Origin of the sequence: Pandoraea thiooxydans, assembly GCF_001931675.1 — a bacterium.
Classification (GTDB): Bacteria; Pseudomonadota; Gammaproteobacteria; order Burkholderiales; family Burkholderiaceae; genus Pandoraea; species Pandoraea thiooxydans.
The window spans coordinates 4,329,543-4,383,223 of record NZ_CP014839.1; the positions used below are offsets into that span (position 1 = coordinate 4,329,543).

A 53,681-nucleotide genomic window follows, 5' to 3' on the forward strand; every position below is an offset into this window, starting at 1 on the left:
GCCTGGCTCGGTCGTTGGCGTCGAGTTGTTCGAAGTCGGTCAAAAAGTGGACGTGCAAGGCGTGACGATTGGTAAGGGTTATGCCGGCACCATCAAGCGCTACAACTTCGCCTCCGGTCGCGCCAGCCACGGTAACTCCCGTTCGCACAATGTGCCGGGTTCCATCGGTATGGCCCAGGATCCGGGCCGCGTTTTCCCCGGCAAGCGCATGACGGGCCACCTGGGTGACGTGACGCGCACCGCGCAAAATCTCGAAATCGCACGCATCGATGCCGATCGCAAGCTGTTGCTGGTCAAGGGTGCCGTTCCCGGCGCCAAAGACGGCAAGGTTTTTGTGACGCCGGCGGTGAAGGCGCGCGCCAAGACTGAGAAGGGAGCATAACGATGGAACTGAAGCTCCTCAATGAGCAAGGCAAAGAAGGTGCGGGCGTTGCTGCGTCTGACGTCGTTTTCGGCCGTGACTACAACGAAGCGCTGATTCATCAGGTCGTGGTTGCCTATCAGGCCAATGCCCGTAGCGGGAACCGAGCCCAGAAAGATCGCGAACAAGTCAAGCATACGACCCATAAGCCGTGGCGGCAAAAGGGGACGGGCCGGGCTCGTGCCGGTATGACTTCGAGTCCGTTGTGGCGTGGGGGTGGTCGAATTTTCCCCAATTCGCCTGAAGAGAATTTCAGCCACAAGGTCAACAAAAAGATGTATCGCGCCGGGGTTTGCTCGATTCTGTCTCAGTTGGCTCGCGAAGGCCGCTTGAGCGTGGTCGAGGACGTCAAGATTGAAGCGCCGAAAACCAAGCTGCTGGCGCAGAAATTGAAGACCATGGGGTTGGATTCGGTGTTGTTGATCACCGATAGTGTTGATGAGAATTTGTATCTCGCCTCACGCAATCTCCCCAACGTCGCGGTTCTGGAACCGCGTCATGCCGATCCGCTATCCCTGATTCACTACAAGAAAGTGCTGGTGACCAAGGGCGCGATCGCCAAAATCGAGGAGATGCTGTCATGACCGACGTTCGCAAAAACGATCATCGTTTGATGCAGGTCCTGCTCGCGCCGGTAATCTCCGAAAAGGCGACTCTGGTAGCGGACAAGAATGAGCAGGTGGTTTTTCAGGTTGCTCGCGACGCCAACAAGCAGGAAGTCAAGGCTGCGGTCGAGCTGCTGTTCAAGGTTGAAGTCGAATCTGTGCAGATTCTGAACCGCAAAGGCAAGCAGAAGCGCTTTGGCCGTTTCATGGGGCGTCGCGACAATGCCAAGAAAGCATATGTCAGCCTGAAGCCGGGGCAGGAAATCAATTTTGAAGCGGAGGCCAAGTAACATGGCACTCGTCAAAACCAAACCCACTTCGCCGGGCCGCCGCGCGCTGGTCAAAGTGGTCAACAAAGACCTTCACAAGGGTAAGCCGTTTGCGGGTTTGCTCGATAAAAAGAGCAAGACAGCTGGCCGTAACAATAATGGCCACATCACCACGCGTCACATGGGCGGTGGGCATAAACAGCATTACCGTGTGATCGATTTCCGTCGCAACAAAGACGGTGTGCCGGCAAAGGTCGAGCGCGTCGAATACGATCCCAATCGTAGCGCGAATATTGCCCTGCTTTGCTATGCCGACGGAGAGCGCAGGTACATCATCGCTCCGCGTGGAGTGGCTGTCGGTCAGCAACTCATGAGTGGCTCGCAGGCGCCCATCAAAGCGGGCAATACCCTGCCCATCCGGAATATTCCGGTAGGTACGACGATCCATTGCATCGAAATGCTGCCGGGCAAGGGAGCCCAAATTGCTCGCGCTGCCGGTGTTTCCGCGATGCTTTTGGCGCGTGAGGGAACTTACGCCCAAGTTCGGCTCCGCTCAGGCGAAATTCGCCGTGTTCATATCGAGTGCCGCGCCACGATCGGTGAAGTTGGCAACGAGGAGCACAGTCTTCGTCAAATCGGTAAAGCTGGCGCCAATCGTTGGCGCGGCATCCGCCCGACAGTCCGTGGGGTTGCCATGAACCCGATCGATCACCCGCACGGTGGTGGTGAAGGGCGTACGGCGGCCGGTCGCCATCCGGTAAGTCCGTGGGGCACGCAGACCAAGGGTTATCGTACTCGCAGCAACAAGCGCACCACGACGATGATCGTGCAGCGCCGTAACAAGCGTTAAGGGGTAAGCTATGGCACGTTCAATTAAGAAAGGCCCGTTCTGCGACGCGCATTTGCTGAAGAAAGTCGAAGCGGCGCAAGCGACGCGCGACAAAAAGCCGATCAAGACGTGGTCGCGTCGTTCTACCGTTCTGCCCGAATTCATCGGGCATACCATTGCGGTTCACAACGGCCGCCAGCACGTTCCGGTCTACATTTCGGAAAATATGGTTGGCCATAAGCTGGGCGAGTTTGCGCTCACCCGTACCTTCAAAGGCCATGCGGCCGATAAGAAGGCGAAGAGATAAGGGGCGATCATGGAAGTGAAAGCAATACATCGTGGCGCCCGCATTTCGGCGCAAAAGACGCGTCTGGTTGCAGATCAGATCCGTGGTCTGCCTCTGGAGCGCGCGTTGAACATCCTGTCGTTTTCGCCGAAGAAGGCTGCAGGCATCGTCAAGAAGGTGGTGGAGTCGGCCATCGCGAATGCCGAGCATAACGAGGGGGCTGACATCGACGAGTTGCGCGTCAAGGGCATTTACGTCGACAAAGCGACTTCACTCAAGCGATTCACTGCACGCGCCAAAGGCCGCGGAAATCGCATTGAGAAACAAACCTGTCACATTACTGTGACGCTGGGCAATTAAGGGGTCACGATGGGACAGAAAATTCATCCGACTGGCTTCCGTCTGGCAGTCAGCCGTAATTGGGCCTCTCGTTGGTACGCGAACAATACGCAGTTCGCGAAAATGCTGAAAGAGGATATCGGCGTTCGCGAGTTTCTGAAGAAGAAGCTGAAAAACGCGTCTGTTGGACGAGTGCTTATCGAGCGTCCTGCGCGTAATGCCCGTATCACGATTTTCAGTTCGCGTCCTGGTGTGGTCATCGGCAAGAAGGGCGAGGATATCGAAATCCTCAAGACCGAATTGCAAAAGCGCATGGGCGTGCCGGTGCACGTCAACATCGAGGAAATTCGCAAGCCTGAAATCGATGCACAGCTTATTGCGGATTCGATCGCGCAACAGTTGGAGCGCCGTATCATGTTCCGCCGCGCGATGAAGCGGGCCATGCAAAACGCGATGCGGCTCGGAGCGCAAGGTATCAAGATCATGAGTTCCGGTCGTTTGAACGGCATCGAAATCGCGCGGACCGAATGGTATCGCGAGGGTCGCGTGCCGCTCCATACGTTGCGCGCCGACATCGACTACGCGACGTCCGAGGCGCAAACGACCTATGGTGCGATCGGCATCAAGGTTTGGGTCTACAAGGGTGACACGCTGGGCCGCAACGATGCGCCTGTCGTGGAAGAACCCACGGAAGACAAACGTCCTCGTCGTAATGCGCGTCCCGGAGATCGTCGAGGCCGTGGCGGCCCTGATGATCGTGCGGGCGTCAAGCGCGTGCGCAAGGCGGGTGGCAAGCCCGCTGACAGCGACGCCAAGGCTGGAGAATAAAGATGCTGCAACCGAAACGCAGAAAATATCGCAAAGAGCAAAAAGGCCGTAACACCGGTGTCGCGACGCGTGGCAATGCCGTGTCGTTTGGTGAGTATGGGCTGAAAGCGGTAGGGCGTGGCCGACTGACCGCTCGGCAAATCGAATCCGCTCGTCGGGCCATGACCCGTCACATCAAACGTGGTGGCCGTATCTGGATTCGTATTTTCCCGGATAAGCCGATTTCCCAAAAGCCCGCGGAAGTTCGTATGGGTAACGGCAAGGGCAATCCGGAATACTATGTGGCTGAAATTCAGCCGGGTAAAATGCTGTACGAAATGGATGGCGTCAATGAAGAGTTGGCGCGTGAGGCGTTCCGCCTTGCAGCAGCTAAACTGCCCATCGCCACCGTTTTCGTCGCTCGCCAGATCGGCGCCTGAGTGAGGGATTTGAAATGAAAGCATCCGAACTACGTGATAAGGATTCTGCCGCTCTGAACAAGGAGCTGTCGGATCTGCTGAAAGCGCAATTCGGTCTGCGCATGCAATTGGCGACGCAGCAATTAAGCAACACCAGCCAATTGCAAAATGTGCGCCGAGATATTGCGCGTGTGCGTACCGTGTTGAATGAGAAGGCGAACCAAAAATGAACGATACCGCAAAGACCGCGCTGAAGCGCACCTTGGTTGGCAAGGTGGTGAGCAGCAAAATGGACAAGACGGTGACCGTGTTGGTGGAACGCCAGATGAAGCATCCGTTGTATGGCAAGTACGTCGTGCGCTCCAAGAAATACCACGCACATGACGAGACGAATCAGTACAAGGAAGGCGACACCGTGGAAATCGAGGAAACTCGCCCCATTTCGCGGACGAAAGCGTGGACTGTTTCGCGCCTGCTTGAAAGTGCTCGCATCATCTGACGCGCCCTTTTAATGCTTGCAAGTCCGCGATCGTCGTTGTACAATCACGGACTTTCCACCTTTTGGGTAGTTTTAACTGCTCACTTCGTGGGGGTTGTTTGGCTTTCGGCCTGGCAGCCCAGTGAAAGAGATTCCTCTTGATCGATTCAACCCAAGCGACGCTGTGTAAGCGTTGACGGGGCCAAGACTGACCGGTGCAATGCACTGGATTAAGTTGGGAAGATAACACCATGATTCAGACTGAAACCCGGCTCGATGTGGCCGACAATACCGGTGCTCGCGAAGTAATGTGTATCAAGGTATTGGGCGGCTCCAAGCGTCGCTATGCTGGTATTGGCGATGTCATTAAGGTCACCGTCAAGGATGCAGCCCCACGTGGCCGCGTCAAAAAGGGTGAAATTTATAACGCGGTTGTCGTGCGTACCGCCAAGGGTGTTCGCCGCCAGGACGGCTCGCTCGTCAAATTCGATGGCAACGCCGCCGTTTTGTTGAACAACAAGCTTGAGCCGATTGGCACTCGCATCTTCGGGCCGGTGACGCGTGAGTTGCGTACCGAGCGCTTTATGAAGATCGTGTCGTTGGCTCCTGAGGTTCTGTAAGGGGTCGCCATGAATAAGATTCGTAAAGGTGACGTGGTCATCGTTTTGGCCGGCAAAGACAAAAGCAAGCGTGGCACCGTTCTGAGCGTCGACGGGGATCGTTTGGTTGTTGAAGGCATTAATCTGGTCAAGAAGCATGTCAAGCCGAACCCGATGAAAGGTACGACGGGTGGTGTTGTTGACAAGGCGATGCCGCTGCATATTTCGAACGTTGCGTTGGTGGATGCCAACGGCAAGCCCTCGCGCGTTGGGATCAAGGTCGAAGGTGGCGAGAAGGTGCGCTTCCTCAAGACGACCGGCGCGGTCGTCGGTGCCTAGGCGCAAGGAGTATAACGAATGACTCGTTTGCAAGAGATCTACAAAGACAAGATCGTCGCTGAGCTGGTGAGCCGGTTCGGCTACAAGTCGATCATGGAAGTGCCGCGCATTACCAAGATCACTCTCAACATGGGCTTGGGCGAGGCGGTTGCCGACAAAAAGATCATCGAGAACGCTACCGGTGATCTGACCAAAATCGCTGGCCAGAAGCCGGTTGTGACCAAGGCCCGCAAGGCAATCGCGGGGTTCAAGATTCGTCAAGGTTATCCCATCGGCTGTATGGTGACTTTGCGTGGTCAGCGCATGTACGAATTCCTGGATCGTTTCATCACGGTCTCGCTGCCGCGGGTGCGTGATTTCCGCGGTATTTCCGGGCGCGCGTTTGATGGTCGCGGTAACTATAACATCGGGGTGAAAGAGCAGATTATTTTCCCCGAGATTGAGTACGACAAAATTGATGCCCTGCGTGGTCTGAATATCAGCATTACCACGACAGCAAAAACCGACGAAGAGGCCAAGGCGCTTCTGTCGGCATTTAAATTTCCGTTCAGAAACTGAGGTTATCGTGGCTAAACTGGCACTGATCGAACGCGAGAAGAAGCGCGCCCGTTTGGCGCAGAAGTATTCTGCCAAGCGCGCCGCCCTCAAGGCAATCATCGAAGATACCAGCAAGTCGGAAGAAGAGCGTTACGCAGCGCGTCTGGAAATCCAGCAGTTGCCGCGAAACGCCAATCCTACTCGGCAACGCAATCGTTGCGATTTGACTGGCCGTCCGCGCGGAACTTTCCGCAAATTCGGTCTGGCACGTAACAAGATCCGTGAAATTGCCTTCAGGGGCGAAATTCCGGGTGTCACCAAAGCAAGCTGGTAATAGGAGAAGCAATATGAGTATGAGTGATCCTATCGCCGACATGCTGACCCGCATTCGCAATGCCCAGGCGGTTGAGAAAGTGTCGGTGGCAATGCCTTCCTCGAAATTGAAGGTGTCGATCGCAAAGGTGTTGAAGGACGAAGGTTATATCGACGACTACGCGGTGAAAGAAGACGGCGCGAAGCTCGAGCTTAGCATTTCGCTCAAGTATTACGCCGGACGCCCTGTGATCGAGCGTTTGGAAAGAGTTTCCCGGCCTGGATTGCGCGTGTATAAGAATCGCAATGACATTCCCCAGGTCATGAATGGGCTGGGTGTTGCAATTGTGTCGACCCCGAAAGGCGTGATGACCGATCGCAAAGCGCGCGCCACCGGCGTGGGCGGCGAAGTCATCTGCTACGTCGCGTAATTGCCCGTTAGGAGAGTGAAGCATGTCTCGTGTAGGTAAAAGTCCTATCGTTCTCCCAAAGGGCGCTGAAGTCACCCTCGGAGAGGGCGTATTGACGGTCAGAGGTCCGCTGGGCACGTTGGCTCAAGCTGTTCATGGCTTGGTCCGCGTGAAGAACGAAAACGGTTCGTTGGTGTTTGAGCCTGCGGACGACGGTCGTGAAGCGAATGCCCTTTCTGGAACCATGCGCGCTTTGGTGGCCAATATGGTCAAGGGTGTGACCCAGGGTTTCGAGAAGAAACTTAACCTGGTTGGCGTGGGTTATCGCGCGCAAGCTCAGGGCAATGCGCTGAAATTGCAGTTGGGGTTTTCTCACGACGTGATCCATGCGATGCCCGAAGGCGTCAAAGCTGAGACTCCGTCGCAAACCGAGATCATCATCAAGGGCGTTGATAAGCAGCGCGTCGGTCAGGTTGCTGCGGAAGTGCGCGGCTACCGGCCTCCCGAGCCCTATAAGGGCAAGGGCGTGCGCTATGCCGATGAGGTGGTGATCCTCAAGGAAACCAAGAAGAAGTGAAGGGTGCAACCATGGACAAGAAACAAGCTCGTTCGCGCCGTGCTCGCCAGACTCGTATCAAGTTGGCAGAGCTCAAGGTGCATCGTCTCTCAGTGCATCGCACCAACTTGCACATTTACGCACAGGTGTTTTCGCCTTGCGGCACAAAAGTGCTGGCGAGCGCATCGACCGCGGAACTGGATGTGCGCAAAGAGCTGGCAGGCAAAGAGGGCAAGGGTGGCAATGTCGCCGCGGCCGAATTGATCGGACGTCGTATCGCCGAAAAAGCGAAAGCCGCTGGCGTGGAAAGCGTTGCTTTCGATCGATCCGGCTTTCGCTATCACGGTCGAGTGAAGGCGCTTGCTGACGCCGCGCGCAGTGCCGGCCTCAAGTTTTAAGTAAGGATTCGTCATGGCAAAGATGCAAGCGAAAGTTCAGGCTGACGAACGTGATGACGGCCTTCGCGAGAAAATGATCTCGGTCAATCGTGTGACCAAGGTGGTGAAAGGTGGCCGAATTCTCGGTTTCGCCGCACTCACCGTGGTTGGCGACGGCGACGGGCGTATTGGCATGGGCAAGGGCAAGGCGAAGGAAGTTCCTGTTGCCGTGCAAAAGGCGATGGAACAAGCTCGCCGCAACATGTTCAAGGTGCCTTTGAAGAACGGTACGTTACAGCACGAAATCAGCGGACGTCACGGCGCCTCTAAGGTGCTGTTGGCTCCGGCCAAGGACGGTACGGGGGTTATCGCCGGCGGTCCGATGCGGGCTGTTTTCGATGTGATGGGTGTTACGAACGTGGTGGCCAAGAGCTTTGGTTCGACCAATCCCTACAACTTGGTCCGCGCGACGCTTGATGGTTTGAGCAAGCAGTCAACGCCGTCTGACATTGCCGCAAAGCGCGGTAAGTCGGTCGAAGACATTTTGGGCTAAACCGGGTGGGCACCATGTCGCAAAATACCATCAAAGTACAATTGATCCGAAGCCTTATCGGTACCCGCGAGTCGCATCGCGCTACGGTCCGTGGCCTGGGTCTGCGCCGCCTCAATTCAATCAGCGAGTTGCAGGATACGCCTGCTGTGCGAGGCATGATCAACAAGGTGTCGTACCTGGTGAAGGTCGTTGGCTGACCCACTGGGGAGCGAGGGTAATATGGAATTGAATTCGTTGAAGCCAGCTGAGGGTGCCAAGCACGCGAAACGGCGAGTTGGCCGGGGCATCGGGTCGGGGCTCGGTAAAACCGCGGGTCGCGGGCACAAAGGGCAAAAATCCCGCGCTGGCGGCTTCCACAAAGTTGGATTCGAGGGTGGGCAAATGCCGTTGCAACGGCGGTTGCCGAAGCGTGGTTTTACGTCGTTGACGCGCGCTTTCGTTGGCGAGGTGCGGCTCTCCGATATCCAGAAGTTGCCTGTCGATGAGATCGATCTGTTGGTTCTCAAGCAAGCGGGAATTGTCGGCGAACTTTGTCAAAGCGCGAAGGTGGTTGCTTCTGGCGAATTGACGCGCAAGGTCTCGTTAAAAGGTTTGGGGGCGACGAAAGGTGCGCGAGCAGCGATTGAAGCGGCTGGCGGATCGATTGCGGCTTAACTGTATAGGTTTATACGGAGCCATCCTTGGCCAAGACTTCTAACCAAGCGAAAGGTAGCACTCAGGGTCCGAAATATACGGATTTGCGTCGGCGGCTGATATTTTTGCTGCTGGCGCTGACGGTCTATCGTATCGGTGCGCACATTCCCGTGCCCGGTATCGATCCGGACCAATTGGCGCAGCTCTTTCAGCGGCAACAAGGCGGCATCCTGGGCATGTTCAACATGTTCTCCGGTGGTGCCTTGTCCCGTTTCACGATCTTCGCGCTGGGGATCATGCCGTATATTTCGGCGTCGATCATCATGCAGCTGCTGGCGATGGTCTCTCCGCAGTTGGAGGCGCTCCGTAAAGAAGGCCAGGCAGGGCAGCGCAAGATTACGCAGTACACGCGTTACTTCACGGTGGGTCTCGCCCTGTTTCAGGCGCTTGCGATAGCGGTTACGCTCGAGAGTCAGCCGGGACTGGTTGTCGATCCGGGCCTGATGTTCCGCCTGACGACGGTGATTACGCTGGTGACGGGGACAATGTTCCTGATGTGGTTGGGTGAGCAGATTACCGAGCGCGGCTTGGGTAATGGGATTTCGCTGATTATCTTCGCCGGTATCGCAGCCGGGTTGCCGAACGCCATCGGTGGTTTGTTTGAATTGGTCCGCACGGGCTCCATCGGCATCTTCTCGGCTATCGTCATCTGCGTGCTCGTCGTTGCGGTGACCTATTTCGTGGTGTTCGTCGAGCGGGGTCAGCGCAAAATTCTGGTCAACTACGCGAAGCGGCAGGTTGGAAACAAGTTGTACGGTGGTCAGGCATCGCATTTGCCACTTAAGCTGAACATGGCCGGGGTGATTCCCCCGATTTTCGCCTCGTCGATCATTCTGTTTCCTGCGACGATCGCGAACTGGTTCAGTGCGAGCGGAAGCATGCGTTGGCTCAAGGATGTGGCCAGCAAATTGTCGCCCGGGCAGCCGATTTACGTGATGCTTTACGCCTTGGCGATTGTGTTTTTCTGTTTTTTCTACACTGCGTTGGTTTTCAACAGCAAGGAAACAGCAGATAACCTGAAGAAAAGCGGCGCATTTGTTCCTGGCATTCGCCCCGGTGACCAAACGGCAAGGTATATCGACAAGATTTTGACTCGGCTTACGCTCGCTGGTGCCTTGTACGTTGTCCTGGTTTGTTTGCTGCCCGAGTTTCTTGTGCTGCGGTGGAATGTGCCGTTTTATTTTGGTGGCACCTCGCTGCTGATTATCGTTGTCGTGACAATGGATTTCATGGCGCAAGTGCAGTCTTATGTGATGTCGCAACAATATGAATCTCTGCTCCGGAAGGCGAACTTCAAGGGCGGTGGCAATATGACGCTTCGGTAAGCATAAGCATGGCGAAAGACGACGTAATTCAGATGCAGGGCGAGGTTGTGGAGAACCTGCCCAACGCCACGTTCCGGGTCAAACTGGAAAATGGCCACGTAGTACTCGGGCATATTTCCGGCAAAATGCGCATGCACTACATTCGCATTTTGCCGGGTGATAAAGTCACGGTGGAATTAACGCCCTACGATCTTTCGCGGGCGCGGATCGTGTTCAGGGCGCGGTGATTAAGAGAGGGAATCGTCATGAAAGTGTTGGCATCAGTTAAGCGCATTTGCCGCAACTGCAAAATCGTCAAACGCAATGGTGTGGTGCGGGTGATCTGCAGTTCGGACCCGCGCCATAAGCAGCGTCAGGGTTGACCGCATTTAACGCTATATAGTTGGGGAATTACGAATGGCTCGTATCGCAGGGGTGAACATCCCAAACCACCAGCATACCGAAATCGGTCTGACCGCTATTTACGGTGTTGGTCGTACGCGTGCTCGTCAGATTTGTGACGCGGCAGGCGTGGCGTATTCAAAGAAGGTTAAAGACCTTGACGACGGTGATCTCGAGAAGCTGCGTGAGCAAGTGGGTCTGCTCACCGTGGAAGGTGATCTTCGCCGTGAGGTAACGATGAGCATCAAGCGCCTGATGGATCTGGGGTGCTATCGTGGTGTGCGTCATCGTAAGGGCTTACCCGTCCGCGGACAGCGTACGCGCACCAATGCGCGCACGCGCAAGGGTCCGCGTAAGGCCGGCGTTTCGTTGAAGAAGTAACGTTGAAGAGACACAGGAACAGGAATGGCTAAAGCACCTAACAATGCTGCATCGCAGCGCGTGCGCAAGAAAGTCAAAAAGAACGTGGCCGAGGGTGTAGTCCACGTGCACGCGTCGTTTAATAACACGATCATTACCATTACTGACCGGCAAGGTAATGCATTGGCATGGGCGACGTCTGGTGGCCAAGGCTTTAAAGGATCGCGCAAGTCCACCCCATTTGCGGCTCAGGTTGCGGCTGAATCGGCTGGTCGGGTGGCGCTTGAGTATGGCGTCAAAAACCTTGAAGTGCGTATCAAGGGCCCAGGTCCAGGACGCGAGTCTGCTGTGCGGGCGTTGAACGCGCTTGGCATCAAGATTACCGCGATCTCGGACGTGACTCCGGTCCCGCATAATGGCTGCCGTCCGCCGAAACGCCGCCGTATCTGAGTTCTGTTAAAATACTCGGCTGCGTTAAGTTTTTACCGTCTTCACCCATAAGCCCACCGTCTGACGCTTTTGCGAGCAGACTAGCGCAGCGGATTTATCCGCTGCGTGAGTTTTTTTAAGGAACTGCCGTGGCACGTTACACAGGCCCCAAAGCCAAACTCTCGCGTCGCGAGGGAACTGACCTATTTTTGAAGAGCGCCCGCCGCTCGCTGTCCGATAAGTGCAAGCTTGACAGCAAACCTGGCCAACATGGGCGCACCTCTGGCGCTCGTACGTCGGATTACGGGAACCAGTTGCGCGAAAAGCAGAAGGTCAAGCGCATTTATGGCGTGCTGGAGCGTCAATTCCGCCGCTATTTCGCAGCCGCTGAGCGTCGCCGCGGAAACACGGGCGAGAATTTGCTGCAATTGCTGGAGTCGCGTCTCGACACCGTTGTCTACCGGATGGGGTTTGGCTCCACCCGCGCTGAGGCACGCCAATTGGTCGGGCACAAAGCTATTACTATCAACGGCCAGGTCGCCAACATCCCATCGATGCAGATCAAGGCTGGCGATGTTGTGGCGGTGCGGGAGAAGGCGCGCAAGCAAACGCGTATTCAGGAAGCTCTGTCGCTTGCCGAACAGATCGGTTTTCCGATTTGGGTGTCGGTCGACGCAAAGAAAATGGAAGGTACCTTTAAGCAATTGCCGGAACGCAGCGATATCGCAGGCGATATCAATGAAAGCCTGATTGTCGAGTTGTACTCGCGTTAATCGAGCGCCGGCGCGCCTGTTTGGCGCGCCTTGCGCTTCGTGCAGGTTGTCAGCCGTCAGCCTTATCGGTGTAACGAGCCGAGGGTATTGAAAAGGAAACCTATGCAAACCAGTTTGTTGAAACCCAAGATCATTGCGGTTGAGCCGATCGGTGAACATCACGCCAAAGTCGTGATGGAACCGTTCGAACGCGGTTACGGCCACACCTTGGGGAACGCGTTGCGCCGCGTGCTGTTGTCATCGATGGTCGGTTATGCCCCTACCGAGGTCACGATCGCCGGTGTGGTGCATGAATACTCCACCATCGACGGTGTGCAAGAGGATGTAGTCAATTTCCTGTTGAACCTTAAGGGTGCGGTATTCAAACTGCACAATCGCGACGAAGTAACCGTCGCGTTGCGCAAGGAAGGTGAAGGCGTGGTACGCGCCGGCGATATCGAAGTACCCCACGATGTCGAAATCATCAACCCCGATCACGTGATTGCTCACTTGGCCAAGGGTGGAAAGCTCGACGTTCAGATCAAGGTCGAACGTGGTCGCGGCTACGTGCCGGGTAATGTGCGTCGCTACGGCGATGACAGCGCCAAGATTATCGGGCGCATTGTGCTGGACGCTTCGTTCTCGCCCGTGCAACGTGTGAGCTATGCGGTCGAAAGCGCGCGCGTCGAACAGCGTACTGACCTGGACAAGTTGGTCATGAATATCGAGACCAACGGTGTTGTTTCGCCGGAAGAGGCGATTCGTCAATCCGCCCGCATCCTGGTCGACCAGTTGTCCGTATTTGCCGCATTGGAAGGTACGGAAGCCGCCAGCGAAGCGCCGTCGCGGGCTCCGCAGATCGACCCGATTCTGTTGCGTCCGGTGGATGACCTCGAGTTGACTGTCCGTTCGGCCAATTGCTTGAAGGCGGAAAACATTTACTATATTGGCGATCTGATCCAGCGCACTGAGAATGAGCTGCTCAAAACGCCGAACCTTGGGCGGAAATCGCTCAACGAAATCAAGGAAGTGCTTGCCTCGCGCGGCTTGACCTTGGGCATGAAGCTCGAAAATTGGCCACCCGCAGGGTTGGAAAAGTAATACTGCTGGCATAGGCCGGGATATAGCAATATACCCGGCCTTAATTGAACTACTTACATTACCGGCCCGCGCGAGACGGCTTGCTGTCGAGGCGATAGAAGAGCTGGCAAAAAACTGCTGTTAAACAAAGGAATCGAAAAATGCGTCACCGCCATGGTTTGCGTAAGCTCAACCGCACCAGCAGCCACCGCTTGGCAATGCTGCGTAACATGTCCAACTCTTTGATCGCCCATGAAGCGATCAAGACGACTCTGCCGAAAGCTAAAGAGCTGCGCAAAGTCGTCGAGCCGCTGATCACGCTCGGCAAGAAGCCTTCCCTGGCCAATCGTCGACTGGCTTTCAACCGCCTGCGTGACCGTGATTCGGTTGCCAAGCTGTTCGATGAACTGGGCCCGCGCTACGCGAATCGCCCCGGTGGTTACCTGCGCATCCTGAAGTTCGGGTTCCGTGTTGGCGATAACGCCCCGATGGCACTGGTCGAGCTGGTCGATCGCCCGGAGGTCCAGGAAGAGGCGGCCGCTGAGGAATAAGCGGGCGACGCCGAATACTCGGGACAAGGTCATCAAAGAGCCAGGCGAGAGCCTGGCTCTTTGCGTTGGATGACGCCAAAGGCAGCGATGCGCACCGTGCATCCTGGGACTGGTATAAAGTGAACATTTGACCAGTGTGCAAGGTCAATTGCAAACCATGAATAAGTTACTGATGGTCATGACCACCTTTCCTGACGCCGCCAAGGCGCAAGTCGCTGCCGAAGGCATCGTTGCCCAGCGCCTTGGCGCATGCGTCAAGCAACTCGCGCCGTGCACGTCCATCTACCGTTGGGAAAGCAACGTCGAGTCCACCCAGGAAGTGCCCCTGCTCATCGCCACCAGCGCAGCTTGTTACGCAGCGCTCGAGCAATATATCCTGACCCAGCATCCATATCAGGTGCCTGAAATTGTGGCCTGGCCGCTTGAGCGAGCCCTGCCCGCCTATGCCGATTGGGTCATACAGGAAGCCGGAGGGGTCTCCAATGTATAGGCCGGCACAAAAGTTGTCGGGTCGCGCGTTGATGCTTGTCCTGCTCGCGTGCCTGACAGCGATATCGCTTCTTTTCTCGCTTTCGGCCCGTGCCGACACCGATTTCCTGGCGCCTGACGCCGCCTTCCAAGCGCAGCTGGGCGAAACGGGCTCCGGTGCATTGCAGATCCGGTTTAACGTCGCCCCGGGATACTATCTCTATCGTGAGCGCTTCGCGTTTGCCACGACCACGCCGGGCGTCGTGCTGGGAACTCCGGAATTTCCCAAGGGCGAGATCAAATATGACCCGACCTTTCAGAAAGAGCTCGAGGTCTATCACCATTCGATGGCGGTGCGCATACCCATCGAGCACGCCAGCGGACCGTTCGAGGTTCAGGTCACGATGCAGGGATGCGCCGACAAAGGATTGTGCTACCCGCCGATGCACACGACTTTGCATATCGTCAATACAGCACTGCAGGCACCCGGCGTAATGGTGACCCCGGCATCCCGACCGGCAGTTGGCTCGACATGGGCGCAGGTGCTGGCGGGCCGCGACGATTTCGGTCAGATCGAGCAATGGCTATCCGGTGGCAGCCTGTGGCTCACCCTGGCGATTTTTCTCGGGCTCGGTCTGCTGTTGACGTTTACGCCATGCGTATTGCCGATGGTGCCGATTCTGTCGTCCATTGTCGTTGGTCAAGGAGCCCGGCGAAGTCGGGCATTGGGCCTGTCTGTCGCCTACGTTCTGGGCATGGCATTGGTCAACACCGCAATTGGCGTGGCGGCAGGACTGTTAGGGCAGGGGCTGACTGCGGCGCTGCAAGACCCCTGGGTGTTGAGCGCGTTCGCGTTGTTGATCATTGCGCTGGCCGGATCGATGTTTGGCTTCTATGAGCTTCAGTTGCCGTCAGCGCTGCGCAGCCGCATCGACGACATCTCGCGAAGGCAGCGCGGCGGCCAATGGGGCGGTGCTCTCGTCATGGGAGTACTATCGGCGCTGATCGTCAGCCCGTGCGTGACGGCGCCGCTGGCGGCCGTACTGGCATTCATCGCAAAAACAGGGAATGCGGTTTTCGGCGGTGCGGCGCTGTTTTCCATGTCGCTTGGCATGGGGATCCCATTGCTGCTGGTCGGTCTCGGGGCCGGTGCCATCCTGCCGGCCAGCGGGCCCTGGATGGAGAGCGTCAAACGGCTTTTCGGCGTCGTGCTGCTTGGTCTCGCACTCTGGATTCTGCGCACTGTCTTGCCGACATGGTTGTCCATGCTGGCGTGGGCCGGGCTGCTCCTGGCCAGCGCCTCCTATCTCCGAGTGTTCGATCCGTTGCCGGATGCGGCGTCCGGCTGGCACCGTTTATGGAAGGGCTTGGGCGTCGGTCTCGCGGTCGCGGCTGTGCTGTTGCTGATCGGACTCGCCCGCGGCGGGCGCGATCCGCTGCAGCCACTGGCGCCGATCACCTCAATGAGGTTTGCCGGGACGGCAGGCGAAAATCCCGCCGGCTCGTTGCATTTCAAGCGCGTCAAGACGCTCGCTGATCTGCAGCGTGCCGTCGCTTCGGCCAAGCGGCCGGTCATGCTGGATTTTTATGCCGATTGGTGCGTGAGCTGCAAGGAAATGGAGAAATTCACCTTCAGCGATCCCCGCATCCAACGCCGGCTGAGCCACGTCCTGCTGCTCCAGGCGGACGTGACCGCCAATGATTCAGCCGACCAGGCGCTGCTCAAGCAATTCGGGCTGTTTGGGCCACCCGGCATTCTGTTTTTCGACGCGAGTGGGCATCAAATCGCCGGTGCGCGTGTCATCGGCTACCAGGACTCGGGCAGATTTCTGCGCAGCCTCGATCAAGCGCTTGGTTCAGGTAGTACCGTTGCCGCAAATCACTCATAGCGTATGCCGATATCGGCGTCGCCGGCCGGAGACATATCGGCCGGTTTGAGCGAGTAGGTCTCGAGCTGGCGCGCAGCGGGGATTATGCGCCCTGTGCTTTAAGCAGATTGGCCGCATCCAGCGCGAAGTAGGTCAATATCCCGTCCGCTCCAGCCCGCTTGAACGCGAGCAATGATTCCATCATGACCCTGTCATGATCCAGCCAGCCCTTCTGCGCCGCGGCCTTGAGCATTGCGTACTCGCCGCTGACCTGGTAGGCATAGGTCGGATAACGGAACTCGTCCTTGACGCGCCGCACAATATCCAGATATGGCATGCCAGGCTTCACCATCACCATGTCGGCCCCTTCCTCGATATCGAGTGCGACCTCGCGCAGGGCCTCATCGCTGTTGGCCGGATCCATCTGGTAAGTCATTTTGTTGCCTTTGCCCAGATTGGCCGCCGATCCGACGGCGTCTCGGAACGGACCATAAAATGCCGACGCGTATTTGGCGGCATAAGCCATGATACGTGTGTGGATGTGACCGCTCTCTTCCAGCGCGACTCGAACGGCGCCGATGCGGCCATCCATCATATCGGACGGTGCGACGATATCGACCCCCGCTTCGGCCTGCGTCAGGGCTTGCGCCACCAGGATGTCCTTGGTTTCTTCGTTGAGCACATACCCGGCTTCGTCGAGTACGCCATCCTGACCGTGGGTGGTGTACGGGTCGAGTGCGACATCGGTGAGCACGCCCAACTCCGGAAAGTGCTGTTTCAATGCTCGGACCGCCCGCGGAACCAAGCCGTCGGGGTCGGCGGCAATCCGGCCATCAGGCGTTTTGAGCGTCGGTTCGATATTGGGGAAAAGCGCCAATACCGGTATGCCAAGCGCCACACAACGCTCTGCAGTGATCAGCAATTGATCGACCGACAGCCGCTCCACGCCAGGCATCGATCCGACTTGCTCGCGACGGTGCTGGCCTTCCACAATGAAAACCGGATAAATCAGGTCATCCGTCGACAGGCGATTCTCGCGCATCAGTCGACGGGAAAAGTCGTCGCGGCGCATGCGGCGAGGGCGCAACAGCGGATAGGAACTCATTCAGACACGCCTATGGAAAACGTGAAAAAAGGCCTCGGATTACGAGAATCCGTGACGGCAAAGATCCGAGCTTCCAAGAAACTTTCGGATGCATGGTATATCATATCAAGCGGATGCCGCACGTGTGCTGTATCCCCCGCTTCTCCTCCCTGAGCGGGTGCCTGTCGTGACTACGATAAGGCATTGTTTAATGCCGCCGTGATAAGACACGGCGGTTTTTTTTTTGCGTGTAGCGCCATGATTCGCGTCGCGCTACCGGGTATCGGTCGGCGCGCCCTCGGCACTGGCATCGTTCGCCTCGGCATGGACTGTCGAAGCCGCCTGTTGGGCGACAGGCTGTTCGCGAGAGGGGATATCCAGCCAATGCTCCAGCGTCCGTTGAGCTTCTGCGATGCCGGTCCGCTTGAGCGACGAAAAGAGCTGCACAGTGAATTGCGGCGGCGCGTCGGGATGATCGTCCGGCAAACCATCCGAGCGGCCATAGCTCGCAAATGTTTCGCCGGCCTTGCGCAGAACGAGCGTCGCTTCCTGCCGCGTCAATTTGTCTGCCTTGGTCAAAATCGCGTGAATCGGCCGGCCAGTCGGCAAGAACCATTCGATCAGCTGCTCATCGAGTTCGGTAAATGGGCGCCGAGCGTCCATGACCAGCACCAGCCCGCGAAGCTGCGGCCGCTGGCGCAGGTAGTCTCCAAGCAGCGCCTGCCAGTGAGCCTTGGCAGCGCCCGGGACTTGCGCATAGCCGTAGCCCGGCAGGTCGACCAAATAGCCGAAGACATGCTCGGCCTTCGCGATCTCGAAGTAGTTGATGTGCTGCGTGCGCCCCGGCGTCTTGCTTGAAAACGCCAGGCGCTTTTGGTTGCACAGCGTATTGAGCGCGCTCGACTTGCCGGCGTTGGAGCGTCCGGCGAAGGCCACTTCGGGCACCGCGGTAGGCGGCAAATCACGCAAATGGTTGACGGTCGTAAAAAAACGCGCCTGATGCAGTAGGGACATGATTGGGGCGAGAGAGAAAACAGCCGCCCTGGGAGAACGCGGTCTGTAGCGTAGAATGCCGTTAAAATCGGCGAATAAGTTATTGTACAATATGAAAGTTAACCATACCCTACCCAGACGATGGGCGGGACGGGGTTATGGCGAGTGCTCCCGGGTGGCGCGGCGACAGGTTCCCGGGCGGTAATTTCCCAACGACCGATTCCTCGACAAAACAAAACAAGGTGTGCGAATGAACCGAGTGTGGAAGTTTCTGGCGATAGCACCGTTGGCAATCACACTGGCCGCTTTGGCCGGCAGCGTTTGGGGCGCAGAAGCTCAGCCGCCCGCCAAACCCGATCTCAACCGAGGACAAGCGATTGCCAAGCAAGTCTGTGCGGCCTGCCACGGGGCGGACGGCAATAGCGCCGTCGGAACCTATCCGAAGCTCGCCGGGCAGCATGCCGCCTACCTCTACAAACAGCTCAAGGAATTCAAATCCCACGCGCGCAATAACGCGATCATGATGGGGATGGCCTCCGCGCTGTCCGACCAGGACATGCGCAATGTGGCTGCTTACTTCGCCTCGCAAAAAGAAAAACCGGGGTTCGCGACAGACAAGAGCACCGTGGCGCTGGGCCAGAAGATTTTCCGCGGCGGTATCGCCGAGAAGGGTGTTCCCGCTTGCGCGGCCTGCCACGGCCCCACGGGAGCCGGCATTCCGACGCAATATCCCCGGCTGGGCGGTCAATGGGCCGAATATACGCAAACGCAGTTGGTGGCCTTTCGCGAAGGCACTCGCACCAACAGCGTGCCGATGCACGATATCGCCTCGCGTCTGACGACCAAGGAAATCCAGGCTGTAGCCGACTACATAGCTGGACTCCGATAATAAAAATAGTTGTCAGCCGGTTCGTCGGCGGCACTACAATTGTCTGAGCTAGGGTGGCGTGCGCGGCCAGCGACGCCGCCTTTTTTGTTTGTGGAATCCGCATGAGCCTGAGTACCGCCGGTATCGAAGTCAAATCCTCACATCGCGTCGTGCGCGATGGTGTCGAGCTGGTCAGCTCGATGCGGTTTGCCATCAGCCTGCTCTCGATCCTGGCTGTCGCCAGCATCATCGGCACGGTGCTCAAACAGAGTGATCCTTACCCCAATTACGTCAATCAGTTCGGCCCATTCTGGGCGGCCATTTTCCGTACACTCGACTTCTACACGGTCTACAGCGCCTGGTGGTTTCTGCTGATCCTGGCTTTTCTGCTGATTTCGACCACGCTGTGTCTGGTGCGCAACACGCCGAAGATGCTAAGCGATATCCGAAGCTGGAAGGATCAGGTGCGTGAGGGCAGTCTCCGGGCGTTTGGCAACAAGGGTGAATTCCCGAGCACGATGCCTCGCCAGGACGTCGTGGCACGGCTGACCGAATTGGTGGGCCGGTCTCGCTACCGGTGGGTCACTCGCGACAAAGACGGCGCGACACTGATTGCCGCCAAGGCAGGCGCCGTCAACAAGATCGGCTACATTTTCGCGCACAGTGCCATCGTCATTATTTGTCTCGGTGGATTGCTCGACAGCAACCTGCTGATCCGCGCGCAAATGTGGGCGCAAGGCAAATCGCTGGTCCAGGGCGACGCCGTCATCTCGCAGATTTCTGCCAAGCATCGCCTGAGCGCCAGTAATCCGGCATTTCGCGGCTATGCGTTTGTCCCGGAGGGCAGTGACACCTCGGCGGCCATCCTGAATTTCCAAAATGGCTCCCTGGTTCAGGACTTGCCCTTTACGATTCACCTCAAAAAATTCCACGTCGCCTATTACTCGACGGGCATGCCCAAGCTGTTCGCCAGCGATATCGTGGTCATCGATCCGAAAACCGGTAAGCGCATCGACGCAACAGTCGAGGTGAATCATCCGTTCAGCTACAAAGGGGTCGAGATCTATCAATCCAGTTTCCAGGATGGCGGCAGCAAGCTGAAGCTGACCGGATACCCGATGGCGGGCCAGAGTGCGGCGTCGTTTGCGCTGGCTGGCGAAGTCGGCGGCCAGGCCTCCCTGTCGCCCGCCGAAGCTGACAAGACTGTCGGTGACGACGTGGAGTTCACCGATTTCCGCGCCATCAATGTCGAAGATATGAGCGATGCCGGCGGCCAGCGGGACACGCGTGGTGTCGCGCGCAGCAATCTGCGGCGGGATCTCGAGCGCCAGCTTGGCGCGGGCGTCAAACTGGGGCTCAATAAAGACCTCCAGAACGTGGGCCCGTCGGTGCAATACAAGATTCGTGATCGCGATGGACAGGCGCGCGAATACAACAACTACATGCTGCCAGTGGCGCTCGAGGGTGGCGAGCGCGTGTTTCTCTCCGGCATGCGCGACACGCCGGATGGACCGTTCCGTTACCTGCGTATTCCTGCCGACGACGACGGTACCGTCAAGCAGTGGATGCTCCTGCGTGCCGCACTGGCCGACCCGGCGGCGCGCGCAACCGCGGCGCGCCAATTCGCTGTGAGTGCTCTGCAGCAAAACGACTCGCCGCAGTTACAGAACCAGCTCGAACTCAGCGCCAAGCGCGCGTTGGATCTGTTCGCCGGGGCCCAGCAGTCCAACAACAGCAAGGCGCCGGCTGGCGGTTTCCAGGCAATCGCCGATTTCGTGAGTGCCTCGGTGCCCGCCGCTCAGCAGAAAAAAGCGGCCGATTTGCTGCTGCGCATGCTCGACGGGGCGATCTGGCAGCTTTGGCAAGTGGCGCGCCAGCAGGCAGGGCAGCCGCCGGCGACCGCCACGCCCGAGCATGCCCGCTTCATCCGTACGGCAATCAATGCGCTGTCCGATAACTTTTACTATGGCGCGCCAGTCTATTTGCAGCTCGACTCGTTCCAACAGGTCCAGGCCAGCGTCTTCCAACTGACGCGCTCGCCGGGGAAAACGGTCGTATTTACCGGTAGTCTGCTGCTGGTTCTTGGGATTTTCTCGATGTTCTACATCAGGGAACGCCGCTTATGGATCTGGGTCAAGGATATGCCGGATGGCGGTAGTAATATTTTGTTTGCGGTCTCGACCAGCCGCAAGACGCTGGATTTCGAAAAAGAATTTGCCCAGTTGCGAGACAGGATTCACAAAATAGTCTCGCCCCCCCCGAGGTGACAAACATGGAACTGATACACGTCTACCCTGATGGCCCATGGCTCAAGCGCCGCTCATGGGTGGATTGGATGTTCGCCGTGGCTTTGGCCGCCGGAGCCAGTTTTGCTCTCGACCGTTACGGTGCGTACATGGGCGGCTATGAAAAAGGCATTTTGATCGCGGCGGTACCGGTTTTTGCCGCCCTCGGGTGGCACTGGCGGGCAGTACGAGCCCTGATGCTGGGCATCGCCGTGCTGGCGCTCACTGCCATTAATCTGTACCACGGGCAATTGGCTCGTGCCGAAGAAGTATTTCTACTGAAATACTTTCTCTCCAGCCAGTCGGCGATTCTCTGGATGAGCCTGTTGTTCCTGCTGTCCACGCTGTTCTACTGGGGGGGCTTGCTGACCCGCTCGCCATTCGGGGCCAGCGTCGGCTCGAAGCTTTGCTGGTCGGCCGTGCTGCTCGGATTTACCGGCATGATGGTGCGGTGGTACGAATCCTATCTGCTGGGTACCGACGTCGGCCACATCCCGATTTCCAATCTCTACGAAGTGTTCGTGCTGTTCTGCATGATCACGGCGCTGTTCTATCTTTACTATGAGCAGCGCTATGCAACGAAAGCCATGGGGGCCTTCGTGTTGCTCGTGATCAGCGCCGCGGTGGGTTTCCTGTTGTGGTACAGCATCGCGCGTGACGCCTACGCGATTTTGCCGCTCGTGCCGGCGCTGCAGAGCTGGTGGATGAAAATCCACGTGCCCGCCAACTTTATCGGCTACGGCACGTTCTCGTTGGCGGCGATGGTGGGCGTGGCCTATTTGCTCGTCGATCGCGAGGAAAGGCAGATCAAACTTGCCGGAGGCGAGGCCGGAAGCGGATTTTTCGGCTCCCGCCTGCCATCGCTGGTGTTGCTGGACGACGTGATGTACAAGTCGATCGCGGTCGGTTTTGCCTTTTTTACGATCGCGACCATCCTTGGTTCGCTGTGGGCGGCACAAGCCTGGGGCGGGTACTGGAGCTGGGACCCCAAAGAAACCTGGGCGCTGATCGTCTGGCTCAATTACGCCGCGTGGCTGCATATGCGACTGATGAAAGGCCTGCGCGGCACTGTGGCAGCCTGGTGGGCGCTGATCGGGTTGCTGATCACCACCTTCGCGTTCCTTGGTGTCAACATGTTCCTGTCGGGGCTTCACAGCTACGGGCATTTGTAAGCCCCGGCCCCCCCGCCTGACGCAAAAGCCGCTCGCCACTTGGCGGCGGCTTTTTTGTTATCTTGTGAGCGTGATATCGTAAGGAACGACCGGCGCGGGCCGACTATCGCAAAAGAAGGAGATATTCGTCATGAAACCCGACGCATCGACGAGAGCCGCCTTGTATGGCAACGACATCCCAGCCAGCGAGATTACACCGCGCGAGGTATTCGAGGCGCGCCGGCATTTTTTGCGGCTATCGATGCTGACCGCGACAGGCGCCGCGCTTGCTGCCGGAGGGGTGCGGGTCGCGGGAGCGGCCACCAACGGCACCGGTGGCCAGTCGTTGCATGCCGCGGTCAATCGGGCATATGTCGCGCCCGACAAGCTGACTCCGCTCAAGGACGTCACCGGCTACAACAACTTTTATGAGTTCGGTACCAGCAAGAGCGATCCGGCCGAGTATGCCGGGGCGCTGAAAACACGGCCGTGGCAAATTGTCGTCGACGGGGAGATCAAGCGCCCCAGGACATTTGACATCGACACCCTGATGAAACTCATGCCGCTCGAAGAGCGAGTGTATCGGCACCGCTGCGTCGAGGCCTGGTCGATGGTGATCCCCTGGATCGGTTACTCGCTGGCTGGCTTGATCAGGCAGGTCGAGCCGACCGGAAATGCCAAATTCGTTCAGTTCACGACCCTGGCCGACCCCAAAGAGATGCGCGGGTTGTCCTATCCGGTGTTGGCCTGGCCTTATGTGGAGGGCCTGCGCATGGACGAAGCCATGCATCCGCTCACATTGCTGACTTTCGGTTTGTACGGTGAGGTGCTGCCCAATCAGAACGGTGCGCCGGTGCGCGTCGTGGTGCCTTGGAAATATGGCTTCAAGAGTGCCAAGTCGCTGGTCAAGATAAGCTTTGTCGAGAAAATTCCGCTGACGAGCTGGAATCGCGCGGCGCCCGACGAATATGGCTTCTACGCCAACGTCAACCCGCACGTCGACCACCCGCGCTGGAGTCAGGCCACCGAGCGGCGAATCGGCGACGGCTTCTTCGCCCCCAAGCGCAAGACGCTCATGTTCAACGGATATGAACAGGTCGCGTCGTTGTATGCGGGCATGGATTTGCGCACCTATTTCTAGGTGATGGACGATGCCTTCGGTCTACGTGCGGCGCCGTAATTCCGTGCCGCGTCCAGTCAGCCAGAGTCGCTTGCGCGGTAGCGCGACTGCGCTGCCGCGCTACCTCAAATGGCTCAAAGTACTGGTTTTCATGGCGGCGCTCATTCCGCTGGGGCGTTTGGTGGTGCTGGGGATGCTCGACCAGCTCAGCGCGAATCCGATCGAATTCATTACGCGCTCCACGGGACTATGGACGCTGATATTCCTCTGCATCACGTTGGCGGTGACGCCCGTGCGCAGGCTGAGTGGATGGAGCGATATTGCCAGAATGCGACGCATGCTGGGGCTGTTCGCTTTCTTTTACGGCACGCTGCACTTCCTCACCTACGTTTGGTTCGATCAGTGGTTCGACGTGGCCGCGATGGCGCATGACATTGTCAGGCGGCCTTTCATTACGGTCGGTTTCACTGCTTTCGTATTGATGATTCCGCTGGCAGTAACATCGCCAATGGCGATGATGCGGCGGTTGGGGCGGCGCTGGCAAACGTTGCATCGGTTGATTTATCCGATCGCCGTGCTGGCCGTGCTGCACTTCTGGTGGATGCGGGCCGGCAAACACAATTTCGAGGCGCCGGCGATTTACGGCGCCATCATCACGATATTGCTCGGCTTGCGTTTGTGGTGGCGCCTGCTGCGGGCACGGCAAGCCGCCAGCCCGCCGGAAGACCGCGCGTGACGGTCCGGCACAGCTGGATCAGGCGTCCTTCGGCAGCACGCTCTCGCCGGCAAAGAGCGATTCGATGGTTTCGCGAGCCCGCACCAGATGCGCGTTGGCGCCGTCCACCATCACTTCGGCCGCGCGCGGGCGGGTATTGTAGTTCGAGCTCATGGCGAAGCCATAAGCGCCTGCCGAGCGGATCGCGAGCAGGTCGCCCTGGGTGACCCGCAGCACACGATCACGCCCCAGCCAGTCGCCGCTTTCGCACACCGGGCCGACAATGTCATAGTTGAGTGCCGGCGCAGTGCTGTTGCGCGTCACCGGGACGATGTCGTGATAGGCCTCATACATGGCCGGGCGTGCCAGATCGTTCATCGCCGCATCCACGATGGCAAAGTTCTTCGCCTCGCCCGGCTTGACGTATTCGACGCGCGTTACCAGCACGCCGGCATTGCCGACCAGCGAGCGCCCCGGTTCGAACAGGACCGTGCGGTGCGCGTGACCGCGCTTGGCCACATGATCGAGCAGCGCGGTTGCAAAGGTGCCGATCGCGGGCGGCGCTTCGTCCGCATAGCGGATCCCCAAGCCGCCGCCGACGTCGAGGTGGTGAATGGAAATACCTTCGCGCTCGAGCTGCTCGACCAGTTCCAGCACCTTGTCCAGGGCGTCCAGATAGGGAGCGATCTCGGTAATCTGCGAGCCGATGTGGCAGTCGATGCCGACGATCTCCAGATGAGGCAGTGCCGCGGCGTCGCGATAAGTGCTCAGCGCCTCATCGAACGCCACGCCGAATTTGTTGCTGCGCAGTCCGGTCGAAATATACGGGTGCGTCTTGGCGTCGACGTCGGGGTTCACGCGAATCGACACACGCGCCCGTTGTCCGACGCTGCCGGCCACCTCGTTGAGCCGAACGAGTTCGGGCCGCGACTCGACGTTGAAGCACATCACGTCCTGGGCCAGCGCAAAGCGCATTTCATCCACGCTCTTGCCCACGCCGGAGAAAACCACGCGGCGCGGGTCGCCGCCCGCAGCGATGACGCGTTGCAGTTCGCCGGCCGATACGATGTCGAAACCGGCGCCGAGCTGCGCGAACACGTTGAGCACCGCGAGATTTGAATTGGCCTTGGCGGCATAATGGACGGCGGCGTTACGGCCGACGCAGGCGCCCGCATAGGCCTCGAACGCTGCTTGCAGGGCGGCGCGGGAATAGACATAAAGCGGTGTGCCGAAACGCTCGGCCAGCTCCGACAGCGAAACGTCCTCCGCGAAAAGCGTTTGGTCGCGGTAGGCGAAAAAGGAAGCGGTCATGATGTTTTACTTGGATTGCGCCGAACTCGCCGGCACGGGTGGAATCATCGATGGCGGCGCGCTGGCCGGCGGCATCGTGTCGGGCTGGATTTGGGTGGCTGGCGGCACAGGTACCGGCGGCACGCTGGGCAAGTAAAGCGGCCCCGTTTGGCCGCAACCGGCAAGACCGCCAACGAGGACGATCGGCGCTACAATCGCGCAGATTCGAGTAAGCGCTGTCATGGTGTGGAACCTCGCCAGGCGGTATCAATGAGGAATGTCGATGTCAACCTTGGAGTTTAGCATGACGGAAAGTGAATTCCTGGCCGTGGCCGAACGAGTGCTGGACCAGCTCGAAGCGGCTGCGGAGCGGTCCGACGCCGATATTGAATGCGAACGCAGCGGCAATGTGCTTGCGCTCGAATTCGAGGATCGCAGCAAAATCATTGTGAATCTGCAAACACCGATGCAGGAAATCTGGGTCGCGGCGCGCGCCGGCGGGTACCACTTCCGGCTCGTTGGCCAAGCGTGGCGAGATACCCGAGACGATAGCGAGCTTTTCGCAGCGCTGTCACTTTATGCCACGCAACAGGCTGGGGAAGCAGTGAATTTCACGCCGACGGCATGAACGGGCCTGCGCCTGGCCGAGCCGTTTCACGCAAGCACCCGACGGTTCATGGGTTTTTGAACAAATCGATAATGCGTTGACGCTCCCGAGTGTCCGGCGGTGCCGTCGCCGGCTCGCCGGAGCCGTCCTCGTTGTTCATGCCCACCGAAGTAACGGCTTTGCCCGGCGGATATTCATCCAGGTAGTAATCGCCATTGGTCATGATGACGTCGGCCGGCATGGACTGCGTCTGCTCCGGCACGCCTCGCAACGCCTTCGCCATGTAATCGACCCAGATCGGTAATGCCAGCCCGCCACCGGTCTCGCGGTCGCCGAGGTTGCGCGGATGATCGAAGCCGATCCATGCAATGCCGACCAGGTGCGCCTGATAGCCCGCGAACCAGGCATCGTGCGAGTCGTTGGTGGTGCCGGTTTTCCCGGCCAGATCGTCGCGCTTGAGCGCATTGGTCTTTGCCGCGGTGCCGCGGGTCGCCACGTCATGCAGCATGCTGTTCATGATGAACGCGTTGCCGGCAGGGATCACACGATGTGACGGCTCGCCGGCCTGCACCGGCTTTTCCGTCATCAGCAAGTGCCCACGCGAATCAGTGATGCGGGCCACGATGAAGGGATTGATTCGATAGCCGCCATTGGCGAATACCGCGTAAGCCGTGGCCATTTGCAATGGCGTGACCGCGCCGGCCCCGAGCGCCATGGGGAGATAGGCCGGGTGCCTGTCGGCGTCGAAGCCGAAGCGCGTAATGAATTGCTGCGCGTAGGTTGGCGTAATGCTCTGCAAAATCCGGATCGATACGAGATTGCGCGATTTCATGAGCGCGGTTCGCATCGTCATCGGACCGTGGAAGCCACCGCCATAATTCCTGGGCTCCCATGGCTGGCCGCCCGTTTGCGCCGCGCTGAAATAAAGTGGGGCGTCATTGATGATGGTGGTCGGCGCAAAGCCTTTTTCCAGCGCGGCTGAATAGATGAAGGGCTTGAAGCTGGAGCCGGGTTGGCGCCAGGCTTGCGTGACATGGTTGAACTTATTGCGATTGAAATCGAAACCGCCAACCAGCGAGCGGATGGCTCCGTTGCGCGGATCGAGCGAGACGAACGCTGCCTCGATCTCAGGCATTTGGGTGATCTGCCAATCCTGCTTCGCGTCCTGCATGACGCGAATCACGGAGCCCGGACGGATGCGCTGCTTGGGCTGCGCGCTCGCGCTCAGGCCCGCCGCGGCAAAACGCAGGCCGGCCCCGGTGATCGCGATTTCGTCGCCGCTGAGCAACGCGGCCGTCACTTTCTGTGGAGTGGCCGATAACACCACCGCGGCGACGAGCTTGCCACTGTCGGGGTGCTCCGCCAGCGTATCGTCGATCAATTGCTGCCGTGCGTCGGCGTCGCGCGGCAGATCGATATTCGCCTCCGGCCCGCGATAGCCGTGGCGGCGCTCGTAGTTCATTACCCCTGCGCGCACCGCGTTGTAAGCGGCTTCCTGATCGGCGGAGGTAATCGTCGTATAGACGTTGAAGCCGCGCGTATAGATCTCGTCCTTGTACTGCGCGTACAGCAGCCGGCGCACCATCTCGGCCACATACCCCGCATGGACGCTGAACTCGTTGCCGAGGCTGCGCACTTTGATTGGCTCGGCGATCGCTTCGTCATACTGCGTCTGGGTAATGTAGTGCAGGTTGAGCATGCGCTTGAGGATATATTCCTGACGTATCTTGGCGCGCTTGAAATTGACGATCGGATTGTAGGCCGAGGGCGCTTTTGGCAGACCGGCGAGCATCGCAGCCTCGGCAAGCGTGATGTCCTTGAGATCCTTGCCAAAATACACGCGGGCAGCGCTGGCGAAGCCATAGGCGCGCTCACCAAGATAAATCTGATTCATGTACAACTCGAGAATCTGGTCCTTGGTCAGGCGGGATTCAATCTTGTAGGCGAGCAGTGCTTCGTAAATTTTCCGTGTATAGGTTTTTTGGCTCGACAGGAAAAAATTCCGCGCCACCTGCATCGTGATCGTGCTCGCGCCCTGGGAAGAGCCGCCCCTGATCAGATTGGCGACCCCGGCACGCAAAATGCCGATGTAATCGACACCCCCATGCTGGTAAAAACGATCGTCCTCGATCGCCAGCACGGCTTGCTTCATTACCGCAGGAATATCCTGCAGACGGACCAGATTGCGGCGCTCTTCGCCAAACTCGCCGATTAACACGTCGTCGGCGGTATAAATTCGCAGCGGAATCTTCGGGTGATAGTCGACGACGCTGTCGAGCGACGGCAGATGCGGCGTCATGACCACCAGCGCGTATGCCGTCAGCAGCGCGCCAACCAACGTCAGGGCGGCGATCAGGCCGCCCAGCCAGAGGGCGACCGAAACCGCCGGCGAGCGTGTCTTGCGAGAGGGGCGATTGGTGCGCCGCTTGCCTGCAGGGGTGTGGTTGACCATATGAAAAGCGAACTAAGCAGTGCTGAGATTATAGCCCTCGTCGTTCGCGCTCCTGTCCGATGGGTGGGGGTTTCAGAGTGGGACTATTTCCCCGCATACGTCATTTACTTAGGATTCGTCGAATCATTGGCGAGCCTTGCCTTGGGCCTTCACGCTCGGAGTTGACTGACTTGTCATTCGTCTCGCTTTTCATTTCCGCGGTTCACCGCTCGAAGCGGCCCCGCGAGTTGCTCGGTGTGGATATCGGCGACGTCGCGATACGGCTGGTGGCACTCGCCCCAATTGGCGGCGAGCTTTCGTTGCAGCATGCCAGCGAGCTCGCTCTGCCACATGGCACGATGGACGGCGGTCGGATCGTTCAGTTCGACGCAGTCGTCGCGGCATTGCAGGAATGGGTGGGGCCCCGAGGGCGGCCGCCCGCGGTGCTGGCGTTGCCGGAGCATCAATTGGCGCGGCGGTGGCTGCCGGCAACGTGGTGTCTGGCAGCGCCGACGATCGAGGCGCACGCAGCGCACCTGCTCGGCAACGACGCAATGTCCGTGCGGTACGACATGATCGCCGGCGGTGTCCACTCGCGCGGCAAGCGTGGTCGGCGATTGTTGATCGCCGCGCTCGATGACTGTGTCGATGAACGTGCCGCGGTTGCGGAAGCCGCGGGTCTGGCGCCGCATGCGATCGACGCCGAGCGCCTGGCGGTGCAGCGTGCCTTCGTCCACGCGCAGCCGGCCGCAGGCGCGCCGGCAAGCGCGTCATGCGGCTTGCTTGCGATGGATGGCGGCGGTGCTTATCTTTCGGTGTTTCATGGATCGCGGCTGGTTGCAGAGCAGAATTTGCCGTCTGAAGATACTCTTGCGACCCCCGTTGATGGCGACGACGCGACCCATTGGCTTGCGGCGGGGCGGAGCGTGGCTCAGGCCTTGCCGCGGTTGCCGGTGATCGTCACCGGGCTGTGGCTGGCCGGCGAAGGCGCGGGACAACCCGGCCTGGAGGAGGCGATCGGGCAAATCACGCGCTTGCCGACCGCGAATTTCGATCCATTTTCGAAGTTGTCCGCGTCGGGGGGCGCCACGTTACCTCCGGTGGTGCAACGCTCTGCTTACGCCGCCGCCTGCGGGTTGGCAATGCACGGCATTGTTTCATGAGGTCGGCCGATCTGCTGCCGTCGCGGGCGCAGCGACGAGCGATGCGCAGCCGCAGCTTGCGGCGCATTCTGCTGATCTCCGCGGCGAGCGGTCTGGCTGTCTCGGCGGCGGCCTGGGCCGTGCTCGAGCGGCGCATTGTTCGGCAGGATCTGCGCAACGAATTCGTGAGCGAAGCGCTCGCCGCGTTGCAACCGTCATTGCGGGAGCGTCTTCGAATAGAGAAGTCCATCGAGCAGTATGAGCAGCAGGTTGGCCGATTGCAGCGCTTGACCGGACAGCAGCCACCGTGGGGCGTCATCCTCACCGACTTGGCGAAAATCACGCCACCGACCGTGCATCTTCAGGCAATGCGTTATCAGGATGGGCGGCTGATCCTATCCGGGCGGGCCGACGCACAGGCCGCAATTCTGCAATACCGGCGGCAGCTTGCCGATCTTCTCTGGGGTTCCGACACGTCGCTCGTCGAAACCAAGGCGGTTGTCGACGCGACCGATTCGTCCCGATTCGCATTTGAAATTCATATCCTCGTCAAGCCGCTTGCACCGGGTCACACTGATGCCGGAGCGAGTCTCGTGTCATCCCCCGATGTCGAGCCGGCGAACTCCGGCCGCGTCGATCGATTGGCGGTGTCATGACGTTATCTCCTTTGTCTGTCGCGCGCCGCATGCGGTCTCTGACTGACCTTGCACGTATGGCGCCGAGCGACTGGCCGGCACTGGCGCAGTGTGGCCTCGGACTCGTCGTTTGTCTCATCACTTGCGTGGCGACGTGGTCGCTGGTTGTCCAGGCGCAAATGGAATCGCTCGCTGCACATGAGCGACAAGAGGCATCGCTCAAGGCAACGTATCGCCAACGAGCCGCACAAGCGGCGGCGCTGCAGTCATGGCGTGACCAGCATGTCGCGATGACCGCCAGGATGAGCGCATTGCGCGATCGCCTGCCAACCGACTCTGGTGCCGAGCGTTTGCTCGAGAAGCTGCATCGACTCGGTCAGGCGCATCGCATGCAATTTGAGGCGATTCGACCGAGCAAGCCCGAGACGAAAGAACACCTGAGCGTTGTGCCGTTCGAGATTCAGGCCGGTGGCCGATATCATGACGTCGCAGGGTTTCTGGCCGCTCTGGCCGCTTTGCCGCGCGTTGTCGTTTTCGATGCACTGCAGATCACGGCGTCGCCTCGGCATGAGAGCGCCAGCCATCTGCCGCCTGAGCTGCGCCTGATGCTCTCGGCGCAAGCCTATGCGGATCCCGCATCGCCGCCGAACCCGATTGCCGAGGCGCCGAGATGATCCGGCAATACTGGGTGACATATCGTCGGTCGCGGGTTGTCGTGTTGCTTTGCGTGGCGGTGGGCGGGTGTCGCTCTGAACCTCTGACTGACTTGCGGGAGTGGCGGGCCGATGCCGACCGCGTCGCAGCGCAAAGTCCCCAGCCGGCGCTACCGGCGCTGGCCGAGTTGCCGGCGGCTAATGAGCGGATGCATCTCGCCGGTGAGCTACCGGATCCATTTTTCGTCGGGCGGGGAACGCCGCCTCGCGCCACGCGGGTGCCGGCGACTCGCCAGGCGACGCCGTCGCGCGGGGTGCTGGCCGCGACGTCTCCGGATGAAATTCAACTGATCGGCACGCTGCGCAGGGGCACTCGCAGTGTCGCGCTGTTGCTGGTTGGCAATGCCGTGCACCATGTGGGGCTCGGACACCCAGTCGGCGGTGATCAGTGGGTCGTCTCGGCAATCCATGACGATATCGTCGAGCTGCGGCACGTCGACGGCGAACAGGAAAGGGGGCCGCCTGCGACGTACCGCCTGACAATGGTCGACGGCGTACCATGAATACACCGGTGCCGACCCCAAAGCGCCGGATGGCGATTGGCCGGTGGCTTGGCATCGCATTGGCCTGGCCTGTCGCCGCGCTCGCCGGGACGACGGCGCCAATCGACGATCGGGCGTTGCCCGAGCCCAACGAGGCACGCCTGACGCTGAATTTGCGCAGTGCGCCAGTGACAGCCGTACTGCGTGCATATGCCGACCTGGTTGGCGCCAATGTGGCGATCGGCGAAGGGGTGAATGGGCGCGTGACACTGCGCGCCAGGCAGATGCCCGCCAATCAGGTGCTGGACTTCCTGTTGGATACCCAGCACCTGGCGACTCGAACCTTTGGCAATGTAATGTGGATCGTGCCCCGCGACGAATTGGCGGTGCGCGATAAACGAAAATTCGAGGCGGCCCAGCAGGCCGGCGATCTCATCCCGCTTGCCAGCCGGGGCTTTCAACTGAATTATCAAAAAGCGGTGGAGTTGCGCAAAATCCTGATCGGGGAGGCAGGGCATCGCTTGCTGTCGAAGCGCGGCTCGGTTGCCGCCGACGCCAGGACCAACCAATTGTTCGTTGCGGATGTGCCCGACAAGCTGACGGAGGTTGCCGACCTGATCGAGCGGATCGACGTGCCCGTGCGGCAGGTGTTGATCGAGGCGCGCATCGTCGAGGCCGACGACCGGTTCAGTCGCAACCTCGGCGTCAAATTGGGATTCGCCCGTCCATCTGCGCCTGGCGAGACGTTGCCCGCGGGCAATAGCGCCTTCCAAGCCGGCCCCGGCGGCCCTGTTCCCAACCATCATTTTCTTGATCTGCCCGCGACCGGCATCAACGGCTTTGTCGCGCCGTCGTTGGCGATCACGCTATTCGGACGTGCCGCGCATCGCCTGCTTCAACTCGAATTGTCGGCACTGGAGGCCGACGGAAACGGCAAAATCATTTCCAGTCCTCGCGTTGTCACCGCCGACAAAGTTCAGGCCGTCATAGAGCAGGGTACCGAACTGCCATATCAGGTTTCGGCCGGCAACGGCATTACCACGATTCAGTTTCGCCAGGCCAAGCTTCGCCTTGAAGTGACACCGCAAATTACTCCCGAAGGACAGGTGGTGATGAACGTCGATGTCAACAAGGATAGCGTGGGCCAGCAAACGGCCAATGGTTACGCCATCGACACCAAGCACGTGCGCACGCAAGTGCTGGTAGAAAACGGGGGAACCGTTGCCATTGGCGGCATTTATCAGGAAGAAGAGCGGAAAACGGTCACGCAAGTCCCCGTGCTGGGCGATTTGCCAGTACTCGGGGCCTTGTTTCGAAATCAGGCCGACGTTCGCAATCGACGGGAACTGCTGGTGTTCATCACGCCGAGCATCGTTGAGCAGGCACCGGTTTCCGAAGCGCGGGAAGCGGTACCCCCGGGGGGCTCACAGGGTGTGCAGAACCCGGTATGATGCCGGAAATGGAATCTTTGTCGCACGAATCGATGCAAGGGAATGTTTTTTTCGTCGGGCTCATGGGCGCTGGCAAAACCACCGTCGGCCGATGGGTGGCGCGGCGTCTTGGTCGTCCGTTTTTCGATTCCGATCACGAAATCGAAGCGAAAACTGGAGTACGCATTCCCGTCATCTTCGAACACGAGGGGGAGGCGGGGTTTCGTGTGCGCGAAGCCCAGGTCATCGATGAGCTGACCCAGTGCAATGGCATTGTGCTGGCCACTGGCGGTGGCGCGGTGCTCAAGGCGGAGAACCGCATGCACCTCAAGAGCCGTGGCGTCGTGGTGTATCTGCGCGCAAATCCCCACGACCTCTGGCTGCGAACCCGCCGCGATCGAAACCGTCCGCTGCTCCAGACCGGTGACCCGCGAGCCAGACTCGAGCAACTCTACGCCGAGCGCGATCCCCTTTACCGCGAGTGCGCTCATTTCGTCATCGAGACCGGCCGCCCGAGCATCAATGCATTGGTTCACACGGTGTTGATGCAACTCGAAATGGCTGGCATTCATGCCTCGCCGGCACCCGATTCGCCGAACACGCCGGACGACCATGCCGAGCACCCGCCGAAGGCCGGCGAATAGGCGCGGGCAAACGCGGCATAATAGCGGTCATGACGACGCTAAAACTTGACCTTGGGCAGCGCAGCTACCCCATTCATATCGGCACCGGCCTGCTCGACCAGCCGGAGTTGTTTGCTCCCCATGTGGCTGGCCGCCAAGCGGTCATCGTGACCAACACCACCGTCGAGCCGCTCTACGCGGCTCGTCTGGTTCGCACGCTCGAAGCACTCGGCAAGCAGGTACGCACCGTCGTACTGCCTGACGGCGAGGCTTACAAGAATTGGCAAACCCTGAATCAGATATTCGACAGCATGTTGTCTTCCCAGGCCGACCGCAAGACCACGCTGGTGGCGCTGGGCGGCGGCGTGGTCGGCGATATGACGGGTTTTGCCGCCGCTTGCTATATGCGCGGCGTGCCTTTTGTTCAGGTGCCCACGACACTGCTGGCTCAGGTCGATTCGTCGGTGGGTGGCAAGACGGGCATCAATCATCCGCTCGGCAAGAATATGATCGGCGCGTTCTGGCAGCCCAACGCGGTGATTGCCGATGTGAGCACCCTGGCGAGCTTGCCTGCGCGCGAACTGGCCGCGGGTATGGCCGAAGTCATCAAGCACGGCGCGATTGCCGATGCGGAGTTCTTTGCCTGGGTCGAGGCACATATCGATGCGCTCAACGGCGGCGACGTCGATGCACTTGCTCACGCGGTGCGCCGGTCGTGCGAAATCAAGGCGAGCGTGGTTGCGCGCGACGAGCGCGAGGGTGGTCTGCGAGCCATTCTGAATTTCGGCCATACTTTCGGTCATGCCATCGAGGCTGGCCTGGGTTACGGTGCCTGGCTGCACGGCGAGGCAGTTGGGTGCGGCATGGTGATGGCGACCGATTTGTCTTGCCGCATGGGACTGACACCTGCCGACTTGACCGAGAGAATGGCGGCGCTGGTCGCGGCCGCACGCTTGCCCGTCAAGGGGCCGGCACTGGGCGAAGATCGCTACATCGAACTGATGCACGTCGACAAAAAGGCCGAGGGCGGTGAGATCCGCTTCGTGCTGCTCGATCGATTGGGCAGTGCCGTCGTAACTGTTGCGCCCGATGAGGCGTTGCGTGCGACACTGCACGCCAATGTCTAGGCGACCGGGCCCGGTGGGGTGGACGCATGAATGACATCGAGGCCATGCTGGCGCCCTATGCCGCGCGGTCGAATACATCGCGCGGCCGCTCGCATCCGGAGCCGGTCCCGCCAACGCGCAGCGAGTTTCAGCGCGACCGCGACCGCATCATTCACTCCACAGCTTTCCGTCGCCTTGAATACAAGACCCAGGTTTTCGTCAATCATGAAGGCGATCTGTTTCGAACCCGCCTGACGCACAGCCTCGAAGTTGCCCAGATTGCCCGTTCGATTGCCCGCAATCTTCGCGCCAACGAAGATTTGACCGAGGCCATTGCGCTGGCCCACGATCTTGGACACACCCCATTCGGGCATGCTGGCCAGGACGCCCTGAATGCCTGCATGCGTGAGCACGGCGGCTTCGAGCACAATCTGCAAAGTCTGATCGTTGTCGATGAATTGGAGGAGTGTTACGGCGCCTTCAACGGCTTGAACCTCACTTTCGAGACCCGTGAAGGCATTCTCAAGCATTGTTCCCGGGCCAATGCCGCGACGCTCGGTGCGCTTGGCGAGCGTTTTTTGAGCGGACGTCAGCCTGGCATCGAAGCCCAGATTGCGAATCTGGCCGACGAGATTGCCTACAACAATCATGATATCGACGATGGCTTGCGTTCGGGCCTGATAAGTCTCGAGCAACTCGACGAAGTATCTCTATGGCGAAGGTTTTTCGAGCAGGCCCGCGCTGCTTACCCGGATCTGTCCGGACGTCGGCTGGTGCATGAAACAACGCGGCGCATCATCAACGCGCTGATCGTCGATCTGATCGCCGCGACCGAAGCGCGTATCCGGCAAGCGGCTCCCGCCACGCCGGATGATGTCAGGAGCGCGCCTGCCCTGGTCACCTTTGGCGCCGCAATGCGTGAAGAAGCGGGGCAACTCAAGCGGTTTCTGTTCGACAACCTGTACCGCCACTACGTGGTGATGCGCATGAGTCGCAAGGCGCAACGGATCATCACGGAGCTGTTCGAAGCCTTTATGGACGATCCGCGACTGTTGCCGCCGCAGTACCGTACGCAGGACATGACACAACAGCCGCGATGGATTGCCCATTACGTGGCGGGCATGACCGACCGCTACGCGATCCGCGAATATCGGCGGCTGTTTTCCGTGGACCCCGTATAACCAGCGGTCAAATCATCGGCAGTAAAATTGCACGCCGATTCGTGCCAGGGGATCGCTAGGAACGACCGGCGACAAAGCCGAGCAACAGAGCGAAGCCGGCGACCAGACCGATCGTTTGCCACGGCCGATCATGCACATAGGTATCGGCTTCATGCCAGGCGAAATCGGCTTTACGGCGCAAACGGGTTCGCGCGTCGCCAAAATCCTCGCGCGCCGATGCGAGTTTGCTGCGCAGCGCCTCGCGTAATTGATCGATGTCCGCATCCTTGCCATGCTGGAGAGCAAATTCCAGCTCGTCGAGCAGGTCGCGCACGCGATCCGCGACGTCGTCACCGGCTCTGCGCGTGGCCCGCACGACTCTGCGTCCGACATACCTCGCTTCGTCCAGACCGTCTTCGAGTGCGTGATTGGCTTTGGTAGACATACTCATGGTTAGCTCCCTCTTGGATGGAGAATAAGTCCCCCGACGATTCAAGCCAGTACATCTTGTATGCGTCAAATTATGTGGGAGCGAACGCTGAGCGTATACCCGATGGGCAATATTTGCTGATCCAGATCATGCAAAACGCCGCCCGGAGGCGGCGCTTTTCGTAGCGAATTGCCCAATCAGAAACGATAGCCGATCGACAGGAAGGTCACGAACGGATCGAGCTTGAGCTTCGTCGTACTCGTCACGGGCCCGGCCGGCGTGCTGGTGGTCAGCGTCGCCTTGGTGCTGAACGGCAGATACGAAATCGAAAAACCTGCCGACCAATGCTTGTCGAAATTGTAGGTGAGGCCGGCATTGAAGACCGGCGACCACGAACTCGAGAGTTTTGCGCTCGTCGGCAAAGCGGTGGTCGTGCCGCGGCTGATCAAGCCGCTGACCTGTTGCTGGAACGCGGGATTCAGGTGAATATCCGAATACCAGATGTAACTTACCCCAAGGCCGAGGTAGGGGCGCAGCTTCGAGTGAGCATTACCAAAGTAGTACTTGAGCAAGAGTGCCGGGCTCCACTGCCGAGCGTCGCCAAGCGGGTTGATGGCGGGCGACGCCAGGATGCCTTGACCGCTCAGATGAAATTTCGGCGGAATCCCCATGACGGCTTCAGCCGCGATATTGTCCGTGAAGAAATGAGTTACCGTAAGCCCGAACGTATCGGCGTCGTCGACGCTCGCACCCGTGTTGGGAATCTGCGCACCGCTGACGCTGAGCGGTTGGCTTGAGTCCTGGGGAGCAATGTGGAACCAGCCAGTATTGACGACAGTGTCTCCCGCGGATTGCGCATAAGCGCCGGCAGTGGCAAACAAGGTAACGACCGCAAGGCAGAGATGCTTTAACTTCATGGGATGCGCTCCTCCTAAAAATCTTTATTGTCTAAATACACGATGACCAAGAGTCTTGGCAATTATGCCGATCAGACAGCCTTCTGAATAGCGTAGGGCTGGAGGACGTGCTCTAACGTTGTTAATGCACCAAACTGAATGAATTCGGTTTCCAAATTTGCGATTTTGGCGCGCTGTTTGGGCGCAGTCGCCGGTTGCGCCCGAACAGCATGCCAAGCATCGGCTAAAAACGGTAACCGAGCGAAAGGTAAGTGACGATCGGATTGATTTTGATGTTGGCGTCGCTGGTCGACAGCACCGTCCCATCGGCTGCCTTGATTTTTATGGTCGCCGTCGTTTTGAGCGGCACATAAGAAACCGACGCGCTGGCGAACCAGTGCTTGTTGATGGCGTATGATAAACCGGCGTTGAAGACCGGTTCCCACGACGGCGATGAAGACGCTTCGACGGATGTCGGGCCCGTGCGGCCGGACAGCGTGGTCAACACACTGCCGAAGTTTTGATTTAGCTCATTCTCAAAATGCGGATTGAGCTTGATATTCGTAAAGAACGTGTAACTGACGCCGACGCCAAGAAACGGGCGCAAACGGGATTGTGCCTCGCCGAAATAGTATTGCAGCACCACTGCCGGGCTCCATTGCCTGACGCTTCCCACGATCGGATTGTTGTTGGGAGCGCCGATGTCGATGCTCGACAGCGCGCCCGCGATGCCAGGGGGCGCGATCACGCCATGACCGGTCAGCTGGAACGTGGGTGGTATGCCCGTGACCATCTGGGCAGCGATGTTATCCGTGAAAAAGTGCGTGAACACCAGGGCTGCCGTGTCGCCGTTGCTCACGGAGGCCCCGGTGCCAGGCGATGTAAAGTTGGCGGGTACGACCAAGGGCGCGAGGAATTGCTGGTTGACGCTGGTCGTCATGGGCGAGCTGGAGTCCTGCGGGGCAATGTGCATCCACCCGAAGTTCACCATGTTGTCGCCCGCCTGCTGAGCGTGTGCCGTGCCGATCGAGATGGCGAATGCCGCCATCACGGACATCAAGATCCGTATTTTCATTTGTCGTCCTCCCAGACATTTCATTTGATTTTTCGGGCATTATGCACACGGATTTTATTCTTGGAAAAGAAGGAAAGTAGAGGAATTACACGAATTTGTAAAAATAAAGAATGTCCTTGTAAATCAATGGCTTGTGGTGGATTTTTTTGTTTATAAAATCATAAATTTTAAATTTCAATGACCTAAAATCGCTCGAAAATCGAGAGATCTGTTCTTGTGGCGTAAACCGACTATGGCGCGACTTCCACGACTATTCATTGCAGGGCAGGCGCAGCACATCATTTTGCGCGGCAATAACAGGCAGCATGTTTTTGTCGACGATGAGGATCGCCAGGCTTTTCTTGGTTGGCTCAAAGAGGCGGCCAGGACGCATGATCTTGCTATTCACGCCTACTGCCTGATGCCGAACCATATGCATCTGCTCGCAACGCCGGGCGATGAGCGCAGCCTGCCGGTGACGCTGCAGGCTGTTGGACGTCATTACGTACTCCACTTCAATCGACGGCATCAGCGCACTGGTTCATTGTGGGAAGGACGCTATCGTGCGACCGTTATCGAGGCCGAACGCTATCTGCTGGTATGTAGCCGCTACATTGAACTGAACCCGGTTCGCGCAGGTTTGTGTGACACGCCGGAATCCTATCGCTGGTCCAGTTATGCGCATCACGTCGGACTGAGCGTCGATAGCCTGATTACCGATCATCCGCTCTACTGGGCGCTCGGTAATACGCCTTTCGAACGCCAGCGCGTCTACCGGGAGTCGTTTGCGCAGCCATTGCCGGAGGGCGATCTGCGAGCCATTCGCGAAGCCACCCAAAAAGGCTGGCTGCTGGGCGACGATGCTTACCGGCAACGCATGGCGATGCTGGCCAATCGCCGTATCGCGCCGCTCTCGCGAGGGCGGCCGCGGCGCGACAAACCGGCCAACCCGGTCGATTCGAGCAACTGATCGCTGGCCGAGCCCTGGCGGGTATGCTGATCGATCGGTAGCCGTACCGGGCAGTTCGCCGCCGCACTCCAAAATCCATCTGATCCCGATCGACGGTGCCTCGTCGCAGTGGCTCTCGCAGGTGCCCATTACCCACTGATTAATCTATTGTTTTTAATGTGACCCTAATTAATGCGGGATTCCACCGGCGAGAGATTTTTAATTGTTCCCGACCCTAATTTAAAATTTTGTATTTGCTTGATCGATCGCGTATATTCCAGTTTCAGCACGTTTGTGCAGTGCGCAAGCTCATGCCTGACGCCTGTGCCGGCCACGCCCGGTCGCATGACCCCACTTAATTCGGCGACTCGTTCGAGTTGCCACGATAAAACAGACGGTGTATCACGTGGAAAAGAAACAGCAACCGATCGCGGCGGCCCAAGCGGAGCAGCTGACGCAAGAATCCGTGGCTCCTGCCCCGCAGGGCCTGTACGACCCTCAGAACGAACACGACGCCTGCGGTGTCGGGTTCGTGGCGCACATCAAAGGCCATAAAAGCCACGACATCGTGGCGCAAGGTCTGAAGATTCTGCTGAACCTCGATCACCGCGGCGCGGTTGGTGCCGACCCGCTGATGGGCGATGGCGCGGGGATTCTGCTGCAGATTCCCGACCAGTTCTATCGCGAGGAAATGGCGCAGCAGGGCGTGGCGCTGCCGCCGGCCGGCGAATACGGCGTCGGCATGATCTTCCTGCCGAAAGAACATGCGTCGAGACTGGCGTGCGAGCAGGAGCTCGAACGCACGGTCAAGGCTGAGGGGCAGATCGTGCTGGGCTGGCGCGACGTGCCGGTCGACCACGATATGCCGATGTCGCCTGCGGTGAAAGCCACCGAGCCAGTGATCCGCCAGGTGTTCATCGGCCGTGGCCGCGACATCATGGTGACCGATGCGCTCGAGCGCAAGCTTTACGTAATCCGTAAAACCGCCAGCCACCGCATCCAGAAGCTCAATCTCAAGCACGGCAAGGAATACTTCGTGCCGTCGATGTCGGCCCGCACCGTCGTGTACAAGGGCTTGCTGCTGTGCGATCAGGTGGGGCGCTACTACCGCGACCTGGCCGACCCGCGTACGGTCTCGGCGCTGGCGCTGGTGCATCAGCGGTTCTCGACGAACACCTTCCCCGCCTGGGAGCTGGCGCACCCGTACCGGATGGTGGCGCACAATGGCGAGATCAACACCGTCAAGGGCAACGTGAATTGGCTCAATGCGCGCACCGGCGCCATTTCGAGCGCGGTGCTCGGTGACGACCTGCAAAAGCTCTGGCCGCTGATCTATCCGGGGCAATCCGATACCGCATCGTTCGACAACTGCCTCGAACTGCTGACAATGGCCGGTTATCCGCTGGTGCACGCGGTCATGATGATGATTCCCGAAGCGTGGGAACAGCACACCCTGATGAACGACAATCGGCGCGCGTTCTACGAGTATCACGCGGCGATGATGGAGCCGTGGGACGGCCCGGCGGCGATCGCCTTTACCGACGGCCGTCAGATCGGCGCCACGCTGGACCGTAACGGCCTGCGTCCCGCGCGTTATTGCATTACCGACGACGATATCGTCATCATGGCCTCAGAGGCCGGCGTGCTGCCGATCCCGGAATCGAAGATCGTCAAGAAGTGGCGGCTGCAGCCGGGCAAGATGTTCCTGATCGACATGGAACAGGGCCGCATCATCGACGATCGCGAACTCAAGGACAATCTGGCCAACGCCAAGCCTTACAAGAGCTGGATCGAAGCAGTGCGCGTCAAGCTCGATGAAATTACCTCGCAAATGGAAGACGTGGCGGCCGAGCACGATGCCACCACGCCGCTGCTCGACTTGCAGCAGGCATTCGGCTATACGCAGGAGGACGTCAAGTTCCTGCTCGCGCCGATGGCCACCAACGGTGAAGAGGCGGTCGGCTCGATGGGTAACGACAGCCCGCTGGCCGTGATGAGCAACAAGAACAAGACGCTCTATCACTACTTCAAGCAGTTGTTCGCGCAGGTTACCAACCCGCCGATCGATTCGATCCGGGAAAACATGGTGATGTCGCTGGTGTCGTTCATCGGGCCCAAGCCGAACCTGCTCGATACCAACAACATCAACCCGCCGATGCGCCTGGAAGTGCCGCAGCCGGTGCTCGATTTCAAGGACATCGCGAAGATTCGCCACGTCGACAAGTACACCGGCGGCAAATTCCGCTCGTACGAATTGAACATCTGCTATCCGGTCTCGTGGGGCAAGGAAGGCATCGAAGCCCGACTGGCATCGCTTTGCGCAGAGACGGTCGACGCGGTCAAGTCCGGCTACAACATCCTGATCGTGTCCGATCGCCGTGCCGACCGGGACAATGTCGCGATTCCGGCGCTTTTGGCCACCTCGGCCATTCACCAGCACCTCGTCGCGCATGGCTTGCGTACCAGCACCGGCCTGGTGGTGGAGACCGGCTCGGCGCGCGAAGTGCATCATTTCGCCCTGCTGGCCGGGTATGGCGCCGAAGCCGTGCATCCCTATCTGGCGATGGAAACCATCTATGAGATGGCCAAGGGCCTGCCTGGCGAACTGTCGCCGGAAAAGGCCGTGAAAAACTACGTCAAGGCGGTTGGCAAGGGGCTGCAAAAAGTGATGTCCAAGATGGGCATCTCGACCTATATGTCGTACACCGGCGCGCAGATCTTCGAGGCCATCGGCCTGTCGCAGACGCTGGTCGACAAATACTTCCGCGGCACGGCGTCGAACGTCGGCGGTATCGGCATCTTCGAACTGGCCGAAGAGGCGATCCGCCTGCACAAGGAAGCCTTTGGGGACGATCCGGTGCTCACCAACATGCTCGACGCGGGCGGCGAGTACGCCTACCGCATCCGCGGCGAAGAGCACATGTGGACCCCTGATGCCATCGCCAGGCTGCAGCACTCGACGCGTGCCAATTCCTATCAGTCGTACAAGGAATACGCCAACCTGATCAACGATCAGAGCAAGCGCCACATGACCTTGCGCGGCCTGTTCGAATTCCGCGTCGACCCCAGCCGGGCGATTCCGCTCGACGAGGTGGAACCCGCCAAGGAAATCGTCAAGCGTTTTGCCACCGGCGCCATGTCGCTGGGTTCGATTTCGACCGAGGCGCATACCACGCTGGCCATTGCGATGAACCGCATCGGCGGCAAGTCGAATACCGGCGAGGGTGGCGAGGACGAGCGCCGCTACCGCAACGAGTTGCGGGGCATTCCGATCAAGCAGGGCGAGACGCTGGCCGGGATCGTTGGCCAGGATGTGATCGCGCGCGACATCGTGCTGCAGGAAGGCGACTCGCTGCGCTCGAAGATCAAGCAGGTTGCGTCTGGCCGCTTCGGTGTGAGCGCCGAGTACCTGGTGTCGGCCGACCAGATCCAGATCAAGATGGCGCAAGGCGCCAAACCCGGCGAGGGCGGCCAGTTGCCTGGGCACAAGGTTTCCGATTACATCGGCAAGCTGCGTTACTCGGTGCCTGGCGTCGGGCTGATCTCGCCGCCGCCGCACCATGACATCTATTCGATCGAAGATCTGGCGCAGTTGATCCACGATCTGAAGAACGTCAACAGCAACGCGTCGATCTCGGTCAAGCTGGTTTCCGAAGTCGGCGTGGGCACGGTGGCCGCGGGCGTGGCCAAGGCCAAGGCCGATCACGTCGTGATCGCCGGGCATGACGGCGGCACGGGCGCCTCGCCGCTGTCGTCGATCAAGCATGCCGGGTCCCCCTGGGAACTGGGCCTGGCCGAAACTCAACAGACGCTGGTGCTCAATCGCCTGCGCGGCCGCATCCGCGTGCAGGCCGACGGCCAGATGAAGACCGGACGCGACGTCGTGATCGGCGCGCTGCTGGGCGCCGACGAGTTCGGCTTTGCGACCGCGCCGCTGGTCGTGCAAGGCTGCATCATGATGCGCAAGTGCCATCTGAACACCTGCCCGGTCGGCGTCGCGACACAGGATCCGGTGCTGCGCCGCAAGTTCGAAGGCAAACCCGAGCATGTCGTCAATTACTTCTTCTTCGTGGCCGAGGAAGTGCGCGAAATCATGGCGCAACTCGGCATCCGCACGTTCGACGAACTGATTGGCCGAGCCGACCTGCTCGACACGAAGAAGGGCATCGAGCACTGGAAAGCCAAGGGTCTGGATTTCTCGCGGATTTTCTATTTGCCGGCGGTCGAGGCATCGGCACCTCGCCTGCACGTCGACAAGCAGGATCATGGCCTGGCCAACGCACTCGACTATGCGCTGATCGAAAAAGCCATGCCGGCGCTGGAAAAAGGCGAGCATGTCTCGTTCATCCAGCCGGTGCGCAACGTCAACCGCACCGTGGGCGCCATGCTCTCGGGCGAGGTCGCGCGCCGCTACGGCCACGACGGCTTGCCGGAAGACACCATCCATATTCAGCTCAAGGGTACGGCAGGCCAAAGCTTTGGCGCGTTCCTCGCACACGGCATTACGCTCGACCTGGTCGGCGATGGTAACGACTACGTCGGCAAAGGCCTGTCCGGCGGGCGCATCATCGTGCGGCCGACCAACGATTTCCGTGGCGCGGCCGAGCAGAACATCATCGTCGGCAATACCGTGCTGTATGGCGCGCTGGAGGGGGACGCTTACTTCCGCGGCGTGGCCGGCGAGCGATTCTGCGTGCGCAATTCGGGCGCGATTGCGGTGGTCGAAGGCACTGGTGACCACGGCTGCGAGTACATGACCGGCGGCACCGTGGTGGTGCTCGGCGAAACCGGTCGCAACTTCGCGGCCGGCATGTCGGGCGGCATCGCCTACGTCTATGACCCGGACGGCACGTTCCCGGCCAAGTGCAACACCGCGATGGTGGCGCTCGAACCGGTGCTGCCGCAAGGCGAGCAGGAACGCACCGTCGATGCCGCGCTGTGGCACCGCGCCCAGACCGACGAAGCGCAGTTGCGCCAGCTCATCGAGCAGCACTTCCAGTTCACCGGCTCGATGCTTGCGAAGGCGCTGCTGGCCGACTGGGACGGCGCACGCCGCAAATTCGTCAAGGTATTCCCGACCGAATACAAGCGGGCGCTGGGCGAAATGGCGGCCAAGGCCGCCAAGGCGCCGGCCGCCAAACAAGCCATGGCCGCTTGAACCGGCTGCCAGCGATGCGGTTCCGCGGTGCCGGGCACCGCACCCGCATCGCGCGCCGGATCCGCGTCTTATATTTCACGAATCAACCGTACTGAGAAGCACATGGGCAAGGTCACAGGTTTTCTCGAATTCGAGCGTCAGCACGAGTCATACGAAGCGCCGCTCGCACGCGTCAAACACTACAAGGAATTCGTCCTCGCGCTGACCGACGAGCAGGCGAAAATCCAGGGCGCGCGCTGCATGGACTGCGGCATTCCGTTTTGCAACAACGGGTGTCCGGTCAATAACATCATCCCCGACTTCAATGACCTGGTGTTCCGGCAAGACTGGAAGGCGGCCATCACCGTCCTGCATTCCACCAACAATTTCCCCGAGTTCACCGGGCGAATCTGTCCGGCACCCTGCGAAGCCGCATGCACGCTCAACATCAATGACGACCCGGTCGGCATCAAGTCGATCGAGCACGCGATCATCGACAAGGCCTGGAGCGAGGGTTGGGTCGAGCCGCAGGTCGCCAGGCACAAGACCGGCAAGACCGTGGCCGTCGTCGGCTCCGGTCCGGCGGGGCTGGCGGCAGCCCAACAATTGGCGCGCGCCGGTCATGACGTGACGGTGTTCGAGAAGAACGACCGCATTGGCGGCTTGCTGCGCTATGGCATTCCCGATTTCAAGCTCGAGAAATGGCTGATCGATCGCCGCATGCGCCAGATGGAAGCAGAGGGCGTGACGTTCCGCACCGGCGTCTACATCGGCACGGAAGCCCCCGAGGCGCATATCAACAATTTCTCGAAGGAAACGCTCTCGCCTGAGCAACTGCGGTCGCAATTCGATGCAGTGATCATCGCCGGCGGCGCCGAACAGCCGCGCGACCTGCCGGTCCCGGGCCGCGAACTGGCGGGCATTCACTTCGCGATGGAATTCCTGCCGCAACAAAACAAGGTGAATGCCGGCGACAAGCTTGCCGAGCAGATCAAGGCCACCGGCAAGCATGTGATCGTGATCGGCGGCGGCGATACCGGCTCGGATTGCGTTGGCACGTCGAACCGGCACGGTGCGGCCAGCGTCACGCAATTCGAATTGCTGCCGCAGCCGCCGGAGCAGGAAAACAAGGCGCTGGTCTGGCCCTACTGGCCGATCAAGCTGCGCACCTCGTCGAGCCACGAGGAAGGCTGCGAGCGCGATTGGGCGGTCGCCACCAAACGGTTCGAAGGCAAGCACGGCAAGGTCGAGAAATTGATCGCGGTGCGCGTCGAATGGAAGGACGGCAAGATGCAGGAGGTCGCCGGCTCGGAGTTCGAATTGAAGGCCGATCTGGTGCTGCTGGCGATGGGTTTTGTCTCGCCGGTGCAAACGTTGCTCGGCGCGTTCGGTGTGAGCAAGGATGGGCGAGGCAACGTGCGCGCCACCACCGAAGGCGAGAGCGCCTATGTAACCGACGTGCCCAAGGTGTTTGCCGCGGGCGACGTACGCCGTGGCCAGTCGCTGGTGGTCTGGGCGATCCGCGAAGGGCGCCAATGCGCGCACGCGGTCGACCAGTTCCTGATGGGGCATTCGGTGTTGCCGCGCTGAGCCCCGCTTGCGGAAGTCATGCAAAAGCCACCCGTCAGGGTGGCTTTTTTTCAAAGGGGCCGCCGGGTTGTCGCCGAGCTATGCCGCGATGGTGCCGGAGGCAGTCTCCTCGCGAACTCCGGGCGGCTCGATTTTCAGCGTGTGCTGGTGATAGGCAGCCAGACTGTCACGATGGGCGACGCTGATGATCGCGGTGTGCGGCAGGCGCTCGAGCAGCGTGTCATACAAGCGCCGCTCGGTGGCAACGTCCAGCGCGCTGCTGGCCTCGTCCAGAAAGAGGTAATCGGGGCGCTGCAACAGCGCGCGTGCCATTGCCAGCCGCTGCTGCTCGCCGGGCGACAGGCGGTTTTCCCAGTGTCCCGTTTCATCCAGGCGTTCGGCAAGCCCGTCGAGTTGACACGCGGTGAGCACATCGCGGCAAGCCTCGTCCGAAAAAGCCGATGCCTCCGACGGGTAGCATAAGGCCGCCTTGAGCGTGCCAATCGGTAAATAGCTTTGCTGAGGCAGGAACATCATGCGCTCGCGCGCCGGCGTTTGGATCCGGCCCTGGCCGAAGGGCCAAAGCCCTGCCAGCGCCCTCATCAGCGTGCTCTTGCCGCTACCCGACGGTCCGGAGATCAGCCACCTGGCGCCGGCCGGAATGTGCACCGCGCCCACCTGAGTCAGGGGCGCGCCATTGGGCAGATTCAACTGCAGATCATGTGTGGCGAGATCATGGCCGGTTTCGACTTGAATGCCATCGACCGGATCGGGCAGGTGCATGATGCGATGAAATTCGCGCAGCCGGTTGACGGTGGCTTTCCAGTCGGCCAATGTCGAGTAACTGTTGATGAACCATGACATGGCGCCGCTGACCTGGCCGAAGGCATCGGCCATGCGAAACAGCAGTCCAAGCGACAGGGCGCCGGCAAAGTAGCGCGGCGAGGCCGCCAGCAGCGGGAAGATGCTCGAGACCTGGCCGTAGATCGAGTTGGCGAACATCAGGCGCTTGGTGTAGCGCATGATCAGCCACCAATTGTCGCGAATGTGGCTGAAGGCCGTGCGAAAGCGCTGCGTCTCGGCCGCCGCGCCGCGATAGAACGCGACCTGTTCGGCGTTTTCCCGCAAGCGCACCAGCAGGAAACGGAAGTCCGCCTCGACCTGTTGTTGGCGGTAGCTGATCGACGTCAGCGGTCGGCCGACCTTGTGAATCATGAATGACCCGAGCAGCGCATACAGCGCGGCGGCCCACACCATGTAGCCAGGAATGTGCACGTGCATCGTGCCGAGCGCAAACGACAGTGCGCCCGACAGTGTCCACAGGATGACGATGAATGAAATCAGCGTGACGACGTTCGACAGCAGGTCGAGCGAAAGCGCGAGCGTGCTGGTCGCGAGCGAGCGCAGGTCTTCCGAGATACGTTGGTCGGGGTTGTCGACCAGGTGGTCGCGCTCGATGCGATAGAAGGCGCGATCCCCCAGCCATTGATCGACGTAGCGGTCGGTAATCCACTGGCGCCAGCGGAATTCCAGCATCTGCTGGTAGTAGATGCGGAACGTTGCCAGGAAAATGAAGCTGAAGGCCAGGACGGTGAACTCGATCAGCGACGATTTGAAAACAGCCCAGTCGCGGTGCTCCAGGGCGTTGTAGAAGTTGGTATTCCAGGCATTCAGCCGCACGTTGATGTAGACGATGCCCAGGTTCATGGCGATCACCAGCACCAGCAGGCCGCGGGCCAGCCATCGTTCTTCGGAGAACCAGTAGGGGCGGATCAAGCGCCAGGGACTGATGGATTTCATGATGTATCTGCGTTGGTCGGGGAGGGCAACGCCTCGTCGATTGGCGATCGTTTGACCGAGCGCGGCGAGTTACGTTGCATTGTCATTGCAATCGCAAATGACGAAAACGGGACCTATCGTAACCCAAGTGCCCTTGCGCGGCGGCAAGTCTTTGTGTTGTAATGCTTTCGGGCGAAACAGGGGTGCTTCGCGGCATGACCGCGAGGCTGAGAGAAACCCTTTGCACCCGACCCGGATAATACCGGCGTGGGAAGTTTCCGACTCCTCCAGTAGTCATCTGGCGGGTATGGTGGCAAGCACCTGTTTCGTCCTTGATGCAGTAGCCAGGCAGAAAGGATTCCATGCACCCGCAAAACCAGTATCTCGACCTCGTTGGCGCCGCGCTATGTCCCGGCGTTGTCCAGCTGCGCCCTCGCGCCGATGCCGGAGCGCCCCGATCATGAGTGCCTCGTCGACACGCCCCGACATTGCCGTGCTGGGCGCTGGCCTGGCCGGCCGTCTGTGCGCCTGGCGCCTGGCGCGCCAGGGGTATGAAGTCGCGTTGTACGAGCGCGGCGGACCGGACGGCACGGAGGCCGCCGCCTGGGTGGCCGCCGCGATGCTCGCGCCACTTGCCGAGGCGGCGATCGCCGAGCCGCTGATCGTCGACATGGGTGCCGCGGGCTTGGCCTGTTGGCCGGAATTGCTCGCTGCACTGCCGCGCCCGGTATTCTTTCAGCGCAACGGTACGCTCGTCGTCTGGCACACGCCGGATCGGGCCGAGGCGATCATGTTCGACCGGCGCCTGCGCGCCAATGCGCCGCGGGAATTGCTCGACGGCGGCATGCTGTCATTGAATCAGGCCGCGTTGAGCGAAGCCGAGCCCGCGCTGGCGCAACGCTTTGCCGAAGGCCTGCTGCTACCCAACGAAGGACAACTCGACAACCGCCAATTGCTGGCGGCGCTTGGCGAAGGCCTGCTGGCCGAGGGCGTGCGCCTGCACTGGCATCAAGCAATCGACGATGCCGCGCCGCCCGAGGCCGGACTGATACTCGATTGTCGCGGTCTTGGTGCGCAAGGCGCCTGGCGCGGTCTGCGCGGGGTGCGCGGCGAAGTCGTGCGCCTGCATGCGCCCGGTATCGGCCTGCGCCGGCCGGTGCGCCTGCTGCACCCGCGCTATCCGATCTACATTGCCCCCAAGCAGGACGACGTCTACGTGATCGGTGCGACCGAGCTCGAATCCGACGACATGTCGCCGGTCAGCGTGCGCTCCGCGCTCGAGCTGCTGTCGGCGGCTTTTTCGCTGCACCCGGCCTTTGGCGAGGCGCGCATTCTCGAACTCAATTCCCAGTGCCGCCCGACCTTGCCGGATCACCTGCCGAGCGTTTGCTGGAACGGCGCGCGCACCGTTCGCGTCAACGGCCTGTACCGGCACGGCTACCTGTTGGCGCCGGCCGTGACCGGCGAGGCCTGCGCGCTGGTCGAGGCGGTCCTGGCGCAGCGTGCCGCGCCGGTCGCCCAGGGGCATTTCAAGCAATGGTGCGAGCAACGTGCCTGGCCGGCACTGTTCCATCTGGAGGAGCACTGAATGACGATGGAAATTACGATCAATCAGCAAGCGCTGAAGCTTGCCGAGAACGCCTCGCTGAGTGACGCACTGGCCGCTTTTGGCGCCCAGCCCCCGTTTGCTGCCGCAGTCAATGGCGACTTCGTGCCGAAGGCGCAATACGGTGCGCGCCAACTGCGCCCCGGCGATCGCGTCGACGTCGTGCAGCCGGTCGCGGGAGGCTGACATGAGCCACGCATTGGATGTGTTCTCGCTCTACGATGAGCCTCTGACGAGCCGATTGCTGCTCGGTACGGCCCGCTATCCTTCGCTGCAGATCCTCGAGCAGGCCATCGCCGAGGCGCGGCCCGGCATGGTGACGGTGGCACTGCGGCGGCAGTTGTCCGGGCAAGGGGGGCAAGCCACCGGCAGTCAGTTCTGGGACGCACTGCGCCGCCTCGAAGTGCCGGTGCTGCCGAATACGGCAGGTTGCCACTCGGTCGCGGAGGTGATCAACACCGCGATGATGGCGCGCGAAGTGTTCGAGACCGACTGGATCAAGCTCGAGCTGATCGGCGACGACTATACGCTGCAGCCCGATCCATTCGGGTTGGTCGAAGCAGCCGACAAGCTGATCAGGGATGGCTTCAAGGTGCTGCCGTATTGCACTGAAGACTTGGTGCTGTGCCGGCGCCTGCTCGACGTCGGCTGCCGTGCGCTGATGCCGTGGGGTGCGCCGATCGGCACTGGCAAGGGGGTCATGAATCCCTATGGGCTGCGGGTGTTGCGTGACAGGCTGCCGGATGTGCCGCTCTTGGTCGACGCCGGCCTTGGCCTGCCTTCGCACGCTTGCCAGGTCATGGAGTGGGGTTTCGACGGCGTATTGCTCAATACCGCGGTGGCCCAGGCAACCCATCCGGTGGCCATGGCGAGCGCCTTTGCCGGGGCCGTCGCCGCCGGTCGCGGTGCATTCCTTGCCGGGCCGATGCCTGAGCGCGCAAGTGCGCATGCCAGCACGCCAGTGGTCGGCGTGCCGTTCTGGCATCAGGTGGAGGACCAGCGATGAGCGCGGCGATGCGAGCGATATTTGTCTCGGCCGATGCGCCTGCGCGTCAGCGCCGGGCCGAACAGATCAGTCAGGCATTGGCGCCCTGGCAGGCGCACAGTGAAGCGTCGTGGCGTTTGCATCTGCAAGTGCCGCCCAGTGTCGGGCCGGGCGACCTGCTCTGCCTGCGGGCGGCGCCCGCCAAGGCCGACGTGGCGAACTGGCTGGCCGCTGGTGCGGTGGTGCTGGCAAGCGTGCGAGCATCCGACGGCAAGGTTTGCGACACCTTGCATACGGCCGAGCGCGCGTACCGCCTGGAAGGAACCCACGACGACGATTTCGAGCCGGCTTTGGCCGCTTTCCTGGATGCCGGCTTTGCGCCGCACGACGCGCTGTGCCTGGCACGCGCCTGGCGCGGCGACGGCAGTCACGCCGAGGCGCAATCGGACGCATTCGGCGCATGGCCGGTCCGGCTGGCCTGTTTCCCTCGCGTGCTCGATTTGCAGCCCACGCCGGGCCCTTTCGCGCCGGCGCCGCGCGCGCTGGGCCTGTATCCGGTCGTGCCGGATGCCGACTGGATCGAACGACTCGCCGCCCTGGACGTGGCGACACTGCAGTTGCGTGCCAAAACGGGCGAGCCCGCCTATCTGAATGCGCAGATCCAGCGCGCGGTGACGGCTGGCCGGGCGCACGGCACCCGCCTTTTCATCAATGACCACTGGCGGCTTGCCTTGGCCGCCGGCGCCTATGGCGTGCATTTGGGGCAAGAAGACTTTCAGCGCCTCGATGCCGCTGAGCTGGCAGAGTTGCAGCGCTCGGGCGTGCGGCTGGGAATCAGCACCCACGGTTACTACGAGATGCTGGTCGCTTGGCATTTCTCGCCGAGCTACATTGCCATGGGGGCGGTGTTTCCCACTACGACCAAGGTAATGCCGACGGCACCCCAAGGCTTGGCCAAATTGGCGCGCTATGCCAGATTGATGGCGCCGCACGTGCCGCTGGTGGCGATTGGCGGCGTCAACGAGGAAAATCTTGACCAGGTGCTGGCCACTGGCGTGGGCAGTGCGGCGGTGGTGCGCGCGGTTACCGAAGCCGGCGATCTGGCCGCTGCCGTGACCGAATTGCAAGCGCATTTCCGTGCTCGATCTTGAGTGAAACGTCGGCGGCCGATCGCCGAGCTGGCGATCGGCCGCCGACGATGTCATAAAAATATCCCTTTCTCCGCGCATGATTGCCCCGGTCCGACGCCGGTTTCCGGGCGTGACTGATCTGCCCGCGCGCGGTCGTCGGCGGGGGCCGTCGGCCCATGCCGACTGCGTGCATCACATTTACCCCCTATAATCCGCACATTGCACCGCAAAAAAACTAATTGACGTGTCGATCGTGTCTACAGAAACCCTGCTTGAACTGAACGACGTCAGCTTCGGCTACGCGGAGCGTCTGGTACTGTCCGGACTGAACATGCGTTTCGGGCGCGGCAAGGTGGTGGCCGTCATGGGCGGCTCGGGCTGCGGCAAAACGACTGTGCTGCGCCTGATCGGCGGGCTGGTGCGAGCCAATCAGGGCACAATCGCTTACCGCGGTCGCGATATCGGCCAGCTCGACATCGCGGGCCTCTATCAGTTGCGACGCAAGATGGGCATGCTGTTTCAGTTCGGCGCGTTATTCACCGACATGAGCGTGTTCGACAACGTTGCGTTCCCGCTGCGAGAGCACACCAATCTGCCCGACGAGGTGATTCGCGACCTGGTGCTGATGAAGCTCAATGCCGTGGGCCTGCGTGGCGCACGCGATCTCAAACCCGCCGAAATTTCCGGCGGGATGGCGCGTCGCGTGGCATTGGCCCGGGCGGTGGCGCTCGATCCGGAGCTCATCATGTACGACGAACCATTTGCCGGACTCGATCCCATTTCGATGGGCATCACGGCGAATCTGATCCGCAAGCTCAACGACGCGCTGGGAGCGACGTCCATCCTGGTCACGCATGACGTGCCGGAGTCGTTTGCGATTGCCGATCATGTCTATTTCATTGCCAACGGTCGCATCGCGGCGGAGGGCACGCCCGCGCAACTGCGCGCGTCGAGCGATCCGATGGTGCGGCAGTTCATCGATGCCGAACCCGATGGGCCGGTGCCGTTTCACTATGCGGCCGCGCCGCTGGCCAACGACTTCGGTCTGGGAGGTCGTGCATGATTGCCGCGTTGGGCCGTATGATACGCACCCGGGTCCAGCGCGTCGGCTATGCAACGCGAATGCTGTGGCATGTGCTGGGCGCCTCGGGCGCGATGCTGCGCCGGCCCCGGTTGGTGACCGACCAGATTTTTTTCGTCGGCAACTATTCTTTCGTGATCATTGCCGTGTCGGGCCTGTTTGTCGGTTTCGTGCTCGGGCTGCAGGGCTATTACACGCTGAACAGATACGGTTCCGAGCAGGCACTGGGTCTGCTGGTGGCCCTGTCATTGGTGCGCGAGCTCGGTCCGGTGGTCACCGCGCTGCTGTTTGCCGGGCGCGCCGGCACCTCGCTGACCGCCGAAATCGGCTTGATGAAGGCCGGTGAGCAGTTGACCGCGATGGAGATGATGGCGATCAACCCGCTGGCGCGGGTGGTTGCTCCGCGTTTCTGGGCGGGCGTCATCGCGATGCCCTTTCTGGCGGCGATCTTCAGCGCGATCGGCATCTTTGGCGGCTATCTGGTCGGCGTACAGCTCATCGGCGTGGATTCGGGTGCTTTCTGGTCGCAGATGCAAAGCGGCGTCGATATCTGGAGTGATATCGCCAACGGCGTGATCAAAAGCGCGGTATTTGGTGTGGCGGTGACGTTCATTGCGCTGTATCAGGGCTATGAGTCCCAACCGACGCCGGAGGGCGTGGCCCGTGCCACGACCCGCACGGTGGTATTCGCTTCGTTGGCTGTGCTCGGTCTCGACTTCCTCTTGACCGCATTGATGTTCAGCAATTAATCGATTTAATGACGATGAAAAAACATGCACTGGACTTTTGGGTCGGCTTGTTCGTGATCGCTGGTTTTGCGGCGTTGCTGTTTCTTGCGCTCAAGGCGGGCAACATGAGTTCGTTTTCGTTCAACGCCACTTACCCGATCAAGATGCGCTTCGACAATATCGGCGGGCTCAAGCTGCGCGCGCCGGTCAAGAGTGCCGGCGTGGTGGTCGGCCGGGTCGCCTCGATCAATTTCGATGACAAGCGCTTTCAGGCTGACGTCACACTCGATATCGACTCGCAATACCAGTTTCCGAAGGACTCCTCGGCCAAGATCCTGACTTCGGGCCTGCTTGGCGAGCAGTACATCGGCATCGAGCCGGGCGGCGACGATCAAATGCTCAAGCCCGGCGACACCATTACCATGACGCAGTCCGCAATCGTGCTCGAGAATCTCATCA

At 60.1% G+C, this 53,681-nt stretch carries 63 protein-coding genes, 1 pseudogene and 1 riboswitch (2 of these 65 cut by a window edge); of the genes and pseudogenes, 55 read left to right on the top strand and 9 right to left on the bottom strand.

Features of this window, described 5'->3' with window-relative positions; all coding sequences use genetic code 11:
* The 30 genes from rplC to dsbD all read left to right on the top strand — a co-directional run.
* A protein-coding gene (gene rplC, locus PATSB16_RS19995; protein ID WP_052892763.1) for a 50S ribosomal protein L3 crosses the window boundary here: on the top strand, window positions 1-382 show its 3' portion. Its footprint begins 281 nt before the window's first position; the window shows 382 of its 663 coding nt (coding positions 282-663); its start codon lies off the left edge, out of view; the stop codon is at window positions 380-382.
* Between the two features lie 2 nt (window positions 383-384).
* A complete protein-coding gene (gene rplD / locus PATSB16_RS20000) occupies window positions 385-1,005 on the top strand; it encodes a 50S ribosomal protein L4 (protein ID WP_047215727.1) in 621 nt (206 codons plus the stop codon).
* On the top strand, window positions 1,002-1,316 hold the full coding sequence (gene rplW, locus PATSB16_RS20005) for a 50S ribosomal protein L23 (protein WP_047215728.1): 315 nt from the start codon (window positions 1,002-1,004) through the stop codon (window positions 1,314-1,316). Before rplD ends, rplW begins: the two co-directional genes overlap by 4 nt.
* A gap of 1 nt (window position 1,317) precedes the next feature.
* Entirely contained in the window at window positions 1,318-2,145 is an 828-nt protein-coding gene (gene rplB, locus PATSB16_RS20010; protein ID WP_047215729.1) for a 50S ribosomal protein L2, read from the top strand.
* A 10-nt stretch (window positions 2,146-2,155) separates the two neighbouring features.
* On the top strand, window positions 2,156-2,431 hold the full coding sequence (rpsS, locus tag PATSB16_RS20015; RefSeq protein ID WP_047215730.1) for a 30S ribosomal protein S19: 276 nt from the start codon (window positions 2,156-2,158) through the stop codon (window positions 2,429-2,431).
* Between the two features lie 9 nt (window positions 2,432-2,440).
* The gene (gene rplV, locus PATSB16_RS20020) at window positions 2,441-2,770 is read left to right on the top strand and encodes a 50S ribosomal protein L22 (protein ID WP_047215731.1); all 330 of its coding nucleotides are present in this window, start codon (window positions 2,441-2,443) and stop codon (window positions 2,768-2,770) included.
* Window positions 2,771-2,779: 9 nt separating this feature from the next.
* Window positions 2,780-3,577: a 30S ribosomal protein S3 gene (rpsC, locus tag PATSB16_RS20025; RefSeq protein WP_047215732.1), complete on the top strand. Its 798-nt coding sequence runs from the start codon at window positions 2,780-2,782 to the stop codon at window positions 3,575-3,577.
* Between the two features lie 2 nt (window positions 3,578-3,579).
* On the top strand, window positions 3,580-3,996 hold the full coding sequence (rplP, locus tag PATSB16_RS20030) for a 50S ribosomal protein L16 (protein ID WP_047215733.1): 417 nt from the start codon (window positions 3,580-3,582) through the stop codon (window positions 3,994-3,996).
* Between the two features lie 14 nt (window positions 3,997-4,010).
* On the top strand, window positions 4,011-4,205 hold the full coding sequence (gene rpmC / locus PATSB16_RS20035) for a 50S ribosomal protein L29 (protein ID WP_047215734.1): 195 nt from the start codon (window positions 4,011-4,013) through the stop codon (window positions 4,203-4,205).
* A complete protein-coding gene (rpsQ, locus tag PATSB16_RS20040; RefSeq protein ID WP_047215735.1) occupies window positions 4,202-4,474 on the top strand; it encodes a 30S ribosomal protein S17 in 273 nt (90 codons plus the stop codon). The genes rpmC and rpsQ overlap by 4 nt, the downstream gene beginning before the upstream one ends.
* 230 nt (window positions 4,475-4,704) lie before the next feature.
* Window positions 4,705-5,073, top strand: coding sequence for a 50S ribosomal protein L14 (rplN, locus tag PATSB16_RS20045; protein ID WP_047215736.1), 369 nt, complete (start codon window positions 4,705-4,707; stop codon window positions 5,071-5,073).
* A gap of 9 nt (window positions 5,074-5,082) precedes the next feature.
* On the top strand, window positions 5,083-5,391 hold the full coding sequence (gene rplX, locus PATSB16_RS20050) for a 50S ribosomal protein L24 (RefSeq protein ID WP_047215737.1): 309 nt from the start codon (window positions 5,083-5,085) through the stop codon (window positions 5,389-5,391).
* A gap of 18 nt (window positions 5,392-5,409) precedes the next feature.
* Window positions 5,410-5,949 (top strand): 50S ribosomal protein L5, encoded by a 540-nt coding sequence (rplE, locus tag PATSB16_RS20055; protein WP_047215738.1) that lies wholly within the window; start codon window positions 5,410-5,412, stop codon window positions 5,947-5,949.
* A gap of 7 nt (window positions 5,950-5,956) precedes the next feature.
* The gene (gene rpsN / locus PATSB16_RS20060) at window positions 5,957-6,262 is read left to right on the top strand and encodes a 30S ribosomal protein S14 (protein WP_047215739.1); all 306 of its coding nucleotides are present in this window, start codon (window positions 5,957-5,959) and stop codon (window positions 6,260-6,262) included.
* Between the two features lie 13 nt (window positions 6,263-6,275).
* Window positions 6,276-6,671, top strand: coding sequence for a 30S ribosomal protein S8 (gene rpsH, locus PATSB16_RS20065; protein ID WP_047215740.1), 396 nt, complete (start codon window positions 6,276-6,278; stop codon window positions 6,669-6,671).
* A gap of 22 nt (window positions 6,672-6,693) precedes the next feature.
* The gene (rplF, locus tag PATSB16_RS20070; RefSeq protein WP_047215741.1) at window positions 6,694-7,227 is read left to right on the top strand and encodes a 50S ribosomal protein L6; all 534 of its coding nucleotides are present in this window, start codon (window positions 6,694-6,696) and stop codon (window positions 7,225-7,227) included.
* Window positions 7,228-7,238: 11 nt separating this feature from the next.
* Window positions 7,239-7,604 carry a 50S ribosomal protein L18 gene (rplR, locus tag PATSB16_RS20075; RefSeq protein WP_047215742.1) on the top strand — a complete coding sequence of 122 codons (366 nt, stop codon included), beginning with the start codon at window positions 7,239-7,241 and terminating at the stop codon, window positions 7,602-7,604.
* A gap of 13 nt (window positions 7,605-7,617) precedes the next feature.
* Window positions 7,618-8,136 carry a 30S ribosomal protein S5 gene (gene rpsE, locus PATSB16_RS20080; RefSeq protein ID WP_047215743.1) on the top strand — a complete coding sequence of 173 codons (519 nt, stop codon included), beginning with the start codon at window positions 7,618-7,620 and terminating at the stop codon, window positions 8,134-8,136.
* Window positions 8,137-8,150: 14 nt separating this feature from the next.
* Window positions 8,151-8,333 carry a 50S ribosomal protein L30 gene (gene rpmD / locus PATSB16_RS20085; protein ID WP_047215744.1) on the top strand — a complete coding sequence of 61 codons (183 nt, stop codon included), beginning with the start codon at window positions 8,151-8,153 and terminating at the stop codon, window positions 8,331-8,333.
* A 22-nt stretch (window positions 8,334-8,355) separates the two neighbouring features.
* Entirely contained in the window at window positions 8,356-8,790 is a 435-nt protein-coding gene (gene rplO / locus PATSB16_RS20090; protein WP_047216788.1) for a 50S ribosomal protein L15, read from the top strand.
* A gap of 26 nt (window positions 8,791-8,816) precedes the next feature.
* Window positions 8,817-10,154, top strand: coding sequence for a preprotein translocase subunit SecY (secY, locus tag PATSB16_RS20095; RefSeq protein ID WP_047215745.1), 1,338 nt, complete (start codon window positions 8,817-8,819; stop codon window positions 10,152-10,154).
* An 8-nt stretch (window positions 10,155-10,162) separates the two neighbouring features.
* A complete protein-coding gene (gene infA, locus PATSB16_RS20100) occupies window positions 10,163-10,381 on the top strand; it encodes a translation initiation factor IF-1 (RefSeq protein ID WP_047215746.1) in 219 nt (72 codons plus the stop codon).
* Window positions 10,382-10,399: 18 nt separating this feature from the next.
* Entirely contained in the window at window positions 10,400-10,516 is a 117-nt protein-coding gene (gene rpmJ / locus PATSB16_RS20105; protein ID WP_072628576.1) for a 50S ribosomal protein L36, read from the top strand.
* A 34-nt stretch (window positions 10,517-10,550) separates the two neighbouring features.
* On the top strand, window positions 10,551-10,916 hold the full coding sequence (gene rpsM / locus PATSB16_RS20110; protein WP_047215747.1) for a 30S ribosomal protein S13: 366 nt from the start codon (window positions 10,551-10,553) through the stop codon (window positions 10,914-10,916).
* Window positions 10,917-10,940: 24 nt separating this feature from the next.
* Window positions 10,941-11,345, top strand: a complete 405-nt coding sequence (rpsK, locus tag PATSB16_RS20115; protein WP_047215748.1) for a 30S ribosomal protein S11 — start codon at window positions 10,941-10,943, stop codon at window positions 11,343-11,345.
* A gap of 128 nt (window positions 11,346-11,473) precedes the next feature.
* Window positions 11,474-12,097 (top strand): 30S ribosomal protein S4, encoded by a 624-nt coding sequence (rpsD, locus tag PATSB16_RS20120; RefSeq protein ID WP_047215749.1) that lies wholly within the window; start codon window positions 11,474-11,476, stop codon window positions 12,095-12,097.
* Between the two features lie 102 nt (window positions 12,098-12,199).
* Entirely contained in the window at window positions 12,200-13,177 is a 978-nt protein-coding gene (locus PATSB16_RS20125; RefSeq protein WP_047215750.1) for a DNA-directed RNA polymerase subunit alpha, read from the top strand.
* Between the two features lie 140 nt (window positions 13,178-13,317).
* Complete coding sequence (rplQ, locus tag PATSB16_RS20130) at window positions 13,318-13,707, top strand: 50S ribosomal protein L17 (protein WP_047215751.1); 390 nt, start codon at window positions 13,318-13,320, stop codon at window positions 13,705-13,707.
* Between the two features lie 157 nt (window positions 13,708-13,864).
* On the top strand, window positions 13,865-14,197 hold the full coding sequence (cutA, locus tag PATSB16_RS20135; protein ID WP_047215752.1) for a divalent-cation tolerance protein CutA: 333 nt from the start codon (window positions 13,865-13,867) through the stop codon (window positions 14,195-14,197).
* Between the two features lie 31 nt (window positions 14,198-14,228).
* Window positions 14,229-16,064: a protein-disulfide reductase DsbD gene (dsbD, locus tag PATSB16_RS20140; protein WP_237170264.1), complete on the top strand. Its 1,836-nt coding sequence runs from the start codon at window positions 14,229-14,231 to the stop codon at window positions 16,062-16,064.
* An 82-nt stretch (window positions 16,065-16,146) separates the two neighbouring features.
* Here dsbD and hemB read toward each other — a convergent pair whose 3' ends face one another.
* Together hemB and yihA are read right to left on the bottom strand one after the other, a co-directional pair.
* Entirely contained in the window at window positions 16,147-17,148 is a 1,002-nt protein-coding gene (gene hemB, locus PATSB16_RS20145) for a porphobilinogen synthase (protein ID WP_047215754.1), read from the bottom strand.
* 252 nt (window positions 17,149-17,400) lie between these two features.
* Complete coding sequence (yihA, locus tag PATSB16_RS20150; RefSeq protein ID WP_047215755.1) at window positions 17,401-18,141, bottom strand: ribosome biogenesis GTP-binding protein YihA/YsxC; 741 nt, start codon at window positions 18,139-18,141, stop codon at window positions 17,401-17,403.
* A gap of 229 nt (window positions 18,142-18,370) precedes the next feature.
* On the opposite strand from yihA, the gene PATSB16_RS20155 reads away from it, so the two are divergent.
* From PATSB16_RS20155 to PATSB16_RS20175, 5 genes are all read left to right on the top strand, one after another.
* Complete coding sequence (locus tag PATSB16_RS20155; protein ID WP_047215756.1) at window positions 18,371-19,009, top strand: c-type cytochrome; 639 nt, start codon at window positions 18,371-18,373, stop codon at window positions 19,007-19,009.
* Window positions 19,010-19,110: 101 nt separating this feature from the next.
* Window positions 19,111-21,255, top strand: a complete 2,145-nt coding sequence (locus PATSB16_RS20160) for a cytochrome c biogenesis protein ResB (protein WP_047215757.1) — start codon at window positions 19,111-19,113, stop codon at window positions 21,253-21,255.
* Between the two features lie 5 nt (window positions 21,256-21,260).
* On the top strand, window positions 21,261-22,445 hold the full coding sequence (gene ccsB, locus PATSB16_RS20165) for a c-type cytochrome biogenesis protein CcsB (RefSeq protein WP_047215758.1): 1,185 nt from the start codon (window positions 21,261-21,263) through the stop codon (window positions 22,443-22,445).
* A 130-nt stretch (window positions 22,446-22,575) separates the two neighbouring features.
* Window positions 22,576-23,565: a protein-methionine-sulfoxide reductase catalytic subunit MsrP gene (gene msrP, locus PATSB16_RS20170; protein ID WP_047215759.1), complete on the top strand. Its 990-nt coding sequence runs from the start codon at window positions 22,576-22,578 to the stop codon at window positions 23,563-23,565.
* Between the two features lie 10 nt (window positions 23,566-23,575).
* Entirely contained in the window at window positions 23,576-24,280 is a 705-nt protein-coding gene (locus tag PATSB16_RS20175; protein ID WP_052892764.1) for a protein-methionine-sulfoxide reductase heme-binding subunit MsrQ, read from the top strand.
* A gap of 18 nt (window positions 24,281-24,298) precedes the next feature.
* On the opposite strand, the gene lysA is transcribed toward PATSB16_RS20175, so the two are convergent.
* On the bottom strand, window positions 24,299-25,570 hold the full coding sequence (gene lysA / locus PATSB16_RS20180; protein ID WP_047215760.1) for a diaminopimelate decarboxylase: 1,272 nt from the start codon (window positions 25,568-25,570) through the stop codon (window positions 24,299-24,301).
* On the opposite strand from lysA, the gene PATSB16_RS21195 reads away from it, so the two are divergent.
* Window positions 25,569-25,706 (top strand): hypothetical protein, encoded by a 138-nt coding sequence (locus PATSB16_RS21195; protein ID WP_237170265.1) that lies wholly within the window; start codon window positions 25,569-25,571, stop codon window positions 25,704-25,706. The genes lysA and PATSB16_RS21195 overlap by 2 nt on opposite strands.
* A gap of 14 nt (window positions 25,707-25,720) precedes the next feature.
* Here the strand turns inward: PATSB16_RS21195 and PATSB16_RS21335 are convergent.
* Window positions 25,721-25,792: pseudogene (locus PATSB16_RS21335) on the bottom strand (hypothetical protein); the annotation flags it as partial.
* A gap of 61 nt (window positions 25,793-25,853) precedes the next feature.
* On the opposite strand from PATSB16_RS21335, the gene cyaY reads away from it, so the two are divergent.
* Window positions 25,854-26,177: an iron donor protein CyaY gene (gene cyaY, locus PATSB16_RS20190; protein WP_047215761.1), complete on the top strand. Its 324-nt coding sequence runs from the start codon at window positions 25,854-25,856 to the stop codon at window positions 26,175-26,177.
* Between the two features lie 46 nt (window positions 26,178-26,223).
* Here cyaY and PATSB16_RS20195 read toward each other — a convergent pair whose 3' ends face one another.
* Entirely contained in the window at window positions 26,224-28,608 is a 2,385-nt protein-coding gene (locus tag PATSB16_RS20195) for a penicillin-binding protein 1A (RefSeq protein WP_047215762.1), read from the bottom strand.
* 170 nt (window positions 28,609-28,778) lie between these two features.
* On the opposite strand from PATSB16_RS20195, the gene pilM reads away from it, so the two are divergent.
* From pilM to PATSB16_RS20235, 8 genes are all read left to right on the top strand, one after another.
* The gene (gene pilM / locus PATSB16_RS20200; RefSeq protein WP_052892765.1) at window positions 28,779-29,750 is read left to right on the top strand and encodes a type IV pilus biogenesis protein PilM; all 972 of its coding nucleotides are present in this window, start codon (window positions 28,779-28,781) and stop codon (window positions 29,748-29,750) included.
* 41 nt (window positions 29,751-29,791) lie between these two features.
* A complete protein-coding gene (locus PATSB16_RS20205; RefSeq protein ID WP_169834599.1) occupies window positions 29,792-30,385 on the top strand; it encodes a PilN domain-containing protein in 594 nt (197 codons plus the stop codon).
* Between the two features lie 29 nt (window positions 30,386-30,414).
* Window positions 30,415-31,038: a type IV pilus inner membrane component PilO gene (locus PATSB16_RS20210; protein WP_169834600.1), complete on the top strand. Its 624-nt coding sequence runs from the start codon at window positions 30,415-30,417 to the stop codon at window positions 31,036-31,038.
* Between the two features lie 188 nt (window positions 31,039-31,226).
* Window positions 31,227-31,580, top strand: coding sequence for a hypothetical protein (locus tag PATSB16_RS20215; RefSeq protein WP_047215767.1), 354 nt, complete (start codon window positions 31,227-31,229; stop codon window positions 31,578-31,580).
* A complete protein-coding gene (locus PATSB16_RS20220) occupies window positions 31,577-33,010 on the top strand; it encodes a type IV pilus secretin PilQ (protein WP_083566620.1) in 1,434 nt (477 codons plus the stop codon). The genes PATSB16_RS20215 and PATSB16_RS20220 overlap by 4 nt, the downstream gene beginning before the upstream one ends.
* A gap of 8 nt (window positions 33,011-33,018) precedes the next feature.
* Entirely contained in the window at window positions 33,019-33,633 is a 615-nt protein-coding gene (locus tag PATSB16_RS20225) for a shikimate kinase (RefSeq protein WP_237170266.1), read from the top strand.
* Between the two features lie 29 nt (window positions 33,634-33,662).
* Window positions 33,663-34,739 (top strand): 3-dehydroquinate synthase, encoded by a 1,077-nt coding sequence (gene aroB / locus PATSB16_RS20230; RefSeq protein ID WP_047215769.1) that lies wholly within the window; start codon window positions 33,663-33,665, stop codon window positions 34,737-34,739.
* A 26-nt stretch (window positions 34,740-34,765) separates the two neighbouring features.
* Entirely contained in the window at window positions 34,766-35,899 is a 1,134-nt protein-coding gene (locus PATSB16_RS20235; RefSeq protein ID WP_047215770.1) for a deoxyguanosinetriphosphate triphosphohydrolase, read from the top strand.
* Between the two features lie 55 nt (window positions 35,900-35,954).
* On the opposite strand, the gene PATSB16_RS20240 is transcribed toward PATSB16_RS20235, so the two are convergent.
* The 3 genes from PATSB16_RS20240 to PATSB16_RS20250 form a co-directional block, all read right to left on the bottom strand.
* A complete protein-coding gene (locus tag PATSB16_RS20240) occupies window positions 35,955-36,329 on the bottom strand; it encodes an ElaB/YgaM/YqjD family protein (RefSeq protein ID WP_052892767.1) in 375 nt (124 codons plus the stop codon).
* A gap of 176 nt (window positions 36,330-36,505) precedes the next feature.
* Window positions 36,506-37,225, bottom strand: coding sequence for an OmpW/AlkL family protein (locus PATSB16_RS20245; protein ID WP_047215771.1), 720 nt, complete (start codon window positions 37,223-37,225; stop codon window positions 36,506-36,508).
* Between the two features lie 223 nt (window positions 37,226-37,448).
* Window positions 37,449-38,279, bottom strand: coding sequence for an OmpW/AlkL family protein (locus PATSB16_RS20250; protein WP_047215772.1), 831 nt, complete (start codon window positions 38,277-38,279; stop codon window positions 37,449-37,451).
* Window positions 38,280-38,511: 232 nt separating this feature from the next.
* Here PATSB16_RS20250 and PATSB16_RS20255 point away from each other — a divergent pair, with 232 nt between their 5' ends.
* The 3 genes from PATSB16_RS20255 (at window position 38,512) to PATSB16_RS20265 (ending at window position 45,934) form a co-directional block, all read left to right on the top strand.
* Window positions 38,512-39,228, top strand: a complete 717-nt coding sequence (locus PATSB16_RS20255) for a transposase (RefSeq protein WP_047215773.1) — start codon at window positions 38,512-38,514, stop codon at window positions 39,226-39,228.
* 385 nt (window positions 39,229-39,613) lie between these two features.
* Window positions 39,614-44,365 (top strand): glutamate synthase-related protein, encoded by a 4,752-nt coding sequence (locus PATSB16_RS20260; protein WP_418303874.1) that lies wholly within the window; start codon window positions 39,614-39,616, stop codon window positions 44,363-44,365.
* Window positions 44,366-44,467: 102 nt separating this feature from the next.
* Entirely contained in the window at window positions 44,468-45,934 is a 1,467-nt protein-coding gene (locus PATSB16_RS20265) for a glutamate synthase subunit beta (protein WP_047215774.1), read from the top strand.
* A 78-nt stretch (window positions 45,935-46,012) separates the two neighbouring features.
* Here the strand turns inward: PATSB16_RS20265 and PATSB16_RS20270 are convergent, their stop codons facing one another.
* Window positions 46,013-47,713, bottom strand: a complete 1,701-nt coding sequence (locus PATSB16_RS20270; RefSeq protein WP_047215775.1) for an ABC transporter ATP-binding protein/permease — start codon at window positions 47,711-47,713, stop codon at window positions 46,013-46,015.
* A 168-nt stretch (window positions 47,714-47,881) separates the two neighbouring features.
* Window positions 47,882-47,983, top strand: a riboswitch (TPP riboswitch).
* A 169-nt stretch (window positions 47,984-48,152) separates the two neighbouring features.
* On the opposite strand from PATSB16_RS20270, the gene PATSB16_RS20275 reads away from it, so the two are divergent.
* The 7 genes from PATSB16_RS20275 to mlaD form a co-directional block, all read left to right on the top strand.
* Window positions 48,153-49,280 (top strand): FAD-dependent oxidoreductase, encoded by a 1,128-nt coding sequence (locus PATSB16_RS20275; protein ID WP_047215776.1) that lies wholly within the window; start codon window positions 48,153-48,155, stop codon window positions 49,278-49,280.
* A gap of 6 nt (window positions 49,281-49,286) precedes the next feature.
* A complete protein-coding gene (gene thiS / locus PATSB16_RS20280; protein ID WP_047216793.1) occupies window positions 49,287-49,484 on the top strand; it encodes a sulfur carrier protein ThiS in 198 nt (65 codons plus the stop codon).
* A gap of 1 nt (window position 49,485) precedes the next feature.
* On the top strand, window positions 49,486-50,304 hold the full coding sequence (locus PATSB16_RS20285; RefSeq protein WP_047215777.1) for a thiazole synthase: 819 nt from the start codon (window positions 49,486-49,488) through the stop codon (window positions 50,302-50,304).
* Between the two features lie 8 nt (window positions 50,305-50,312).
* The gene (locus PATSB16_RS20290) at window positions 50,313-51,434 is read left to right on the top strand and encodes a thiamine phosphate synthase (RefSeq protein WP_156884523.1); all 1,122 of its coding nucleotides are present in this window, start codon (window positions 50,313-50,315) and stop codon (window positions 51,432-51,434) included.
* Between the two features lie 232 nt (window positions 51,435-51,666).
* A complete protein-coding gene (locus tag PATSB16_RS20295; protein WP_418303875.1) occupies window positions 51,667-52,476 on the top strand; it encodes an ABC transporter ATP-binding protein in 810 nt (269 codons plus the stop codon).
* Window positions 52,473-53,243 carry a lipid asymmetry maintenance ABC transporter permease subunit MlaE gene (gene mlaE / locus PATSB16_RS20300; protein ID WP_047215778.1) on the top strand — a complete coding sequence of 257 codons (771 nt, stop codon included), beginning with the start codon at window positions 52,473-52,475 and terminating at the stop codon, window positions 53,241-53,243. Before PATSB16_RS20295 ends, mlaE begins: the two co-directional genes overlap by 4 nt.
* A gap of 8 nt (window positions 53,244-53,251) precedes the next feature.
* Window positions 53,252-53,681 carry the 5' portion of an outer membrane lipid asymmetry maintenance protein MlaD gene (gene mlaD, locus PATSB16_RS20305; RefSeq protein WP_047215779.1) on the top strand. It continues 86 nt past the right edge of the window, so only the first 430 of its 516 coding nucleotides appear in the window; it begins with the start codon at window positions 53,252-53,254; its stop codon lies beyond the right edge, outside the window.

Excerpts from the sequence above, each read along its gene's own strand:
- PATSB16_RS20205 (WP_169834599.1), top strand. The coding sequence starts at position 29,792 with ATGCGCAGCCGCAGCTTGCGGCGCATTCTGCTGATCTCCGCGGCGAGC.
- yihA (WP_047215755.1), bottom strand. The coding sequence starts at position 18,141 with ATGTCCCTACTGCATCAGGCGCGTTTTTTTACGACCGTCAACCATTTG.
- PATSB16_RS20195 (WP_047215762.1), bottom strand. The coding sequence starts at position 28,608 with ATGGTCAACCACACCCCTGCAGGCAAGCGGCGCACCAATCGCCCCTCT.
- rplV (WP_047215731.1), top strand. The coding sequence starts at position 2,441 with ATGGAAGTGAAAGCAATACATCGTGGCGCCCGCATTTCGGCGCAAAAG.
- rpsQ (WP_047215735.1), top strand. The coding sequence starts at position 4,202 with ATGAACGATACCGCAAAGACCGCGCTGAAGCGCACCTTGGTTGGCAAG.
- hemB (WP_047215754.1), bottom strand. The coding sequence starts at position 17,148 with ATGAGTTCCTATCCGCTGTTGCGCCCTCGCCGCATGCGCCGCGACGAC.
- PATSB16_RS20270 (WP_047215775.1), bottom strand. The coding sequence starts at position 47,713 with ATGAAATCCATCAGTCCCTGGCGCTTGATCCGCCCCTACTGGTTCTCC.
- rpmD (WP_047215744.1), top strand. The coding sequence starts at position 8,151 with ATGTCGCAAAATACCATCAAAGTACAATTGATCCGAAGCCTTATCGGT.
- PATSB16_RS20250 (WP_047215772.1), bottom strand. The coding sequence starts at position 38,279 with ATGAAAATACGGATCTTGATGTCCGTGATGGCGGCATTCGCCATCTCG.
- PATSB16_RS20215 (WP_047215767.1), top strand. The coding sequence starts at position 31,227 with ATGCATCTCGCCGGTGAGCTACCGGATCCATTTTTCGTCGGGCGGGGA.
- PATSB16_RS20285 (WP_047215777.1), top strand. The coding sequence starts at position 49,486 with ATGAGCCACGCATTGGATGTGTTCTCGCTCTACGATGAGCCTCTGACG.
- infA (WP_047215746.1), top strand. The coding sequence starts at position 10,163 with ATGGCGAAAGACGACGTAATTCAGATGCAGGGCGAGGTTGTGGAGAAC.
- rpsS (WP_047215730.1), top strand. The coding sequence starts at position 2,156 with ATGGCACGTTCAATTAAGAAAGGCCCGTTCTGCGACGCGCATTTGCTG.
- rpsK (WP_047215748.1), top strand. The coding sequence starts at position 10,941 with ATGGCTAAAGCACCTAACAATGCTGCATCGCAGCGCGTGCGCAAGAAA.
- rplF (WP_047215741.1), top strand. The coding sequence starts at position 6,694 with ATGTCTCGTGTAGGTAAAAGTCCTATCGTTCTCCCAAAGGGCGCTGAA.
- lysA (WP_047215760.1), bottom strand. The coding sequence starts at position 25,570 with ATGACCGCTTCCTTTTTCGCCTACCGCGACCAAACGCTTTTCGCGGAG.
- dsbD (WP_237170264.1), top strand. The coding sequence starts at position 14,229 with ATGCTTGTCCTGCTCGCGTGCCTGACAGCGATATCGCTTCTTTTCTCG.
- rplE (WP_047215738.1), top strand. The coding sequence starts at position 5,410 with ATGACTCGTTTGCAAGAGATCTACAAAGACAAGATCGTCGCTGAGCTG.
- rplW (WP_047215728.1), top strand. The coding sequence starts at position 1,002 with ATGACCGACGTTCGCAAAAACGATCATCGTTTGATGCAGGTCCTGCTC.
- rplD (WP_047215727.1), top strand. The coding sequence starts at position 385 with ATGGAACTGAAGCTCCTCAATGAGCAAGGCAAAGAAGGTGCGGGCGTT.
- rpsC (WP_047215732.1), top strand. The coding sequence starts at position 2,780 with ATGGGACAGAAAATTCATCCGACTGGCTTCCGTCTGGCAGTCAGCCGT.
- thiS (WP_047216793.1), top strand. The coding sequence starts at position 49,287 with ATGGAAATTACGATCAATCAGCAAGCGCTGAAGCTTGCCGAGAACGCC.
- rplO (WP_047216788.1), top strand. The coding sequence starts at position 8,356 with ATGGAATTGAATTCGTTGAAGCCAGCTGAGGGTGCCAAGCACGCGAAA.
- PATSB16_RS20210 (WP_169834600.1), top strand. The coding sequence starts at position 30,415 with ATGCGGTCTCTGACTGACCTTGCACGTATGGCGCCGAGCGACTGGCCG.
- PATSB16_RS20255 (WP_047215773.1), top strand. The coding sequence starts at position 38,512 with ATGGCGCGACTTCCACGACTATTCATTGCAGGGCAGGCGCAGCACATC.
- PATSB16_RS21195 (WP_237170265.1), top strand. The coding sequence starts at position 25,569 with ATGATGTTTTACTTGGATTGCGCCGAACTCGCCGGCACGGGTGGAATC.
- rpsH (WP_047215740.1), top strand. The coding sequence starts at position 6,276 with ATGAGTATGAGTGATCCTATCGCCGACATGCTGACCCGCATTCGCAAT.
- PATSB16_RS20125 (WP_047215750.1), top strand. The coding sequence starts at position 12,200 with ATGCAAACCAGTTTGTTGAAACCCAAGATCATTGCGGTTGAGCCGATC.
- rplN (WP_047215736.1), top strand. The coding sequence starts at position 4,705 with ATGATTCAGACTGAAACCCGGCTCGATGTGGCCGACAATACCGGTGCT.
- rplP (WP_047215733.1), top strand. The coding sequence starts at position 3,580 with ATGCTGCAACCGAAACGCAGAAAATATCGCAAAGAGCAAAAAGGCCGT.
- PATSB16_RS20235 (WP_047215770.1), top strand. The coding sequence starts at position 34,766 with ATGAATGACATCGAGGCCATGCTGGCGCCCTATGCCGCGCGGTCGAAT.
- rpsM (WP_047215747.1), top strand. The coding sequence starts at position 10,551 with ATGGCTCGTATCGCAGGGGTGAACATCCCAAACCACCAGCATACCGAA.
- PATSB16_RS20240 (WP_052892767.1), bottom strand. The coding sequence starts at position 36,329 with ATGAGTATGTCTACCAAAGCCAATCACGCACTCGAAGACGGTCTGGAC.
- PATSB16_RS20245 (WP_047215771.1), bottom strand. The coding sequence starts at position 37,225 with ATGAAGTTAAAGCATCTCTGCCTTGCGGTCGTTACCTTGTTTGCCACT.
- PATSB16_RS20175 (WP_052892764.1), top strand. The coding sequence starts at position 23,576 with ATGCCTTCGGTCTACGTGCGGCGCCGTAATTCCGTGCCGCGTCCAGTC.
- rpmC (WP_047215734.1), top strand. The coding sequence starts at position 4,011 with ATGAAAGCATCCGAACTACGTGATAAGGATTCTGCCGCTCTGAACAAG.
- ccsB (WP_047215758.1), top strand. The coding sequence starts at position 21,261 with ATGGAACTGATACACGTCTACCCTGATGGCCCATGGCTCAAGCGCCGC.
- PATSB16_RS20265 (WP_047215774.1), top strand. The coding sequence starts at position 44,468 with ATGGGCAAGGTCACAGGTTTTCTCGAATTCGAGCGTCAGCACGAGTCA.
- rpmJ (WP_072628576.1), top strand. The coding sequence starts at position 10,400 with ATGAAAGTGTTGGCATCAGTTAAGCGCATTTGCCGCAACTGCAAAATC.
- rplB (WP_047215729.1), top strand. The coding sequence starts at position 1,318 with ATGGCACTCGTCAAAACCAAACCCACTTCGCCGGGCCGCCGCGCGCTG.
- cutA (WP_047215752.1), top strand. The coding sequence starts at position 13,865 with ATGAATAAGTTACTGATGGTCATGACCACCTTTCCTGACGCCGCCAAG.
- rpsE (WP_047215743.1), top strand. The coding sequence starts at position 7,618 with ATGGCAAAGATGCAAGCGAAAGTTCAGGCTGACGAACGTGATGACGGC.
- PATSB16_RS20275 (WP_047215776.1), top strand. The coding sequence starts at position 48,153 with ATGAGTGCCTCGTCGACACGCCCCGACATTGCCGTGCTGGGCGCTGGC.
- aroB (WP_047215769.1), top strand. The coding sequence starts at position 33,663 with ATGACGACGCTAAAACTTGACCTTGGGCAGCGCAGCTACCCCATTCAT.
- mlaE (WP_047215778.1), top strand. The coding sequence starts at position 52,473 with ATGATTGCCGCGTTGGGCCGTATGATACGCACCCGGGTCCAGCGCGTC.
- cyaY (WP_047215761.1), top strand. The coding sequence starts at position 25,854 with ATGACGGAAAGTGAATTCCTGGCCGTGGCCGAACGAGTGCTGGACCAG.
- msrP (WP_047215759.1), top strand. The coding sequence starts at position 22,576 with ATGAAACCCGACGCATCGACGAGAGCCGCCTTGTATGGCAACGACATC.
- rplR (WP_047215742.1), top strand. The coding sequence starts at position 7,239 with ATGGACAAGAAACAAGCTCGTTCGCGCCGTGCTCGCCAGACTCGTATC.
- rplQ (WP_047215751.1), top strand. The coding sequence starts at position 13,318 with ATGCGTCACCGCCATGGTTTGCGTAAGCTCAACCGCACCAGCAGCCAC.
- rplX (WP_047215737.1), top strand. The coding sequence starts at position 5,083 with ATGAATAAGATTCGTAAAGGTGACGTGGTCATCGTTTTGGCCGGCAAA.
- PATSB16_RS20160 (WP_047215757.1), top strand. The coding sequence starts at position 19,111 with ATGAGCCTGAGTACCGCCGGTATCGAAGTCAAATCCTCACATCGCGTC.
- PATSB16_RS20290 (WP_156884523.1), top strand. The coding sequence starts at position 50,313 with ATGCGAGCGATATTTGTCTCGGCCGATGCGCCTGCGCGTCAGCGCCGG.
- PATSB16_RS20225 (WP_237170266.1), top strand. The coding sequence starts at position 33,019 with ATGGAATCTTTGTCGCACGAATCGATGCAAGGGAATGTTTTTTTCGTC.
- PATSB16_RS20220 (WP_083566620.1), top strand. The coding sequence starts at position 31,577 with ATGAATACACCGGTGCCGACCCCAAAGCGCCGGATGGCGATTGGCCGG.
- PATSB16_RS20155 (WP_047215756.1), top strand. The coding sequence starts at position 18,371 with ATGAACCGAGTGTGGAAGTTTCTGGCGATAGCACCGTTGGCAATCACA.